The following is a 55,216-nucleotide window of genomic DNA, read 5'->3' as shown; positions in this document are numbered from 1 at the left end:
GGGTCACGCCGAGGGCGCGCAGTGCGTCGTGGTGGCGGGTGGAGGCGGTGCCGATCACGTGGGCGCCCGCGGCCAGCGCCAGCTGGACCAGGACCGAGCCGACCCCGCCGTTGGCCCCGTGGACCAGTACGGTCTGGCCGGCGCGCACCCGGGCCTTGCGGTGGAGCATCTGCCAGGCGGTGATGCCGTTGACGACCGCGGTCTCCGCGTCCACCGCGCTGACACCTTCGGGCACCTCGACCACGTCGGCGGCGGCGAGGGCGATGTGGCTCGCCCAGCCGCCGGTCTTCGTCAGAGCGGCCACGCGCTTGCCCAGCAGGGCCGGGCTCACCCCCGCGCCCACCGACAGCACCGTGCCGACCAGGTCGTATCCGGGGACGAAGGGGAACGGCGGCTGGTCGTAGTACCGGCCGCGCCGCATCTGCTGCTCGGCGAAGGACACGCCCGTCGCCTCCATGGCGACGACCACCTGGCCGGCCGTCGGGGCCGGGACGGGGCCGCGGTGGAGCTGGAGGCCTTCCGGCTCCACCTTGCCCGGCAGAACGATCTCGACCCGCTCGACGGTGTTCGTCATCATGACCTCCAGGAGGATGGCTTGCGCCTCTTGTGTTTGTTAGAGGCTATAACCAGAGTGAATGGCTCTCTCGAAGATGTCAAGGGAATGGTTTGTGCGATCGCGAGCGGTATTGCCGATGGTGATAGGTTCTAACTGGCGATGTTGGGCGGCGAGAGGCGGCGGGCATGACCGGAACGACCAGGACTCCCCGGGAGCGGTACCGGCAGCAGGTGCGCGAGGAGGTGAAGGAGAAGGCCTGGCAGCAGATCGCCGGCTCCGGCGCCTCCGCGCTGTCCCTCAACGCGATCGCCAAACAGATGGGTATGAGCGGACCGGCGCTGTACCGGTACTTCGCCAATCGCGACGAGCTGATCACCGAGCTCATCCGCGATGCCTACCGCAGCCTCGCCGACGCCTTCATCGCCGCCGACAGCGGGGGAGCGGGCCGGCCCGGCCTCGCCGGGCTGGCGCGGGTGCTGCGGGGCTGGGCTCTGGAAGACCCGCACCGCTACTTCCTCATCTACGGCACCCCGGTCCCCGGCTACCACGCCCCGCAGGACATCACCGCGATCTCCACGGAGCTGATGGCGGTCCTGCTGGAGACCTGCACCGCCGCCGCCGGACCGGCCGCGGAGCCGGACCCCTTCGACCGCCACCTGGCGGACCACCGCGAGTGGGCCGCGAGCCACCCGGACGCCCCGCCGTCGGCGCTGCACCTGGCCCTGACCTTCTGGAGCCGCCTGCACGGCGTGCTGTCCCTGGAGCTGGCGGGCCACTTCACCGGCATGGGCCTGGACCCGGCCCTGTTCTACGAGGCCGAGGTCGACCGCATCATGACGCCCGACCCGCTCACAGCCCGGTGACCTTGGCGCTCGCCGACAGCTCGTAGACCAGGGTGACCGTCCGGTGGCCGCCCGGCGCGAGCGCGACGTCCCAGCGGACGATGCCTTCGGCATCGACCCCGTCCGGCGCCGGCGAGCAGGCCTCCTTGCGCAGGCGCACCTCCACCGCCGAGACCTCCGAGACGGGGATCCGCTCCCGGAGGACGACCACGCGTTCGCCCTCGTCCCCGGGGGCGGAGAAACGCGACAGGTGCAGCCGCACCGTGCGGGTGACCACGGTCCGCTGGGTGAATCCGGCCGACTCCCGGGTCTCCTCCGCTTGCCGGACCACCCGGTGGTCGTCGCAGCTGCCGAAGGCGAGCTCGACCGGAGCGCCGGGAGCAGCGAACTCCAGCGTGCCGCGGCCACTGAATCCGCTGCCGCGGACCAGGTCGACCGGCCCGGCGAGCAGCGCGTGGCCGGACCGGTTCTCGAAGGACACCACCCGGGTGACCAACGGCGACAGCTCGGGCGAGCAGGCGTACTCGCCGGCCGCGGCCGTGGTGAACGCGGACAGCGGCACCCGGTGGGCGCGGCCGTCCCCGCGCACGGACACCGGCACGGGGGAGTGCAGCACACGTGCCTCCCCGCCGTCGTCCACCCCGGGCAGGCCCAGTACGGGAGCGGCCGGACCGAGGTCCCCGATCTCCTCCTCGCGCAGCTCGACATCGACCGCGCGGCGCTCCGCCGCCGTGCGATCGGCCAGCGTGAGGCGGTCCTCGCCCAGCCGAGGCGGCTCGGTGGCCAGCGCGGACCGGGCCGTCGACAGGGTCAGCCGTACGTCGGACCAGTCCTCGCCCGTGCGCTGCCAGACCATCGCGTCGGTCTCCAGCGTCAGCGAGTCCCCGTCCAGCACGGCCCGGTAGGCGGGTCGCCACAGCGCGCACGGGCTGAGGTGGCTCAGGCGCAGCTGCGCCGGCCCGGCGGCCGCCGCTTCGACGGTCAGTTCGACATGGCCGACCAGCTCGGCGGGCTCCGTCTCGGCCAGGGCCATGGCCTGCCGGGTCTCCCCGAGCTCGACCGCGAGGGCGGCCAGCCGGGTGTCCACGGTGCGCAGTTGATCACCGTACGTGTCGCGCTCGCCGTCCACCCGGTCCATCTCGCGGGCCCAGCGCGCAGGGTCGCTCTCCCCGCGGCCGGATCCCTCGCCGATCTCCCGCAGCAGATCGGCCGCCAGCCGGCCGAGCACGTCGAGGCGGGCGTGCAGCCGCTCGCGCTGCCGCCCCAGCGCGAGCTGTTCCTCTTCGAGGTCGTGCACGCGCAGGCGCAGGACGGAGTCGTCCTCGGCGGACGGCAGCGGCCCGCGCGGCTGCCAGGTGCGCACGATGCGCACGTCGAGCACGGTGGCGGGCCGGTCGGCGGTCAGCTCGGCGTGCAGGGTGCGGTCGACGGCCAGCGCGCTGACCGGACCGAGCCGCAGCCGCTGGACCCCCGCCGTCAGGTCCAGTACGACGCTGCGCTCGATGTGGGCGCGGTCCTCCAGGCAGGTGACGGCGGTGACGGGAAGGGCGATCGGCTTCGGGGCCGTGGTCATGATGGGTGTCAGCTCCTGCGGTTGCCGCCGACCAGGGCCTTGCCGGCCGGGATGCGGATCTCGTAGCCGCCGTCGAGGGCGATCTGCCCGCCCGTGGGCAGGTCCACCCGCCAGACGCGGGTGCCCGGCGCGTGGTGTTCCGGTCCGGCGCCGGCCTCGGGGGTGCTCCAGGTGGCGCGTTCCTCGACGCGGACATCCGGGTCGGAGGAGACCGGCACCCGCTCGTGGACCTCGACCGTGACGGGACCGGCGAGCCGGTTGGCCAGTTCCACGTGGACCTGGTGGTCGAGCACGGTGGTGTTGTTGCGCAGTCCCGCGGTGGACTCGCGCAGGTTCGTACGACGGGTGACCCGGATGCCCTCGGCGGGCCCCAGGCCCACCCGGCGGACCCCGCCGGGGGCGAGCGTCGGCAGGGCTGCGGTCAGCAGGAACTCGTCGTCGACGGTGACCTCCACCGGGCCGGCCAGCAGCGCCTGGCCGGTGGCGTTGGAGAGCACCAGTGTCGCGTACACGGTCTGCTCCACGGACGGCACGCAGACGTACTCGGTGCGCAGGCCGACCGGGATCTCGCCGACGGTGACGGTGTGCCAGGTGCCGTCCGAGGGAATGTCGGCGCGGGCGGCGGCGTCGAAGCGGTGGTCGAAGGAACCGGCCGACTCGCGGGGCCGCACGGCGTGCCCGGGCAGCGGCAGCCTGCCCACCGCCTCGGCGCGGCGGCGGTGTTCGGCCGCCACCGGGTCGAGGGGGGAGTCGGGGAACAGCCGGCCGCGGCGACGGCCCGGCTCGTCGGGGCCGCACAGGATCAGGGCGGCGTAGTCGAGTTCGGCGCCGCTGGGTTGCGGCGGCCCGGGCGCCGGTGCCGGTGCGGCGGGCGCCGGGGGTGCGGCCCGGCCGGGGGCGGCCGGTGCCTGGGGGGCCGCGGCCGGGGCTCCGGCGAAGCCCATGCCGCCGGCGCGCGACCGGGGGGCGGCCGGGCGTGCGCCGGCCGGCTGTGCCGGGGCCGGCTGGGCGAAGTCGGGCAGGGCGCCCCCGAAGGTCTCCGGGGAGGCGCCGTACGCGCCGCCGGGCGCCGGGGGAGCGGCGTGGCTCTGCGGTACCGGCGCGGCTGCCGGTGCGGGCGGTGGGGGTGGCGGCGGCGGTACGGGACCGGACGCGGAGCCGACCCTGGGGGCGACGGGTACGGCGGTCGCGGCGGGGCGGCGGGAGCCGGCCGCCTCATAACCGGCGAACAGGTCGGCCAGGCCCGCCGGCGGCTCGCGCCAGCCGGACGGCGCGGGGGCGGGCTGACGGCGCCCGATCCGTACCGACCGGAGCCTCGGCAGGTCGGTACGGCGCCGGAGGTCGGCGGTGGCCAGCGCGACGCGCACCCCGGTCCAGTCCTCCCCGGTGCGCTGGGCGACCGAGGCCCGCAGCACCAGGCGGCCGTCGCCGTCCCCCTGACGGTGCGTGAGCCGGTAGGCCGGTACCCAGACGGCGCCCGGAACTCCGTACTCCAGCTCCAGCTCGACCTCCCCGGCACCGTCCCCCTCGCCCTCCGCGCCATCGGTGATGTCGAGGGTCAGGAGGGCGGAGACCGTGGTCTCCACGTGCGCTGACGGTGTGTCGGTGGAGGCCCGGGCGAGCCGGTCCGTGGCGACGCCGAGCTCGTGCTCGACGAGGCGCAGTTCCTCCTCCGACTCGGCGAGGCGGGCGTGCAGTCCCGTCAGCCGCCCGTCGACGAAGTCGGCCAGCTCCAACCACGCGTCGACGGCGGTGCGGCGGTGCGGGTCCTCGGGGTTGGGGACCGGCGGCACCGGGTGCAGGGCCCGGATCTCCTCGATCAGGCCCAACTGCCGGTTCCGGCGGCTCTGCGCCGCCGCGTGGGCGTCCCGCAGCCGCTCGACCTTCCGCCGCAGTGTGTCCGGCGCGCCGGCGCCGAGCGGCTCGGCCTCGACCTCCACCCGCGCTTCGGTGACGCGCACTCCGGAGGTGCCGAGGACTCCGGCCCGCAACGAGGCCGGATCCAGTGACCGGGGCAGTCCCGTCACCCGCACCCGCCCGTCCGGCGGCACGGTGCCCCGGACCAGCCGACGGCAGAGCGCGCCCTGCGCGTACACCACTACCGAATCGAGGGTCGAGTCCCACCTCGGTGCCGTCTTCGCCGTCATGTACTGCGCCCCCTGCTGTGTGCGTGCCGATCGAAGCCTACGCCCGAGCGGCCCCTGCGTCCGCGTCCGGGCCGTCTCTTGTGGATCAGGTCGGTTGTCAGTGGCCTGTCGTACGGTCAGAGGGTGTGCACGTCCGAAGAAGCCCGTGAAATAGCCCTCGCCCTCCCGGAGACGACCGAGAAGGAAGCCTGGGCCATGCCCACCTTCCGGGTCGCCGGGAAGATGTTCCTGACCCTGCCCGACGACGAGACCTCGTTGGCCGTTCGCTGTCCCAAGGAGGAGCGCGACGAACTGGTCCGCGCCGAACCGGGGAAGTTCTGGGTGGCGGACCACGAGGCCTCCTTCGCCTGGGTACGGGCGCGCCTCGCCGCCCTCGACGACGTCGATGAGCTCCGCGCCATCGTCGTCGACTCCTGGCAGCAGGCAGCCCCGCCCCGGCTGCTCCAGGCCCACCCCGAGCTCGGGCCCCCGGCCCGGCCCTGAGGCCCGCCGCGACGTCGCCGTCGGCCCAGGGCGGCCCCACCCGGCCCGCAGCGCGCACGCGCGGGCTCGCGGGGACGGGCTGGTGCGGACGGGACGGGGGATATGGGGGGAACATGGTCATGTGCGAAACGTTCCGGGGCGCGATGAGAGAGCCGACCGGCGTGCGCTGAGCGAGGCACTGGTCGGGGCCTGCGCCGACGCGGGAGCGTCCATCGGCATGTTCTACCTGCCCGACCCCGACCCCGCCCGGCGCGTTCTGCACCTGGCCCTGGCCTCCGGGCTGTCCCGCGAGTTCGCGGCGCCCTGGTCCAGGGTCGGCCTGGACGATCCGATCCCGGTGGCCGACGCGGTCCGCGAGGGCCGCCTCGTGTGGCTCAGTGGCCAGGAGGACACGGCCCGCCGCTATCCGCGCCTCGGCCTCGTCCTCCCGTACGACTTCGCCCTCGCGGCAGCCCCGCTGGCGCCGACCGGGGCAGGCCTGATCCTGCTGTGGCCGGGCGCGCACGGGCCCGATCTCGACGAGCGGGAGCGCAAGGCCCTGGAATCGGCCCGCAGCCACCTGACGCACGCCCTGCTGCGCGCCGCCGACGCGGGCCGGCCGCCGCGCCCGGCACCGCGTCCGGTCATCCTGCGCCCGCTCCCGCCCCCCACGCCGGGCCCGGCCGAGGCGGCGGCGGCCATGGCCTTCGTCCGGCGGCTGCCCGGAGGCAACTGCGCACTCGACCTGAACGGCACCATCACCTTCATCACCCAGGAGGCGGCCGACCTGCTCGGCGCCCCCGTCTCCAGCCTGCGCGGAGCCCTGCCCTGGGAGGCCCTCCCCTGGATGGACACGCCCGCCGTCGAGAACCACTACCGGGCCGCCGCGATGAGCCGACTGCCCCGGAGCTTCACCACGCCGCGCCCCACCGGACAGCAGGTGCGTTTCGACCTCTACCCGGACAACACCGGAATCAGTGTCCGCATCACCACGGGGAGTGACCAGCCAGACCCGCCGACGCATGCCCCGCCCAGGTATCCCGACCAATCCGCACCCAGCCGGGCCACCGCGCTCTACCCGCTCATGCTGCTGGCCGCCACCCTCACCGAGGCCGCCCACGCCCAGGACGTCGTGGAGAAGGCCGCCGACCAGATCGTCCCCTCGCTCGGAGCCCACGCCATGGCCCTCCTGGCCGAGCAGGACGGCCGGGTACGGGTCGTCGGCCACCGCGGATACTCCGTGGCACACATGGCGGACCTCGACGGCACACCCGTCTCGGCCGACACCGCCGCCTCCCACATCCTGCGCACCGCCACCCCGCTGTTCTTCGGCGAAGTGGGCGAGCTGCTGGCCGCCCACCCGGACGCGTCCATCGAGGACGGCATGGCCGCCTGGGCGTTCCTCCCCCTGATCGCTTCCAACCGTCCGGTCGGCTGCCTCGTCCTCGCCTACACGCATCCCCGCACCTTCGCGCCCGGCGAGCGCGCCGTCCTGACCTCGATCGCCGGACTGATCGCGCAGGCCCTGGACCGCGCCCGCCTCTACGACGCCACCCACCAGCTCGCCCGCAGCCTGCAGACCGGCCTCCTGCCCCACAACCTGCCCGGCGTTCCCGGCCTGGAGGTGGCCGCCCGCTACCTTCCCGCCGCCCACGGCCTCGACGTCGGAGGCGACTTCTACGACCTCATCCGCATCGACGACACCACCGTCGCCGCCGCCATCGGAGACGTCCAGGGCCACAACGTGAACGCCGCCGCCCTCATGGGCCAGGTCCGCACCGCCGTCCACGCGGTTGCCGGCGCACCCCCGGAAGAGGTCCTCGCCCGCACCAACCGGCTCCTGACCGACTTGGAACCGGGGCTGTTCACCAGCTGCCTGTACGTCCACATCGACCTGGCCGGGCACACCGCCCGCCTGGCCTCCGCGGGCCACCCGCCACCCCTGCTGCGCCACCCCGGCGGCAGGACCGAGATGCTGCCCCTGCCGGCCGGCCTCCTGCTGGGCATCGACCCCAAGGCCTCGTACGCGGCCGTCGAGATCCCCTTCAGCCCCGGCGCCCTCCTCGCGTTCTACACCGACGGGCTCGTCGAGGCCCCCGGCCGGGACATCGAGGACGCCATCGGCGCGGTCGCGGCTTGTATCGCAGACGCTCCCGAGCACCATCCCCTCGGCGACCTGGCGGACGAACTCATCGAGCACGCCCACCGCGACGCGCCCCGTACCGACGACATCGCCCTCCTGCTGCTCCGTACCGAGGTCCCGGTTCCGTCGGCGGGCCCCACCGCCCCTGAACCCTGACCGCCGCCCCGCCCACGCGGGGCGGCGGTGCTCATCGCTGCGCGCCCGGCCGGACCAGCATCTCGCCGGTGTCGGCGCCGCTCAGCACCCCCAGGAAGGCGTCGGGCGCGCGCTCGATCCCGTCCCACGACGGTCATCCCCGTACGCAGCGTCCCGTCGGCCCCCGGCGCCGGGGCCGGTATTTCCGGCCATTCTCGGTACGGCACTGACATGCTCCTGACACTTCAAGCTCGCTGTGGGACTCTCCCGGCACGCACTCCGCACACTCTGTGAGGCCCAGCGCCTCGCCCACCCCCACCAGTACGTGGCATGGAGGAGCGAACCATGAGGCACATCGCCCAGAGCACCCGCACCACCCGCATCGCACGTCTCGCCGGGATGGCGACGCTGGTCGTCGCCGCGGCCTTCGCCGGCACCGGCGCGGCCCTCGCGCAGGGATCCGGCGCCTCGGCAGTCGACCAGAAGGTCGACGGCGTGATGGTGGTCGCAGGCAACAGCTGCAGCTGGACCAACGCGAGCACCAGCGCCGTTCCCCCGACCGCCCTCACGGTCGACCGCACCACCATCAACACGCCGGGCGGCAATCTGGCCTGCGGAGGCGGCATCGTCGCCTCGCTGAACAACAACCCCGCCTTCACCTTCGACGACGCCGCGGGCACGGCCCGGACCGACCTGATCGACATCACCGGCAGGCAGAGCTTCATCTCCTGCCGCTACAAGGCGACGGGCATCGTGTGGGACCGCGACGCCACGAGCCGCAAGTACATCAACCGGGCGTTCACGGCGGCCAAGGCCTCGGGCAGCTTCCTGTGTCCGGGATCGGTCGCCACTCCGGCCGGCGACGCGTCGATGCTGTTCCACTGAGCCGCCGGCGGCCGGCCGGGCGGGTGGGGCCACCGTCCTCACCCGCCCGGCCGGTTGTCCGGGCTCAGGGCCGCTCGGTGTGCGTGCCGGCCAGGGAGTTCAGCAGGGCGGCGGCCCGTTCCGCGTCGTCCACGCTGACGGCGAAGTCCTTGCCCTTGGCCCGGATCACCAGGCATTCGCCGCTCCGCAGCATCACCGTGGTGCCCAGGCCGCTGAGCCGGTAGCCCCAGCCTCCGACCTGCGTCGGCGTCCGGTGCTCGGCCCGCGCCCACTCGATGTCCGCCGCGTCCCAGTGCCGCACCGGCCACCCGAGGGGCCCGAACGCCACGTCCATACCGCGCTCGGCGACCCGTACGTGGACCGAGGAGCACGCCAGCACGGCCATCGAGACGCACATGAACGGCACGATCAGCAGCCACATCGGCTCCGCCGGATCGCCGAGCCCGACGAGCAGCGCGGCCAGCGCGACGACCCCGGCGACGGCGGCGAGCACGTACAGCCACGGGTTCTCGGTGTAGGCGAGCCACACGCGGCGCTCACCCGCGGGAATGTCCATCCGCGGGCGCTGCCCCGGTGCGGCGGGGGAGGCGGGCCGGCCGCTCGCCAACATGCCCACCGACCCGGCCGCGGCCGCCGCCACGACCGCCGCCACCGCCCCCACGGTGACCGAGTCCGCGTCGCGCCAGTCCGCGTGGTGGAGGTTCGCCCGCACGATCGAGGCCTGCTCCCCGGCGAGCAGCACCCCGCACGAGACCAGCACGGCCCCCCGCCATCGACGCGCCGCGCGCCAGAGCACGGCGGCGGCGGCGAGTACGATCCAGATCGCGGTCGGCACCAGTACGACCGCCCAGAGCGGAAGCGAACCGTCGGGGTCCCCGAAGGCGTTCCAGTGCGTCGCCAGCCGGTCCCCGAACCCCCTGCGCGCCGCCAGCGGCAGCACCACGAGCAGCGCGAGGATCCCGGCTCCCCAAGCCGCCGTCCCCCACGCGGCCCCACGACTCAACCCCGTTAAGCCCCCACGGTCCTTCACTGCGCCTCCTTGATCATCTCTATGAGGTCGGCCTTGCCGTAACCCAGGCGGGCTCCGTCGGCCACCAGTTCCCGCACCCGTTCCAGCAACGCCGACCGGCCGCCCGCTCCACCGGCCACGGTGACCCCGCGGCCGCGCCGGAACTCCAGCAGGCCTTCGTCGCGCAGCGCCCGCAGCCCCCGTAGCACGGTGTTGGCGTTGACACCCAGCGCCTGGGACAACTCCCGCGCCGGCGGCAGCCGGTCACCGGGCCCGCACTCCCCTTCGGCGATGGCACGCCGAATGGCCCCGGCCACCTGCTCGTGCAGGGGGCGGTTGTCCGCGATGTTCAGACTGAGCAACATGATGCCATTGACGCTAGCACCATCTACTTCATATGGCGCTCGCCGCTGCAAAAAAGCCGGCTCCGAACGTCGAACCGGATCGCGGGGCCCCTCGTGTGATGGGCATGAACACGCCTTCCGCCGGCCTCCGCGCGAGAGCCTCCGAGCACGCACTGCTGCCGCTGCGCCTCTTTCTGGGCGTCACGTTCGTCTACGCCGGTCTGGACAAGCTGACCGATCCGGCGTTCCTGTCCGCCACCGGAGACGGCTCGATCGGGCAGCAGATGGAGGCGGTGCGGGACGCCGCAGGGGTGCCGGGGCTGATCGATCTCTCGATGACCAGTCCGGTCGGCATCGGCCTCGCGATAGCCGTCGGGGAACTGGCCGTCGGACTGGGCGCCCTGGCCGGCCTGCTGACCCGGATCGCCGCACTCGGCGGCGCACTGATCTCACTCAGCCTGTGGTTGACCATGAGCTGGTCGACCACCCCGTACTACTTCGGCGCGGACCTGATCTACCTGCTGGCCTGGACCCCGCTGATCCTCGCCGGCGCGCCGACCCTGTCCCTCGATGCGCTGCTCCACCGACGACGCGGCGCGACCGGGCGGGGGCGCGCCGCTTCGGGCCCCGCCTCGGGTCGCGCTGCGGGCCCGGCCTCGACCCCCGGCACGAGTCCGGGCGGAAGCGGCCGACGGGCTCGGGGAAGGGCCCGGGCCCGGGTCGGTCCCTGATCCGCTCCGCGGGCGGCGAACGGCGAAGCCCCCTCACCCGCCCGGCGGGTGAGGGGGCTTCGCGGGATCGGGAACCGATCAGAGGGCGCTCTTCGTCGCGCTGGCGACGACGCACTCCTTGTACTCGCTGCCGTTGCCCTTGCCGGTGTACGGCGTGGTGGCCTCGGCCTGCTGGGACGCACCCGCCTTGACGGTCAGAGCGGTGACCTTGGCCTGGGCGGAGGCCGCGGCCGAGGTGGCGTCCCCGCGGAACTTCATGGTGATGTTGTAGGTCTGGTCCAGCGAACCGCTGTTGGTGACCGTGATTTTGGCGACGAGGTTCTTGCCCGCGTCGTCCAGCTTGCAGGCGTCGATCTTGATGTCGCGCTCGGTCTTGTTGCTGCTGGATCCGCCGGTGACGGACGTGCCACCCGAGCTGCTGGTGCTGCCACTCGTGCTGTCGCTGTCGTGGCTGCCGCCGGTGCTGCCGCCGCCGGAGCTGCTGGAGCCCGAGCCGGAACTGTGGCTGCTGCCACCGCAGCTGGCGCCGTGGGAGCCGCGGGCTCCGGTGAGTGCGAAGATTGCGATACCGAAGACGGCAACCGCGCGGACGTGGCGAAGCTTCACGTGAACCCCGTTGGAATGTCAGTGTACGAGAGGCCCGACTTGATGGGCGCATGTCACTTTAACAGGGGCTGGGCGCCCTTGATCCATCGCCATGGGCGCACCCCGGTCGCTGTCCCGGAAACCGTCCCCGTGGCGTGGGCAGCCATTGCGGAGTAGGGGACATCGGGCGCGGCTGCGTGCGCGTGACGCGGGCGGCCGCTGTTCGCGCCCCCTAATAGGGGGCTGTTCGGCTTGCCGTTGGCTGCTGTGCTGCAGGTGGAGTCGAGGGCCCTGCCCGAAGTCGTATGGGTGATCCGCCCCTTGGCGCCTACCGGCGAACGTCATGCTCCGCGGTGGTTGCAGTCGTACAGACCGGTCTCGTTGTCGGTGCGGCAGTTCGTCGTGGAGCAGCCGGCCGGCGAGCGCACCGCCGAAGACGACGACGCCGACACCGACCAGCCAGGTCTGGATGACGAGCACGGTTCCGAAGGGGCCGTACGTGACGGCGCTGGAGGCGATCAGCGGGGAGAAGACGAGCCGGGAGAAGACCCGCAGTCCGAGCAGGGCGATCGTGGTGGCGACCGCGCCGGGAAGGAGGGCGGTCCAGCCGATCCGGCCGCCGAGCAGGAGCCATTGGGGGACCACCAGAAGAACACCGTGCCGATGGCCACCGCGACGAACCCGCGGGCCGGGGAGTCACGCCACAGCGGTGCGATGGCCGACAGGTACAGGGCGCCGACCAGGGCGCCGAGCCACAGTACGTGTCGCCACCGGGCCCACCAGCGGGCCGGTGGCAGGTCCCAGATCCCCGGTCATCCCGCTGCGGCCGGGGGAGAGGTGACGAGCATGGCCGCTCCAGACGCCGCTCCCACGATAGGACTCCGGTGCCCTCGGAATCCATCTTCGGGAACCCCTGGCCGGCTCGACGCACCCCGTGACCTTCCGTGACCACCCGGTTCGGACCGGGTCAGGCCGAGCCGTCCTGAGGCGCCACCACGGTGAACAGCGCCCCGTCGGGATCGGCGAGCACGACCCACCGGCTCACGGTGGACGTCTGGACGGGCGAGGCGGTCCTGCCGCCCAGCCGGACCGCGGCCTCGACCACCGCCTCCAGGTCGGGCACCCGGAAGTGGACGTGCCACCGCGGACGCACCTCCGGGTCCGGCGCCGCTTCGAGCGCGCCGCCGCTGATGCGCGCCACCGTGTCGCGGCCGTGGCGCAGGACGACGTGGGCGTGCTCGTACGAGACCGCGCAGCAGCCGGGCCGCCCGCCGGCCCAGTCGAGGACCTCCCCGTAGAAGATGGCGGCCGCGAAGGCGTCCCGGGTCCGCAGCTCCAGCCACGCCGGCGCGCTGCCGCGGCCGACCGACCAGTCGGGGACGACCTCTCCCTGCCAGAACCCGAAGACGGCTCCGGCGGGGTCCGCCGCCAGGGCGATGCGGCCGGTGCCGAACGCCACGGGGCCGACCGCCATGGTGGCGCCCCGTTCGTGGATCCGGGCGGCGGTGACGTCGGCGTCCTCGACGGCGAAGTACGGGGTCCACACCGCCGGCGCGCCGCCCGTCCCGCCGAGAGAGCCGATGCCGGCGACGGGGGCACCGTCGCGGAAGGCGACCACGATTCCGCCCCCGAGGTGGGTGGGGCGGAAGTCCCAGCCGAGTGCACCGGCGTAGAACCGCTGGGCGGATACGAGATCCCGGGCCATGAGGCTGACCCAGCACGGGGCACCGAAGATCTCGTGGCTCGATGTCGACACAGCTGTCAGCCTCATCTGCCGTTCACGGGGGACGGGACCCTTCCACCGTAGACCGGGCGGCGGCGCCGAGCTGCGAGGCCGTGCCCGGCGAGTGGCTGGATTCCGGGGGGCCCGGGCGCGGTGTTTGGCCCGTGACAGGGCGGGCACCCGCGTCAACACATACGGAAGGGCCCCACGGGTTCACCCTGCCGGAGGAGGTGTTTCGCGTGAGTGAGCATGTGTGGAGCTACCGGCCGGCATCGGGCCACCTGGCCTGGGCCGACCTCACCGGGTACCGCGTAGAGGCGAGCGACGGCCACATCGGGAAGGTCGACAAGCACTCCTACGAGGCCGGTGACGCCTACCTGGTCGTCGACATCGGTGTGTGGATCTTCGGCAAGGAGGTCCTCCTGCCGGCGAGCGCCGTGGCCCGCATCGACCTGGAGGAAAAGAAGGTCTACGTGAACGCCACGAAGGACCGGATCAAGGACGCCCCGGAGTTCCACCGGGACAAGCACCTGCAGGACCCCGGCTACCGGGACGAACTCGGGACGCACTACGGCCTCGGTGGGCTGCCCTGGGAAGGTCCCTCCGGAAGCCACCGCGCGTGAGACGGTTCCGGCGGGCTTTCTCGCCGCTGAAAAACAAGAGGCGTGGGGCTGATAAAGCTGAATTTCGAGGGTAGACGCCACTCGAAACGCCACGGCGGATCCAACTGTTCCGCCGCATTCCGAAGTGGGAACGAGGGCATCATGATTGTTGTCGGTCTTATTCTCCTGCTCGTCGGATTCTTGACCGGAATCTCCATCCTGTGGACCATCGGGATCATCCTGCTCGTGGTGGGCGCGGTGCTGTGGATCCTGGGCTCGGTCGGACATGCGGTCGGCGGCCGACGCCACTACTGGTAGCCGCTGCGCCTTGCGCCGTGAGAGGCGCATCCAGTTCCCATTTGCATTGACATGCTCCAGGGAGTGATCGGCAGTGTCGAACAAGGAAAAGGGCCGGGCCAAGGCCGAGCAGGCCAAGGGAAAGGCCAAGGAGACCGTCGGTCGCGCGCGGTGGGCAACGAAAGCATGACCGCCGAGGGGCGCGCCGAAAAGGCCAAGGGCGATGCCCGGCAGGCCGAGGAAAAGGTCAAGGACGTCTTCAAGGGCTGACGCGCTCCAGGGTTTGTGCCGAGGTCCCGTGCCCGTGTGGGTGCGGGACCTCGGCATTTGAACGGCGTATCTTCCGTGACGACGGGTGCGGTGTGGCATCGGGGCGCAATGGGCGGCGGCGGAATGCGAAGTGTGGGCGTGGAAGAAGAGCTGCTGCTGGTGGACGCCTCCACGGGTGAGCCGCTGGCCGTGTCGGGTGCGGTCCTGGCCGCGGCCGACCGCTGCGCAGGGGAGTGCTCCAAAGGCCGTCAGGAGCAGGAGCACGTTTTCGAGAAGGAGCTCCAGCGGGAGCAGGTGGAGTTCAATACCAAGCCGGTGACGGAGATGGGGGAGCTCCGGGACGAGATCGTCCGGTGGCGGGCGGAAGCGTCCCGGCACGCCGCGTCCGCCGGCGCACTCGTCGCCGCCCTCGGTACCTCACCCCTGCCCGTACGGCCCTCGCTGAGTGCGGGGAAGCGGTACCGGTGGATCGCCGAGCAGTTCTGCCTGACCGCGCAGGAACAGCTGACGTGCGGCTGCCACGTCCACGTCGCGGTCGAGTCGGACGCGGAGGGTGTGGCCGTCCTGGACCGGATCCGCCCCTGGCTCCCCGTGCTGACCGCGATGAGCGCGAACTCCCCCTTCTGGCAGGGCGCGGACAGCGGGTACGCGAGCTACCGGAGCCGGGTGTGGGACCGGTTGCCCTCGGCCGGGCCCGAGGGCGTCTTCGGCTCCGCCGACCGCTATCACGAGCATGTCCGCGCGATGGTGGACTCCGGCGTGCTGCACGACGAAGGGATGATCTACTTCGACGCCCGCCTGTCGGCCACGTACCCCACGGTGGAGGTCCGGGTCGCGGACGTGTGCCTGGAAGCGGGTACCACAGTGCTGCTGGCCGCAGTCGTGCGCGCCCTGGTCGAAACGGCCGCCAGGGCCTGGCGGGCCGGGGAACCGCCGGCCCGGATCGGCACGGGCCTGCTGCGACTCGCGGCCTGGCGGGCCGGTCGCTCGGGGCTGGACGGACCGCTGCTGCATCCGCGGACGATGCGGGAGACCGCTCCCGCCGACGCCGTACTGGCCCTCTACGAGTACGTCCGCGAGGCGCTCGTCGATCACGGCGACCGGGATCGGGTGAGCGCGGAGATCGCCGTACTCCTGGACCGCGGCAACGGCGCCCGCGCCCAACGCGCCCTGCTGAGCGAGCGCGGCGATCTCGCCGGCGTCGTCCTGGGCTGCGCGGAGCTGACCACGGCCGAGCCCGCCTCCTGAGGCCGCCGCGGCTCAGTCCTCCGCGGTGTAACGGACGCGCGCCCACAGGGGCAGGGCGAACCAGCACAGCAGGTACCAGGCCAGGACCGCAGCGACCAGCCACGGTACGACGGCGTTGTGCGTGGCCACCCGCAGCACGAGGAGGAGGGCGGATGTGCAGGTGGCCAGGAGCAGGAGCAGCCCGATGAAGGTCAGGCGCGACGCCCAGGCGACCGCCTCGGGCTTGAGCCGCCGGCCGGAGACGATGCGGTGGAAGGAGACGGGCCCGATCAGCGCCCCGGTCGCCAGAGCGCCCAGGACCACGGTGACGATGTAGATCACCTTGTCGACCTGGGGCAGCCCCTGGAAGTGCGAGGTGAAGGCGACGGTCAGCAGGAAGCCGAAGAGGATCTGCACGCCCGTCTGCGCGACCCGGATCTCCTGGATGAGCTCCTGCCACTGCCGGTCGGCGCGCTCCTCGACGCTCTCGCTCCGCCCGTCCCGAGCACCCTGGCTCTGGTCCATGAGGCCTCCCTCTGTCCGCTGTGGGGGTTGCGCGTGAGCCCGACCCGGAGATCACCGCCAGGGGTACCCGGTCGGGGGCCTGCGTGAAACGTCCACTCCGCCGACCTCACCGGGCGTCGGCTTCCCGCTCCCGGGCCCGCTCGGCGTTGAACTGCGCCCCGGTGAGCAGGGCCAGATTGGCCAGCCAGAGCCACACCAGGAAGACAACGATGCTGGCCAGCGAGCCGTAGAGCCGGCCGTAGGTGTCCAGCTCCGTGTACAGGGTGAAGAGGCCCGTCGCGGTCAGCCAGAGCAGGGCCGCGAGGACGCCGCCGGGCAGCCCGCGCCGCGTGCCCCGGCTCCGTGCCGGGCCGGTACGGAAGACGATCAGCACCAGCAGGGTCACGACCGCCACCTGCACGGGCCAGCGCAGCAGCGCGACGACGTCCGGGCCGGGCCCGCCGGTGGCGTGCGCGACCCATCGGGCCAGCGGCCCGGACACGACCAGTCCCACGGCGCCGACGAAGAGCAGGACCAGCAGCAGGGCGTTGATCACCAGTGTGTGGGCCGCACGCAGCGGAGGCCGTGTATCGGGCACCCGGTGCATCGTGTGCAGGGCCCGCCGGAACACCGCCAGGTAGCTGCACGCCGACCACAGTGCGCTCAGCACCCCGCTGATCAGCAGGGCCCAGATCGAGGACCGCTCCGCCGAGAGGCTGCCGAGCGCGTCGCTGAGCACCTGCGCCGACTGGGGCGGCGCGTACGAGGTGATCGCGGCGATCAGCCGGTCCCGCGTCGCCTCGCCCAGCAGCCCCACGAGGGAGACCGCGATGACGAGCGCGGGCAGGAGGGCCAGTACGGCGTAGTAGGTGAGGGCGGCCGCGTGGTCGGCGACGTTCTCGGTCCAGACGTGGACGGCCGTACGCCGCAGCTGGGCGCGGGTGCCCGCCGCCGGGGCCGTCGCGGCGGTCGGACCGCCGGTGCGCGGTGCGGTGCGGGGGATGTCGGTCACGCTGAGCGGGTGCCCGAAAGGGCCCGTGAACATGCGCAATTGGAGTCCGGCGTACCGGGCCGTCGGCGGGGTACACGCGCCCGCATGACATGGAGCTACGCGCGGTGGCGCGGTGCGGGGCCGGCAGAACCCAAGGAAGCGCCCGTGGAGGCCGTCCGGCGGCAACGCCGGCCGGCCCACCCGGCCGTCCGGGCGCTGGGCATGCTCGCGGCCTTCGCCGGGACCGTCCTGTTCAGTGTGGTGCTGGCGCGGCTGACGCTGGAGCCGTCCGCCGCCTCGGCGGACCTCGTCCACGCCAATGTCCGGCCCGGCCATTCGATCAGGGCCTACCTGGACGGGACCTCGACGATCGAGGCGGTGCGCCAGCTCGGTGGGAACCTGCTGCTGGGGGTGCCGTTCGGGGTGCTCCTGCCGGTCCTGCTGCCGCCGGCCCGGGGGCTGTTGCGGGTCGCCGTGGTGACGGTCGTCCTGATGACGCTGGTGGAGCTCACCCAGGGCGCGCTCGTCACGGGACGCGTCTTCGACATCGACGACGTCATCCTCAACACGGTCGGAGCGCTCATCGGCTACCTGCTGATCGGCCTCCGCCTGGGGCGGGCCGTACACCCGCGCCGCAGGCACTGGTGGCAGCGCTGAACCCGCGGGCCGGGATCCCGCGGGCCCGCCGGCCGCGGGTCTCAGACCTCGTGCCATCGAGCCATCGCCCAGGAGAACGCCCCGAAGAGCACCAGCCCGACGGCGACCGCGACCAGCAGCCACGGCCCCGCCGGGGTAGCGGTGAACGACCTCAGGGTGTCGTCCATGCCCTTCGCCTGTGCCGGGTCGAAGTGCATGGCGGCGTACACGACGAAGCCACCGGCCGCCGCGAACAGAGCGCCCCGGGCCAGACCGCCGGTCACCCCGAGGAAACCGACGGCCTTGCGCACGGACTCCGAGACCCCGCCCATGGCGAGATGCTTGCGGAAAGTGCGCCGGGCGGCCTGCACCCCGATGACCACGCCCGCGATCGCGATCCCGAGCCCGGCCGCGCCCACCAGCCACTGGCCGGCCGGCAGCTCCAGGGCTCGCGCCGTCGCATCGCGCGACTGCTGGTCCCCGGAGTGCCCGCCGCCGTCCGCCGCGAACGCCAGGACGGAGAAGGCGACGACCGCGTAGAAGACGGTCCGGCCGGCCGCGGCCAGCCGCTTCAGCGGCTTGTCGCCGTCCGGTCCGGCCGCACCGAACACCGCCTCCGACAGGTGCCACAGCATCATCCCCACGAGACCGATGCCCACGGCCCACACGAGGCCGCTGCCGAAGGGCTTGCCCGCGAGCTCCTGGAGGGCGCCCTGACGGTCGGCCTCCTTGCCTCCGGAGTCACCGAAGGCAAGGCGCAGGGCCAGCACCCCGACCAGGACGTACAGCACCCCGCGGGCCAGCAGCCCGCAGCGCGCCGTGACCTCCCGCGCCCGGCCACCGCGGGACGCGGTCCGGACGCCCTTGCGCGCGTGCTCGCCACCGATCACCGGGCTCAGACCTCGCCGCGCCAGGCACCGGTCGCGACGCCGCGCGACTCGATGTACATCTTGAACCGCTTCAGGTCGCCCGCGACCTGGCGCTTGACGAAGCCGAGCTTGTCGGCGGCGCTCTCGGCCAGCCCCTCGGGCACCCAGTTCATGTGCAGCACGACCTTGGTGGTGGTCGCGTCGATCGGTTGAAAGACGACCAGTCCGGCCTGACGCGTCTCCCCGTCGACCGTCATCCACGCGACGCGCCGGTCCGGGAGCTGCTCGGTGATCTGCGCATCGAACTCGCGCTGCACACCGTTCACGTTGGTCACCCAGTGGGTGAGCGTGTCGGTGCGCTGATCGATGCGTTCGACCCCCTCCATGAAGGCGGGGAACTCCTCGAACTGCGTCCACTGGTTGTAGGCCGTGCGTACCGGAACGTTGACCTCGACGTACTCCTCGACGTGCGACATGCGCATCCTTTCGGTACCGTTCGCGGCCCCCGTCCTGCGAGGACCCTTCAGGGCCCGGCTACCCGGCCCCGGGCGCCCCATGCGCCGCGGTTGGGCGCCGGCTGCGGGGGCAGGTGCCCGGCAGGGGCGAAGAGAGCGGCAGGCGGGAGCGGTCATGACACCGACGGACCTCGACCTCGGCGCATTCGCCGAGGTCCTGAACGGCCCCGTGTACGTGGTGACGGTGGAGGCCGGGTGCGAGCGGTCGGGGTGTCTCGTGGGCTTCGCCTCGCAGTGCTCGATCCGGCCGCCGCGCTTCGTGGTGTGGTTGTCCAGGGAGAACCACACGTACCGGGTGGCTCGCGGAGCCACACACCTGGCGGTGCACGTCCTCGATCGCGGCCGGCAGCCGCTGGCCGAGCTGTTCGGCGGCGAGACGGGCGACGAGGTGGACAAGTTCGCCCGGGTGGACTGGCGGCCCGGCGCCGACGGCAGCCCCGTGCTGACCGGGGCCCGCGCATGGTTCGTCGGCCGGATCGAGACGCGCCTCGACGGCGGCGACCACGAGGGCTTCCTCCTGGCGCCGACCGAGGTCTGCGCACCGGCCCGCGGCGAGCCGGCCTCGATGAGGTACACGGACGTCCAGGAGATCGACCCCGGACACCCTGCCTGACCAGCTGTTTTCCTTAGAAACGTGGGGACGCGGGAAACCGCACAGGACCGCGGCCGCACGCGGTGTCCGGGGGGACGGAACACCGGCGTGCGGCCACGGATCTCGGCGAGTCGCCGCCCCGCTCGAAACGGCGACTCGCCGACACCACGCGTATGACCCCCAATCGAGGGCTCAAACAGAAGCGATGAAATTTTTCGGTCGCTCCCTGCCGGGCCCGGCGGCCGGCGGCTTCCGGGCCGTCCCGGACCGCGGCCCTCACCCGTAGCTGACGTTCACCGTGCGGAAGCCGAGGGAGTGCAGCAGCCCCTCCAGCATCGCCGTCGTGTTCTTCTCGGCGCGCTCCGCGAGGCCGCTGTCGCGGGCCGCCTCGTCGATGTGCTGCGCGGCGAGCTTCTGGACGGCCTGCTCACCGGCCGGGTTGTCGGAGAAGAGATCACCGAGCCGGTCCAGCAGGCCGCGCTGCTTCGACACCGCGTACGAACGGTTCGGGTCCAGCGCGGCTGCTCCCAGCACCGGGCGCGGCAGCCGGATCGTGGCCTGTGTGCGGTCCCCGTTCACCATGACGCTCCGCTCGCCCAGCCCGCCCAGGTCCACGTAGCCGCTGACCGAGCCGGCACCCACGTACAACGTGCGGGTTCCGCGGATCGCGTCCGGCAGGAACGCCGCATCCTTCTCCAGGTCCACGACGACCTGGAAGTTGCCGACGGCGGCTTCGTAACGGTGCATGTCCTGCAACGACTTGAGCAGCGCCGGACCCGAGCGGTCATGCGTCTTCCCGCCGAACAGTGCGCCGAGTCCCGGAATCGGGCTGAAGCGCCCGACGAGCACGATGAGCACCACGACCACCACCACGCCCACGGCGATCCTCGCCCACCACGGGCGCCGTGCGGCGCCCGGCCGATCCGAAGAGGTTTCCATGCTCCGCGGATACCCCGTGGACGCCGCTCCAGCACCCGGTTCCTAGGTGAGGCCCGTGCGCAGCGGGGCCGTGTGCGCCCGGACCTGTTCGGGCGTCAGGTACGCGTCCGTGTGCTCGAACTCCCGCAGCGTCGGCGGTCGCCACGCCTGGAAGCCCGTCCGCACGAAGTCGTCGCCCGCGACCGCGTTGAGCAGCCAGTTCGTCGCCACCCTCGTCCTCGCCACATTGGTGCGCAGCGCCGCCCAGTGGTATCCCCGGGCCACCGCCTGCGCGGGCAGGCCGCGCAGCTCGATGCCGAGCGGCCTGGAGACGCCGTCGCGTCCGCCCAGGTCCACCACGAGCCCGAGATCCTTGTGTCGATAGGGCCGAAGCGCCTGGTGCCGCAGGGTCGCGATGAGGTTGTCGGCGGCCGTGCGCCCCTGCCGCTGCGCATGCTGGGCGGTGGGCGGGCAGACCGCCCCGTCCGCACCCGCGGCGAGGTCGGGCACCGCGGCCGCGTCGCCGAGCGCGAGGACTCCCGGGAGGCCCGGCACCGTCAGGTCGGGGGCGACCACGAGCCGCCCGCGATCGGTGTCGGCCTCCAGCGTGGCGATGAGCGGACTGGCGGCCACTCCGGCGGTCCAGATCAGGGTGCGGCTGCGCAGGACGCGGCCGTCGGTGAGGGTGACCTCGTCCGGCCCGGCCTTCGCGACGGACACGCCGAGCGAGACCTCGATGCCCCGCCGCCCCAGCACCTCCAGGGCGGACCTGCCCAGCGCCTCGCCGAGTTCGGGCATCAAGGTGGGGGCGATGTCCACGAGGTGCCAGCGGATCTGCCGCGGGTCCAGCCGCGGGTAGCGCCGCACCGCGTGGTGGGTGAGCCGTTGAAGGCAGGCCGCCGTCTCGGTGCCGGCGTAGCCGCCGCCCACGACGACGAAGCAGAGCCGCGCCGCCCGCTCCGCCTCGTCCTCGCAGGCGTCCGCGAGATCGAGCTGCGCGATGACGTGATCGCGCAGGTGCGCGGCCTCGGCGAGGGTCTTCATGCCGCGGGCGTGCTCGGCAAGACCCGGGATGTCGAAGGAACGGGTGACGCTGCCCGGGGCCAGCACCAGATGGTCGTAGGCCCGGGGGGTCAGCTCGCCCGAGATCTTCCGTACGACGCACACCTTCGCCCGGGTGTCCACGCCGACGACGCCGCCGGGCACGATGTGGGTCCGGTGCCGGCGGCTGCGGCGCAGTGACACGGCGATGGACTGCGGAGTCAGCACCCCTGCGGCCACCTGCGGAAGCAGCGGCAGGTAGAGCTGGAAGGAGGACGGGGTGACGAGGGTGATCTCCGCCTCGGTGGGGGAGAGCCGCCGCTCCAGGCGGCGTACGCACTCCACACCGGCGAATCCCGCACCCACCACGAGAATCCTCGGACGTGCCACAGCTGTCATGGTGTTGCTCCCTTCCCGGGCCTGCCGAGTCCACGGACTCCTGCGCTTGTGCCCCGGTGTGCGGATGCCTACCGGTGCCGGGCCAGGCTGCTGACGAGGACGAGCAGGGCGAACGCGATCACGATCAGGTGGAGCCAGGCGGGGCCGGGGGCCGGGGTCAGGGCCAGGGAGGTGAGCGCATGAGATGTCATACCGCGCGCCTGCCCCCGTACCGCGGGATGAAGCTCCCGTACGCGGCCACGGGCGCGTACGGGGGACGGAGCGGCCGGGTCACCGGCTCGTGGGCCTGCCCGAGGTCAGCCGGGACGCGTCGATCTCGGCCCAGACGGCCTTGCCGTTCTCGTGGGTGCGGGTGCCCCAGCGATCGGAGAGACGCTCCACGATGTAGAGGCCGTGGCCGCCGGGGAGGCCCCGCTGCGGCGACGGGTGGCGGCGCGGCAGGGTCGTCGTGCCGTCGAAGACCTCGATCCGCAGGTCCTCGCCGGCCGAGACCACGAGCTCGACGCAACCACCCGCGTGCAGTGCCGCGTTGGTGAGCAGCTCGGACACGAGGAGCAGGACGTCCTCGGACGTCTCGGTCCCGTCCCAGCCCCAGTCCACCAGTGCCTGGCGCGTGAAGTCACGGCCCTTGGCCACGTGGCCGCGTACGCCCGAAAGGGCCAGGCGGCGGCGCTGCCGTGCTATGGAAGGCCCTGCAGGCCGCCGATCGCCGGTTTCCGGCCCGATCGTTTCCACTGTGGTCTCTCACCCCCACCGTTGACGCCGGCCGCGTTCGCGGGACCGGTCCGGGCCCCGTGGGGCCGAGGACACCGAGCGTGTCCGTGACAGTCTAGGGGACCGCCGGTCCCTCAGGACGTGGCCATGTGCAGTCTCAGGGTGAGGCCGCTGTCCGAGGCGCGGATCTCGACCAGGTCGCACAGCTGGTGGATCATCCACAGGCCGCGGCCGCCGTTGACGGAGGCCAGGGCGGGACGGCGGCGTCCCGCCAGCGGGTCCGTCAGCCGGCCCGCGTCGCGGATCTCCGCCACGACCCCTGCACCCCTGCCCGGGCCCGAGTCGACCGTGCTCCACAGCCGCAGTGAGCCGCGCCCGCCCCCGTGGGCGAGGGAGTTGGCGGCGGCCTCGCTGACCGCGAGGACGAGGTCGCCGCGCCGCGCCGCGCTCAGGGCGGTGCCGCGGGCCCAGGCCTCGGCGTACGCGCGCACCTCACCCAGCTCCCCGTGGGCGTACGCGAACGAGGGCGCACCGCCGTGGGGCTCGGGCAGGGGACGGTCGCAGTCGGCGCCGACCACGGCCGCGTCGACGTGGTCCGGGCTGACCCGGACCCTGCCCTCCTCCATCACCACCGGATGGGTGCGCCGGGCGTCGTTCACCACCGCGGCGGGCACGCCGAGGACGTCGTACGGGCACAGGACGCTCGCCGGCCGCCCCGCGAAGGCGGTGTTGATGAGGGCCTCGTGCCGCGTGGCCTCCAGGACCTCGGCCTGCGACCGGCCGGGCCAGATCGGCTCGCCGACGATCCGGGCGGGCCGGTCCTCGTGCCGGTCGGCGAACTCCTGCAGGGTCGCCAGGATGCGGCCCGGATTGCGGCCCGACTGCGTCATGTCCGTCCAGGTGACCTTGGCCGCGTCGCCGCCGAGGCTCTCGCGCAGCGCCTCCAGTCGCGGACCGGGCACGGCCACGAGTACCGGCTCGTCGGCCGTCAGGGCGGCCCGTACGAACCCTCCGACGCCCGCCAGGTAATCGGCCGGGCCCCGGTAGAAGAGGGCAGGGTGGACGAAGGCCCCGGGGGCGTCGGCCGCAGGATGGTTGATCATGCTGCGACCTCCAGCGCGGCACATTCGTCCGGGAACATCTCCACTACCTTGCGGAGCGAGTATGGCGGGTGGTGGAGCAGCAGGCGACGCCCCTGACCGGCAACCGTGGCGTTCGCCTGCACCAGCGCCGCGACGGCGGCCGCGTCGAGGAAGCCCACGGCGGAGAGGTCGAGGTGGACGACCGGGCCGGGGATCCGGGTGACGACGCCGAGCGCCGCGCTCAGGATCGGCCGGGTGTCGAGGTCGCAACTGCCGCTGAGCCGGGCACCGGGACGGTCGCGCAGCGGCCGGGCGGTCAGCGACGGCGCCGTGCCCGTACGCCCGCCCGTGCCGTCGGCCGTGCACCGTACGACGGCGTCCGCCCACGCCGCATCGGCGTCGTAGGGCTGCTGCACGCCGGCGGGCGGGACGGATCCGTCGTCCCGGTGCGGTGAGGGCGGTGAGGGCATGGCGCTGCCTACACCGTGAGCATTCCGGCGCGCAGCCGGGCCAGGGTCCGCGACAGCAGACGCGAGACCTGCATCTGCGAGATGCCCAGCTCGGTACCGATCTCCGCCTGGGTCTTCTCATCGCCGAAGCGCATCCGCAGGATCAGCCGGTCGCGTTCGTCCAGCTGCTCCAGCAGGGGGGCGAGGGTGTGGAAATCCTCGAAGAGTTCCATGGCGGGGTCGACGTCGCCGAGCCGGTCCGCCAGCGGGCGCATCGTCCGGTTCGTCGTCGACGGCTCGTCGCTGTCGGCGCCGGTGTCCAAGGAGCCGCTCGTGTACCCGTTGGCGGCGACGAGCCCGTCGATGACCTGCTCCTCGGTCAGCTCGAGGTGCTCGGCGACCTCCTTGACCGTCGGGGCCCGGCCCAGGACGTCGGTCAGCGACTCCTGGGCCTTGGCCAGCTCCGTACGCAGCTCCTGGAGCCGGCGCGGCACGTGCACGGCCCAGGTCGTGTCACGGAAATAGCGCTTTATCTCACCGATGATGTAAGGGAGGGCGAGGGTGGAGAACTCGACCCCGCGCTCGGTGTCGTAGCGGTCGATGGCCTTGATGAGACCGATGGTCCCCACCTGGATCACGTCGTCCATGTCCAGGCCCCCGCCGAGCACGCGGGCGCGGAAGCGCCGCGCGGCGAACTGCACGAGGGAGAGGTTCATTTCGATCAGGGTGTTGCGGGCGTACTGGTACTCGCGCGTGCCCTCTTCCAGGACGCGGAGCCGCTCGAAGAAGTGCTTCGAGAGCTCACGCGCGTCGGCGGGTGCCATCTCCCGCGCGTTCTGCACCTCGGGCAGTGGCCCGTCCAGCGGCAGTGCTCCCACGGCGGCGGGCGCAGTGGGTGTGACCTGCGCGTCGGTTGCACGAATGAGGCTGACGGCGGTGGCCGAACGAGACATGTGGCCGTTCCCTCCCGATTGACTGACGGCTGCTCGGACGCTTGTGCCCCGACTTCGCGTTCCTACTCGCCCTGCGTGGGAACTTTCTTGTCCGGGCCCTCCGGGAGGCGGTGCCGGGCTCCCGGAGTGCATGCCAAGGCCGCGGCGTCCGCGCCCGGCTGACGAACAGGCATACTCCCTTCCGGAGGCCGTACAGGTGACGATCCGGGGAGGCGGACATGACGACCGGAGCAGGGGACGCGTACCACCACGAAGGCGTCGTCGGGGACGGCTACCCCGCGGGGGCCGGGTGGGTGGTGACCGCGCACGGGGAGCTGGACCAGGACACGCTGGAGCCGTTGGAGACGGCGCTGACCTCCGCCGCGGACCGGCACCGGCTGGTCGTGCTGGACGCCGGCCCCATCACCTTCGGCGACTCGTCGTTCCTGAACCTGCTGCTGCGGCTGCACCACCTCACCACCCTGAGGATCGCGGCCCCCGGCGAGCAACTCCGCCGGCTCTTCGCCCTGACGGGCGCCGATACGGTCCTCTCCCTGCACCCGAGCGTCGAGGACGCCGTCGGCGGCTCATGACCGCCGGGCACCACCCGGACCGGTCGTCGGCGGGCCCCGCCGAGGGCCGGTGTGGGGGTCGGACGCCCCCGGTGGCCGGAAGCAGGCCGTGATCGCCTTGCCGCCGTGGCACGCGTGGACGTCCCACGAGTCGGCGAGGACGCTGACGATGCCCAGCCCCCGGCCGGAGGTGGCGCCCGTGTCGCCATCGGCATCTGCCGTGCGCGGACTGGGCAGATGCGGGTCGGAGTCGGCGACGCTCACGTGGAGGCAACTGCCGTCCCACGTCAGCACGAGGTGGGCGGGGCCGACCGCGTGCAGATGGGCATTCGTGACGAGTTCGGAGACGCTGAGGAGTACGGAATGCACCGTGTCCGGGGCCGCGCCGCCCCAAGGCAGCGAGGCGAGGTGCCCGGCGGTCCACTGCCGCGCCGCCCGGACCCCTCTCGATATCGGAAACGTGCGGGCCCAGCCCACGGCCTTGACCGCCAATGTCCTCACCCCACTTCGGCTCTGCCGTCCGTGTCGTTCGTGGTGTTCGTGGTGTTCGTCACGGTTCGCCTACCCGCTGCCCGCCCGTGCATCCGCCGGTTCCGCGACGGTGTGCGTACGCACGGCTTCCGATTGACCGGGGATCAGGTGATCGGACCTGCCCGGGTCGGCGATAGCCTTCTCCACTGGTTGTACGGCGAAAGACGGATCCCCCGGCCGGTCCGGGGGATCCGGTGCGTCCCCCTGCCGTGTCCTGTCCCGTGCGCCGGCACGGTCGTTGTCTAGAGTGAGGTTGGCAGATGGCTGAGCGGTCGGGTTCCGAGGCACTGGGCAGCACACCCGCGCTTCCCGGCGAGGACAGGATCGGCGAATCGGAACTGCGCCAGCTCCTGGCCGGCCTGACGGCCGTGCGGGACGGGGACTTCCGCACCCGGCTGCCCGACACGGCGGACGGCCTGCTCGGCGAGATCGCCACGGTCTTCAACGGGATGGCCGACCAGCTGTCGCTGTTCACGTCCGAGGTGACGCGGGTGGCCCGCGAGGTGGGCACCGAGGGAACGCTCGGCGGGCAGGCGGACGTACCGGGAGTCGGCGGCGCCTGGCTGGACCTCACGGATTCGGTCAATTTCATGGCCGGAAACCTCACGGCCCAGGTGCGTTCCATCGCCCAGGTCGCGACGGCCGTGGCCAAGGGCGATCTCTCGCAGAAGATCAACGTGACCGCGCGCGGAGAGATCCTGGAGCTGAAGGAGACCATCAACACGATGGTCGACCAGCTCTCCGCCTTCGCCGGGGAGGTGACGCGGGTGGCCCGGGAGGTCGGCACCGAGGGCCGGCTCGGCGGCCAGGCGGACGTCAAGGGCGTCTCCGGCACCTGGAAGGACCTGACGGAGTCGGTCAACGTCATGGCCGACAACCTGACCGCCCAGGTGCGGTCGATCGCGGAGGTCACCACCGCGGTGGCCCAGGGCGATCTGACGCAGAAGATCCGGGTGGACGCCCGCGGGGAGATCCTGGAGCTGAAGGAGACCATCAACACGATGGTCGACCAGCTCTCCGCCTTCGCCGACGAGGTGACGCGGGTGGCCCGCGAGGTCGGCACCGAGGGCAACCTGGGCGGCCAGGCCACCGTCCGAGGGGTCTCCGGCACCTGGAAGGACCTCACCGACAACGTCAACGTCATGGCCTCCAACCTGACCGGCCAGGTGCGCTCCATCGCCCAGGTCGCCACCGCCGTCGCCCGGGGCGACCTCTCGCAGAAGATCATGGTGGAGGCGAAGGGCGAGGTCGCCGCGCTGGCCGGCGTGATCAACACGATGGTCGACACGCTGTCCGCGTTCGCCGACGAGGTGACGCGGGTGGCCCGGGAGGTCGGCACCGAGGGCCGGCTCGGCGGCCAGGCCCAGGTACCCAACGTCGCGGGAACCTGGAAGGACCTCACCGACAACGTCAACTCCATGGCGAACAATCTCACCGGCCAGGTCCGCAACATCGCCCTCGTCACGACGGCCGTCGCCAACGGCGACCTGTCCAAGAAGATCGACGTGGACGCCCGCGGGGAGATCCTGGAACTCAAGACCACCATCAACACGATGGTCGACCAGCTCTCCGCCTTCGCCGCCGAAGTCACCCGGGTCGCCCGCGAGGTCGGCAGCGAGGGCCGGCTCGGCGGCCAGGCCGAGGTCGAGGGCGTCTCCGGCACGTGGAAGCGCCTGACCGAGAACGTCAACGAGCTGGCCGGCAACCTGACCCGTCAGGTACGGGCCATCGCCGAGGTCGCCAGCGCGGTCGCCGAGGGCGACCTGACCCGTTCGATCACCGTCGACGCCTCGGGCGAGGTCGCCGAACTCAAGGACAACATCAACTCCATGGTCGGCTCGCTGCGCGAGAGCACCCGGGCCAACCAGGAGCAGGACTGGCTCAAGTCAAACCTGGCGCGCATCTCGGGCCTGATGCAGGGCCACCGGGATCTCGCGGTCGTCGCCGAGCTCGTCATGGACGAACTGACCCCGCTGGTCGCGGCCCAGTACGGCGCCTTCTACCTCGCCGAGGACGGCCCCCAGGGCACCGTCCTCACCCTGGTCGGCTCCTACGGCCGCCCCGCGGGCACCGCCCTGGGCGTCGGCTTCGCCCTCGGCGAGTCCCTGGTCGGGCAGGCCGCGCGCAGCCACCGGATCATCGCCACCGACCGGGTCCCCGGCGACTACGTGATCTCCTCGGGCCTGGGCCACACCACCCCGGGCAGCCTGATCATCCTGCCGATCGTGGTGGAGGACCAGGTCCTCGGCGTGATCGAGCTCGCCTCCTTCTCCGCCTTCACCCCCGTGCACCGGGACTTCCTCGGCCAGTTGATGGAGACCATCGGCGTCAACGTCAACACCATCGTCGCCAACGCCCGCACCGACGAACTCCTGGAGGAGTCCCAGAGGCTGACCGGGGAACTCCAGGCCCGCTCGGAGGAACTCCAGGTCCAGCAGGTGGAACTGCAGCGCTCCAATGCTGAACTGGAGGAGAAGGCGGCCCTCCTCGCCAGCCAGAACAGCGACATCGAGGCCAAGAACCTGGAGATCGAACAGGCCCGGCAGGAACTGGAGGACCGCGCCCAGCAGTTGTCGCGGGCCTCCACCTACAAGTCCGAGTTCCTGGCCAACATGAGCCACGAGCTGCGGACCCCGCTCAACAGCCTGCTCATCCTCGCCCAGCTGCTGGCCCAGAACCCGACCCGCAACCTCTCCCCGAAGCAGGTCGAGTACGCGGGCATCATCCACTCGGCGGGCTCGGACCTGCTGCAGCTGATCAACGACATCCTCGACCTCTCGAAGGTCGAGGCGGGCAAGATGGACGTCAACCCCGAGCGGGTGCACCTGCCGCAGCTCCTGGAGTACGTCGACGCCACCTTCCGCCCGCTGACCACCCAGAAGAGCCTCGACTTCACCGTCACCACCGCCCCGGACGCCCCGGCCGACCTGCTCACCGACGACGCGCGGCTGCGCCAGATCCTGCGCAACCTGCTGTCCAACGCGGTCAAGTTCACCGAGCGCGGCGGCGTGGAGCTGCGGGTCGAACCCGCCACGGCCCCCGAGGTGCCCGCCGGACTCCCCGGCCGCGCGCCCATGCTGGCCTTCCGGGTACGGGACACCGGCATCGGCATCCCCGAGCAGCAGCTGGAGTCCGTCTTCGGCGCCTTCCAGCAGGCCGACGGGACCACCAGCCGCAAGTACGGCGGCACCGGGCTCGGACTCTCCATCAGCCGGGAGATCGCCCAGCTCCTCGGCGGCGCCGTCACCGCGGAGAGCACTCCGGGCCAGGGCAGCACCTTCACCCTCTACCTGCCGGTCAGCCGGGCGGACTACGAGGAGGAACCCCTCGCCGACGCCCCCGCGGCGACCCGGCACGCCGCCGCGGGCCGCGCTCCCGCACCGGCGGGCGGCCAGGGCCCGGCCGTCCTCGTTCCGCCGCAGCGGCAGGCCCGCCGCCTCCTGGTGATCGAGGAACGCCCCAACGGGCTGCTCTCCCTCGTCGCCGAGAGCGCCGACCGGGACTTCGCCCCCGGCCACCAGCCGCCCGGGGACCACCGCGAGGGCATCCAGGTGGTCAACGCCACGAGCTCGCGGGAAGCCGCCGCCGCCCTGGCGTCGGACTCCTTCCACTGCGTCGTCCTCGAACTCGACATGCCCGACGGCGAGGCCCTGCGCTTCCTCGACGCGCTCGACGGGGATCCGGCGCTCGCCTCCCTCCCGGTCCTCGCGCACAACAACCCCCGCCTGAAGAACGGGCAGGAGCGGGCGCTGCGGGAACGGGCCGCGTCGCGCCGGCTGGAACTGCTGTCGAGCCTGGACGAGCTCCGCGAACGCATCGTGCTGCACCTGTCCGCCGACCGGCCGGGGGACGTACTGCCCCTCGTCCACGAGGAGAGTGAGCGCCGGCAGACCGCCCCGGTGCTCGACGACGACCTGGCCGGACGCACCGTGCTGGTCGTCGACGACGACGCGCGCAACCTGTACGCCCTCAGCGGCGTGCTGGAACTGCACGGGGTCCGTGTCCTGCACGCCGAGGACGGCCGCAAGGGCATCGAGACCCTCACCCGCAACGACGGCGTCGACCTGATCCTGATGGACGTGATGATGCCGGAACTGGACGGCTATGCGGCGACCGCCGAGATCCGGCGGATGCCGGCCTACTCGGGGCTGCCCATCATCGCGGTCACCGCGAAGGCCATGCCGGGGGACCGGGAGAAGAGCCTCGCCGCAGGAGCCAGCGACTACGTCACCAAGCCCGTCGACGCCGACGACCTCATCGCCCGCGTCCGGCACTGGCTCACCGGATGACCGCCGCCCCGTATCCGCCGTCCGTACCGTCCGTCCCATCCGTTCCGTCCGACCAGGGCGTGCCCCCGACGGCCCGTCCCGCAGGGCCGAGACCGCCCCGACAAGGAGCCGGCAGCACGGTGAGTACCCCCGACGCACAGCAGCACGACGATGCGCGGCTGCCGGGAGCGGTGGCCGCGGAGCCCCGCAACGCCATCCCGAACCAGGCCCCCACACCCCTGGGGCGCCTGGTCGCCACTGTCGAACGCCTGCGCCGCGAGGTGCGGGAGGCACACGCCGCCGCGGACGGCAGGGCCCTGGTCGAACTGGCCAAGGGCATCCTGATCGGACAGCTGAACTGCACCCCCGCGGCGGCGGCCCGCCAGCTCGACGAGTTGTCGCGCGAAACCGGGCTCGCCCCGCTCGAACTTGCCGCCGACATCGTCAACCAGGCCTCGCGCGACCACGTCAGCGAGGTCGCCGCAGAGTTCGTCGAGCGCACCGCCGCACCGGCACCGGCCGAACCCGCCGAACCGGCCGAGCGGTCCACCACACTCGCGGTACGACTGCGCACCGCCGAGAGCGGGGTGCTGGCCGCCGCCGACGACACCCAGGCGGTGGCCGAGTCCCTCCTGACGAACGCCCTGGGCCCCCTGGGGGCGGTCGCCGTTGCCGTGTGGAGCGCGTCCCCCGACGGCTCGCTGGCCCTGGCCGGACACGCCGGGTTCGGGCCCGGCGAAGCCGCGCGCTGGCGGCACGTACCCCCCGGCGTCTCCACCGTCGCCCGCCGCGCCCTGCGGGAGCGCCGCCTGGTCGCGCTCGCCCGGCTGAACCGCGTCGGGCTTCCCTCGATCGGCCACCTCCAGTGGCCCGACGGCGGACGGATGGCCGTACCCGCCGGGACCGGCGGACGCATCCACGGAGTCCTGGAGATCTGCTGGCCCCAGCCCCTTGCCCCGCAACCCCCGCAGATCGAGCGCCAGGTGGAGGCCCTCGCCGAACTGTGCGCCCGCACCATGGACGCCGCAGCCCCGGGCGACCCCGGCTCCCTCGAAGCCGTGCTCCCGGACGTCGCGGAGCTCGTCGACCTCGCCGAGGGCCTGCACGACCCCGCCGTGGTCCTCACCCCGGTCCTCGATCCCGAGGGCCGGCTGACCGACTTCCGCATCCGCCACGCCAGCAGCAGGTTCGTCGATCCCGCCGGGCGCCAGCGCAGCGACGTCAACGGCGCGCTGCTGCTGGAGGCCTACCCGATGGCCGCCGGCGAGCGAGGACTGTTCGACATCGTCGAGCGGGTCCACGCGACGGGCGAGCCCTTCCGCGCCCGCCGCATGAGCCTGACCGCGCTCGTCGACCAGATCCCCCTCACCTCGGTCGCGGACATCAGCGTCAGCCGGCACGGCGCGGCCGTCCTGCTGATCTGGCGCGTCGAGGACGAGACGGCGCGCCTCGCCGATCTCCTCCAGCACGCCCAGCGCCTGGGCCGGATCGGCGGCTTCGAGGAGAACCTCGTCACCGGGGAGACCACCTGGAACGCGCAGCTGTACGCGCTCCACGGCCTGCCGACCACGGCTCAGCCCGTACGGCTGCGGGAACTCCCCGGCTACGCCCACCCCGACGACTCCGCCGCCCTCGGCCGCTTCCTGCGCGCCGTGCTGCGCTACCGCCGTCCGGCCTCCGTCAACCTGCGCCTGCGCAGGTCCGACGGGATCACCCGGCACATCCGCGTCGTCGCCGAGCCCGTCCTCGACGCCGACCAGCGACTGCACGCCGTCCGCGGCGCCTACCAGGACATCTCCGCGCAGCACTGGACCGAGGTCGCCCTGGCCGCGACCCGCGACCAACTGGCCCACAGCGAGGCCGAGTCCGCCGAACGCAACCGCCTCGCCCTGCAACTCCAGCACGCCATCATGCCCCCGACCCCGCCGGCCATCACGGCCCCCGGCCTGCGCGTCGCCGTCCGCTACCGGCCCGCGGAGACCGAGTCGCTCGTCGGCGGCGACTGGTACGACACCGTGGTCCTGCCCTCCGGTCTGATCATGCTGTCCGTGGGCGATGTCGCCGGCCACGGCATCGAGGCCGCCACCGGCATGGTCGTCCTCCGCAACGCCCTGCGCGGCCTCGCCGTGACCGGAGCGGGCCCCGCCCAACTGCTGTCCTGGCTCAACACGGTCACCCACCACCTCGCCAAGCACGTGACGGCCACCGCGGTCTGCGGGATCTTCGACCCCAGCACCCGGGTGATGCGATGGGCGCGCGCCGGGCACCTGCCGCCCGTACTCGTCCGCGGCGGCGAGGCCGAGGCCTTCCCACTGATCGAGGGCCTGCTGCTCGGCGCGCTGCCCGAGGTGACGTACGCCGAACGGGAGGTGCACCTCGAGCCGGAGGACACCGTACTGATGTTCACGGACGGGCTGGTGGAGCGGCGGGACTCCTCGGTGCAGGACTCCCTCGGCCACCTCGTGCACACGGCGGCCGCATGCGCGGGGGACCTGGACCGGCAGCTGGACCGGCTCCTCGCCGAGAGCCGCTCCGACACGGACGACGACACCTGCGTCATCGGAATCCAGGTGGGCTGACCAGGCGGAGCGACCGCCCTAGGCTGTCTCCATGATCACCCACAGCCTCGTCCGGACCTGGGAAGTCCTCCCCGGCAGGGGGTACTCGACCCGCGCAACGACGGGGGCCGCTGGACCCTCGACGGTGCGCACCGCCCCGACCTCGACGGCGCTCTCGACTGCGACCTCGGGCTGTGCCCGCTCACGAACACCATGCCGGTGCTGCGCCGCGACCTGCACCGAACGCCCGGCGGAGGTCCGCACGAGTTCCTCATGGCCTGGGTCTCGGTACCCGACCTGGGGGTCAGCGCGAACCGGCAGACGTACACCCCGCTGGCGCACGACGGACCCGGCGCGCGCATCAGGTGCCGGCTCCCGACTGTCTCGCGGAACTCACCCCGCCCGTGGCCGAAGCGGTCCGCGGCTGGACGGGTGACGTGCCCGCCGAGCAGATCCTCCACGTGGACACCGACCCGGCGATCGCCGACACCGGTGCCTTCGTCGCGCACTACGGGCAGGAACTGCTCGGGCAGTCGGCGAACTGCGTGGTGGTGGCCGCCAAACGCGGCGGCGAGGTCACCCTCGCGGCCTGCCTCGTGCCCTCCGCCGGCCGGATCGACGTCAACGGCGCCGTTCGGCGCCACCTGGGCGCGCGCAAGGTGTCCTTCGCGCCGATGGAGACGGCCGTGGAGCTGACGGGCATGGAGTACGGGGGCATCACGCCGATCGGCCTGCCGGCCGATTGGCCGCTCCTGGTGGACGCGGCGGTCGCCGACATGCCGTACGTACTCGTCGGCAGCGGACGCCGCCGCGGCAAGTTCATTGCTCCCGGCAAGCTGTTCGCGGAGCTCCCGGGCGCCGAACTCATCGAGGGCCTCGCACTCTGACGTTCGAGCGACCCGCCGTTCAGGCGATCCCCACGGTGTACGCGGCGCGGTAGCCGTCGCCGTCGGGGACGGGCGCCAGCGTCATCGCGGCCCCGGAGGCGCGGTACCGGTCGTCACGGGCGTTGGGGTGCTTCGGCGCGCGGCGCTCGGCGTACGGAGGGCGCGCGTACACCTGCAGCAGGAGGGGCTCGGGGAAGAAGAACTGCGAGGTCGTCCCGGTCCGGCGGTCGGGACGCACCTTGAAGTGGATGTGCGGTGCGAGCCCGGCGTACCAGCCGGGCACGATCGTGCGGAAGGTACTGCGGCCGGAGCCGTCCGTGACCTGCGTGCCGCGCAGGAACGAGGCCCCGCCGGTCGAGTAGGCGCCCGAGGGGTCGGCGTGCCAGACGTCGACGGCGGCGTCCGCGACCGGCCGGCAGCCCGCCGACACCCGCACCACGGTCAGGTCCAGACGGAACGGCACGCCTTCGCGGCCTCCGTGATGTCCGACCGGACCCGGTCCAGGTCGAGGTAGTACGGGCCGGCGCCCGCCTTCACGGCGAGCACGCAGGCGGGGGTGCTGCCGCCGGGCGAGGGCGAGAGGGACGATGAGGACGCGGACGGCTGCCCCGCCGCCCCGAGGGTCCCGGCCGGGCCGGAGCAGGCCGCCGTCAGCGCCGCGACCCCGACCGACCCGGCGGCCAGCAGGAGCGCGCGGCGGCTGGTCGGGGAACTGCCGTTCTCGGTCATACGAATCTCTCCCGCGCGCTGAACGACCGCCGCACGGGACGCGACGGCCACCGACCGCGCCCACCGTGCCGGACGCGAGGCGTCCGGGCCATCACCGACACGTCACGGATCCGCGCCCCAAGTAGGACGGATGCTGACCTCATTGATGCCTACGGTGGTGATGTCACGCGAAGCGACAGGACAGAAGAGATGGGACGAGGCCGATGGACCACTTTGCCCCCGAGGGCTACACGAGCGTCGCGCCGTGGGTCGTCACCGACGACACGGGCGCGCTGCTCGACTTCATCACCGCGGCGTTCGACGGCGAGGAGATCGCACGGGTGTCGGTCGAGGACGGCAGCATCGGCCACGGCGAGATCCGGGTCGGCGACACGGTCGTGCTGGCCTTCGACCGGCGGCTCGACTGGCCGGCCACGCCGTCCATGCTGCGGGTCTACGTACCCGACGCGGACGCGGCGATGGCCGCCGCCGTCGCCCACGGAGCAAGGGTGGTCACCGAGGCGGACGACAGTGCGTGGGGCGACCGCGGGGGCCGGGTGAGGGACCCGTTCGGCAACATCTGGTGGGTGGTGAGCCGGGTCGAGGAGGTCGCGCCGGACGAGGCCTGGCGGCGCATGGCCGAGCCGAAGTACGCCGAGTCGATGCGGACGGCCCAGCGGACCCTCGACGCCGAACTCAGCGGCCGCGCCTCGGGCACGGCCAGCACTCCGCAGCGACCGACGCACTGAGGAGCGGCCGGGCCCGGCCCGTCCGGGGCTGTCGCAGCCGCGGCGGGCGGGGCTACCGTTGAGGCCGTGCCCGGAGGCGGCGAAGGGGGAGCAGCATGCTGGACGAGGCGATGGTCGCACTGGCGGCCTCGGTGGGATCGGGCGTCGTACAGGCCGCCGGGACGGACGCCTGGCAGGCGGTGCGGCACCGGCTGGCCCGGCTGCTCGGCCGCGGGGACCGGCAGCAGGAGAGCGCACAGCTGGAACGCCTGGACCGGACCGCGGCCGAACTGACGGCCGCCGGGCAGGAGGGCGACGCTCCGGAAGGCGGCGGGGACGAGGAGCGGACCCGGCACGGCGCGGCCTGGCGGACCCGTACCGAGGACCTGCTGGAGCAGTTGGACCCGGGCGAACGGGCCGCGGCCGCGGCGGAACTGCGGGCGCTGCTCGCCGAGGTCGCGCGGGCGACGGGCCCGGGCGCCGGGACGTCCGCGCAGAACGTGTTCCTCGGCCCGGCGGCGGTCCAGTCCGGGGACGGCAACGTCCAAGTGAACCGGTTCGACTCCCGCCGGTGACCGGGTCGGAGCGCGAGCCTGGGCCCGCCCCGGCCGACGGCCGCCGCGGGGACGCGTTCCACGGCCCGGCCGGGGTGCAGCGCGGCAGCGGGAACCTCCAGGTCAACATCCACGAGCACCGCGTCGGCATCCTGTCGGCCTGCGCGGTCGCCCTGGTGTGCGTGGCCACGGTGATCGCGGTCCGGGTGGGCGGCGACCAGGGAACCGGGGCCGCCGCCCCGCCCGCCGGGAGGACGGCCACGACCCCGGGCGCGGCCCGGGAGGATCCGTCGGCGCTCACGGGACACCTGGTCAACGACGGCAGCGGACTGTGCCTGCGGGCACCCGGCGCAGGCGAGGGCCTCGTACCGGTGCAGGACAACTGCACCGCCGATACCGACCGCACCTGGACGCTGGCCCCGCAGGACGGCGGCTCCACCCGCACGCTGCGCAATGCGCACAGCGGCATGTGCGTGGCCGTTGCGGGCGAGGAGAACCTCGCCCCCGTCCGCCAGTTCGCCTGCATCGCCGGGCAGCGCGGGCAGCGTTGGGAACTGCTGTGGGGGAAGGACACCCGGGCCGGACACTTCGTCCTGCGCAACGCCGGCAACGCCAAGTGCCTGCTGGTCCAGGGCCGTGAACAGGCCCTTCCGGCGGCGCAGAACTCATGCGGTGAGGAGTACGACGACCAGTGGTGGCACCTCGTGCCCCGGCAGGAGGGCTCGTCGTGACGCCCGCCGGATGTGCTGCCCGAGATGCCAAGCTCCGGATAGGGGACTAGCGTCTCTACATGAGAACCGCAACTGTGGGGAACGCACTCAGCCCGCAGTAGTGCGCCCGAGCACCACGCTTGAGGGATCGCGTGTCGGCCCGGAAGTCCGCAGCCCCACGGAGGCTGTGTTGACGGGGGATACGCGCACACGCATGCATGCGGTCGGCCACGCACCCGCGCTCGAAACCATTGCGCGAGAGGGCGCCCCCGAGCACGTCCCGAATGCGTGGCACGAGAACGGAAAAGAAGGGTTCGAACCATGCAAGCACTGAGAGTGAAGCGACTCTTCGCGGTGTCCGCCATCGGTGTTCTGATGGCAGGTGGCGCCGCTCTCGGAGCCGCAGGTACGGCTTCGGCAGCAGCCCCGACGCACGCGCCCACGTATGTCACCGGCGGCGGCTGGGACGATGACGACCACGGTTACGGCGGTCACGGCCACGGCTGGTACGACGACGATGACGACTGGGGCGGAGGCTACGGCCACGGCGACTGCTGATCGAAGCAGCTTCCGGCACGGACGAGTCGGCGCGCGGCATACGTGCGCCGGCCCTTCCGCGCTCTCCTGTGGCGGACCGGTCACGGTCCGCCACAGCTGTTCCCCGGCCGCCTGACGGAGGTCCGGGCACAAAAATTTCACAACTCGGCCCGTTCGGAGCCCCGTACGCCGACGGCACCCTTCCCGGGCCGCCGGGGCCGCCCGTCAGGGCCTGCTGCGGAACCGTCCGCCCGGTGGTTCCGTGGGTGGCACCGAGCCGGCGGCCCCGAAGGACAGGGTCGAAACCGGGAAGTCCGGTTTGGCGTGAACCCGTTCGGTCGGGGAGCGTGGTGGGGGTGTCCCCGCTACCGGGCCGATCGAGAACCTCCCAGGCGGCGGCAGTCCGCATCCGTGCCCCGCGAGGGTGAGCCGGTGCGGCCGCCGGTCGGCGCACCGCCGTCGGGTCCGGCGCGAAATCGAGGTCCCGGGTCCGTCGCTGTTCGGGCCATGCCCGCCGGGCGTCCGGGTGTCGGTGCGTCTGCCGTCCTCGGGGCCGGCCCGACCGGTCCGTGCCCGCGTCATGTGCGGTGCACCTTTGCGTAATCATGACTTGGGCATGGCAAGAATGTTACGCGCCCGTTGACCTCTTGTGGGTGAGCGGGGGGTGGGTCAACCTTTCGGGGGCGGCAGTCCGTCGGTCATCGCATTGTCAGGTGCATGACTACCGACCCGCCTCGTCCCCGCAGTGCAGCCCTATGAGGAGGACCCCCCACATGTCCGTGATGCGTCACACCCGCCGGAAGATCGCCGGCATCAGCGCGACCGCCGTCGTCGCGCTCGCGCTCGGCGCGGCCGCCGCCTTACCCGCCTCGGCCGCCGCCTTACCCGCCTCGGCTGCCGACACCGGCGCGCAGGGCGTCATCGAGAACGCCGGCGCCGCCGGGACCATCTCCGGCAGCTACATCGTGACCCTGAACGACACCGCGGCCCGCTCCACCGCCGACAGCGGCAAGGCCGTGGCGAAGCGCTACGGCGCGAAGATAGACAAGACCTACAGCGCCGCGCTCAACGGCTACTCCGTCGAGGTCTCCGAGGCGCAGGCCAAGAAGCTCGCCGCCGACCCGGCCGTCAAGTCCGTTGTGCAGAACCGTGTTTTCACCGTCGACGCGACCCAGCCCAACCCGCCGTCCTGGGGCCTGGACCGCATCGACCAGCGGGCGCTGCCGCTGAACCAGAGCTACACCTACCCGGACAAGGCCGGTGAGGGCGTCACCGCCTACATCATCGACACCGGTGTCCGCATCACCCACCAGGACTTCGGCGGTCGCGCCTCCTACGGCTACGACGCCATCGACAACGACAACACCGCGCAGGACGGCCACGGCCATGGCACGCACGTGGCCGGTACGGTCGGGGGCGGCGCGTACGGCGTGGCCAAGAAGGCGAAGATCGTCGGCGTCCGCGTCCTCGACAACAACGGCTCCGGTACGACGGCCCAGGTCGTCGCGGGCATCGACTGGGTGACGCGCAACGCCGTCAAGCCGGCCGTGGCCAACATGTCGCTCGGCGGCGGCGCGGACTCCGCGCTCGACGCGGCGGTGCGCAACTCCATCGCCTCCGGCATCACCTACGGCGTCGCCGCGGGCAACGAGTCGACCAACGCCTCGACCAAGTCCCCGGCCCGCGTGGCCGAGGCCATCACGGTCGGGGCCACCACGAACACGGACGCCAAGGCCAGCTACTCCAACTTCGGCACCGTCCTGGACATCTTCGCGCCGGGCTCCTCCATCACCTCCTCGTGGGGTACCGGCGACACCGCCACCAACACCATCTCCGGCACCTCCATGGCCACCCCGCACGTGGTCGGCGCGGCGGCCCTGTACCTGGCGCAGAACGCCTCCAGCACCCCGGCGCAGGTCCGTGACGCACTGGTGGCCGCCGCGACCCCGAACGTGGTGACCAGCCCCGGCACGGGCTCCCCGAACCTGCTGCTGTACGTCGGTGACGGCGGCACCGTCCCGCCCGGCAAGCGGTTCGAGAACGCGGCCGACTACGCGATCAACGACAACGCCACCGTCGAATCGCCCGTCACCGTCAGCGGTGTCGCCGGCAACGCCCCGGCGGCGCTGACCGTCGCGGTCGACATCAAGCACACGTACATCGGTGACCTCAAGGTGGACCTGGTCGCGCCCGACGGCACCGTCTACACCCTGCACAACCGCACCGGCGGCAGCGCGGACAACATCATCAAGACCTTCACCGTCAACGCCTCCGCGGAGGTGGCGAACGGCGTCTGGAAGCTCCGGGTGAACGACAACGCGAACGTCGACACCGGCAAGATCGACTCCTGGGCGCTGCAGTTCTGAGCGCAGGAACCGCGCATGACCTCTGAGCCGCGATGAACAGGCGGGGGCGACCACAGGGCGGTCGCCCCCGCTGCGTTGTCCGCGCACCGCGCAGGGTTCGTCGATGGCGGTGCTGCAATACATCCATGTACCTCGAAGAGCTCCGCACCCTGCTGGCGCGGCACGCCCGCTCCGACTGGAGCACCGCGATCGACGGAGTCCTGATCTCCAGGGTCGACCGGCCGGATCCACCGGCGCCCTCGATGTCCGGCACGGTCCTGGCGGTCATCGCCCAGGGAGCCAAACGGCTCGCTCTGGGCGACCGGGTCTACGAGTACGGCGCCGGGCAGTACCTGGTCGCATCCGTCGACCTGCCGGTCACCGCACAGTTCACGCGGGCCGACCCCGAACGACCGGCCCTCGGTTTCGGCCTCACGCTGGAACCGGGCGCCGTCGCAGGACCTGTACACCACGGAGCGCGACGTGGCCGAGACGGTGTGGCGCGCCGCTCACGACACGACCGGCCGGCTGCGGTTCCCGGCCGGCGCCGACGCGGTCCGGCTCGACCAGGCGAAGTGATCGAGCGATCAGGAAGCCGGCGCGGGCGGGCTCCAGCGGGCGTCCGCGGGCAGATTGCGGGGGACCGAGGCCGCCCCGCCCGCCCGTACGGCGTCCACCACGGCCTGGTGCAGGAGGCGGCTGAGCTCCTCGGAGTCGCAGGGCACCGGACTGCCGGTCACGGTGAACCAATCGGAGCCGCCGCTGTACTGCACGGCCACATGGGCCTCCGGGGCCGACCAGGTGGTGTGCACGGTCAGGTCCCCGCTGAGGATCCCCGCCTCGTCGGTGCTCACTCCGCCGCGTCCGGCGTATACCCCTGTCGTCGTCCACGAAGCCCAGGTCATGGCGCATCGCCCCTCACCGCGGAGTGCCTCTGATGCTTCCACGCTACGGCGCGACCGGGGTTCGCGCGCCCGCACGACCGGATCAGTGCCCCGCGGCCGCCTTCACCAGGGCGACCGCGGTCCCGATGGCCGCGTCCAGGGTCCCGGCCAGCAGGGCCAGGCCCGTACCGCCACCCATGCGGATACCGCCGTACCAGCCCCAGGAGAACAGCCCGGCGATGCTCACGCCGGCCGAGACCAGCAGGGCGGTGTCCACCGCCATCAGCCCGAGCGCCGCCGCGGCGATCAGGACCAGGGGCCCCACGGCGGACAGCAGCAGCGGGCTGCTGACCGACAGCATGCGGCGCAGCTCGTGGCCGGTGGCCAGGCGGCCGTGGACGACCCGGTGGGCCTGCTGGTCCGCGACCAGCGCGGCCAGCCACAGGCCCACCGCGGCGGTCAGTACGGTGGCGGCGGCGCCGGCGGCGCCGATGTGCTCGGAGCCCGCCAGCCCGATCACCACCGCGACCATGGTGATGGTCGCGTACAGGCGCTCCTTCAGCCGCGCGGTGGCGAACCGCGGATCGCGATCGAAGGCCTGCTCGTGGTCCGGTCCGGGGGCGGTGCCGCCGGGGGACCCGGCAGGGTGCGTCTCGTCGGGGGCCATGCGGTCCACCGTAGGGCCGACCGGTTGCTGTGCTCCGCAGGTGTGCGGGCAGCGCGCCGCCCGCTCTGCGCCGGGTGAGGAAACGGCTGCCGCGGGGAACCGGTGACCAGGACGGCAACGACCCGGCAGCCGCTCGGCGGCAGACGAGGCAGGTATCGGCGTGCTCATCGACCTCTCCGGCAGGACGGCCCTGGTCACCGGATCGGATCGGCACCGGCGCTGGAGATCGAGGACGACGAATGGCGGCGGTACTTCGAGACGAACGTGCTCACCGCGGTCCGGATGACACGGCACTACCTGCCCGGCATGGTGGAGCGCTCCTGGGGCCGCGTCCAGAACATCGCCAGCGATTCGGCAGTGGTCATCCCCGCCGAGATGATCCACTACGGGATGTCCAAGACCGCACTGCCGGCGGTGTCCCGGGGCTTCGCCAAGGAAGCGGCCGGCACGGGTGTGACCGTCAACTCCGTCATCGCGGGCCCCACGCACACCGGCGGCGTCGAGGACTTCGTCTACGAGCTGGTCGCCCCGGGCCTGCCCTGGGAGGAGGCACAGCGGGCGTTCATGCGCGAGCACCGGCCCCAGTCGCTGATCCAACGGCTGATCGAGCCGGAAGAGATCGCCCACATGGTGGTCTACCTGGCCTCGCCGTACGCCTCGGCGACCACGGGCGGAGCGCTGCGGGTCGACGGGGGGTACGTGGACTCCATCCTTCCCTAGGGAGTCGGGCCGCCCCGACTTCGCCGCGCACTGGGCCCGCAACCTGGAGGCCGAGTACGGCCCCCTCGGCGATCCGCTCTGAGCTGCCCGTACCGGTGACCTCGCGGGCGCGTCCGGTGTTGGTACGGGCATGGACGACGTACTGGACGTACTGGACGTGCTGCTCGACGGCGTGACGGAACAGCGGTGGAAGCTGATCAGCGGTGACGAGGCGCGGGCCCTGATGGTGCTCCTCGGGTTGCTCGAAAGCGACGAGCAGCCCGAGGAGGTCCGCAGGGCCGCGGGGGAGATGCGGTTCCGCATCGCGTCCCGCCTCGGCAGACCGGCCGACACCGGCGCCCGGCCCGCACCGTGGTAGCGCGCACCGGGGTCAGTCGGCAGGCCGGCCGGCGCGGCGCAGGGCGGCGGGCGTGGTCCCGTACCAGCGCTGCACCGCCCGGCGCAGGGCGCGCGCGTCGGCGTAGCCGCTCCGGGCGGCGACCGCCTCGATGCTGAGGTCGGTGCTGTGGAGCAGCCGTGTGATGTGATCCCGGCGCGCGGTTTCGACCTCGTTGCTCCACGTGGTGTCGTGTTCGTCGAGGCGGCGCTGGAGGGTTCGCGTACTGACGGCCATCCGGCGAGCCACCGCGGGCAGCGTCGGAACGGTCTCGTCGTGGACGGAGGCCAGAGCGGTCCGGAAGAGGTCCAGCCAGTTGTGCAGCGGGATCGCGGTGGCGAGGGTCTGTTCGGCGTGCCTGCGCAGCACCGTCGACAGGCCGGGCTGCGCGTGGGGTGTCGGCGCCGTCAGGTCGGCGGCGAGGAAGGTGATGGAGCTGCTCGGGGCCTCGAAGTCGATGGCGCGGGTGCCGTACAGCTCGATCAGGGCCTCGTGCCGCGGGGGCGCCTTCGCCGCGAGGGTGACGCGCAGCGGAACGAGCCGGCGCCGTGCGGCATCGCTGAGCCGCCGCTGGTACAGCCCGAGCGCGTAGGCGCGGATGGCGCAGGCCGCCTCGTAGGCCAGATCGGCCTCGTTGACATGGCTGATGACGACCTGTTCGCCGTCCTCGGCGATCCGCATGGTGTCCGTGCTGCTGTCGGCGACGATGGCGATGTAGGCGGCGGCGTCCCGGATTCCCTCGAGCGGAGTGGGCGCGGAGGTGATCAGGTAGTCCCAGACCCCGAGGGCGCCGATCGTGGACTGCTCCGTCAACTGCCGGGCCAGCTCCGTCCAGGGAGCGTGAACGGTCGTCAGTTCCGCGATGCGGATGCCCGTGGCGGCGGGGGTTCGGCACAGGTCGTCGTTGAGGTGCTCGGGCGCCAGACCCAGCAGGTGCGCGTAACCGTGCGCGGGTATGCCGAACCGGCGCGCCGCGTCGACGCTCAGTCGGGTGAGGGCGGAGGACGTAGTCCCCTGGTGTGCGTGCGAGATCACAGGGGCTGAGCATAGACCAGCGTGAATGACCAGCTCAGCCGCGCGCCTTGGCGCCGGATGTCCCCAACTCGGCGTGCGGAGTCCCCCGGTGGCGCGCACGGTCCCCTGGCTGGCGCGAGCTGCCCCGGGCCGGGCGGTTTGCGTGGCCCTAGCGTGGTGATCGTTCTCGCCGGGCGCGTCGCACCGCCGCACGGCTCCGCACCGCGCCCACCGAGGAGTTCCCATGGAGCTGACCCGACACGATTTCGCTCTGGCCGCTCTGGCCGCTCTGGTCCGCGCGGCCGGGTAGCGAGGGCCTCGCCGAACGCACTGCCCTGGACGGGGGTCCGGGCAGTGCGGGGGGTCGAGGCACCGGGTCGGCCGGGACGCACTGACCCGCACGGGGGTGGGGTCAGTGCGGAATGCTGTCGATCAGCTCTCGGGCACCCTGCCGGAGGAGGGCGACGGCAACGGAGGTACCGAGGGTGGCCGGGTCGAGGCGGCCCGCCCACTCGTGGGCGTTCAGGACGTCCTTGCCGTCCGGTGAGAACACGCAGGCGCGCAGGGACAGATCCCCTCCGCGTTCCGCCCGTGCGTACCCCGCGATCGGGCTGTTGCAGTGTCCCTGGAGGACGTGGAGGAGCATGCGCTCGGCGATCGTCTCCCGGTGCGTGTCGGGGTGACCGAGGGCGCTGACGGTTTCGATGAGCGCGGCGTCGTCCTCGCGGCACTGGAGCGCGAGGACCCCGGCGCCGATGGGCGGCATCAGGGTGTCCACCGGGATGATCTCCGTGATGACGTCCGCGCGGTCGATGCGGTGGAGACCGGCGACGGCCAGCAGGAGGGCGTCCGCCTCACCGGCGGCGAGCTTCTCCAGCCGCCTGTTGGCGTTGCCGCGCATCGGTACGCACTCCAGGTGCGGGTGGGCGGCGGCGAGCTGGGCGACCCGGCGCACGGAAGAGGTCCCGATCCTGGTGCCGGGCGGGAGCCGGTCGAGCGTGAGCCCCTCCGGGTGGATCAGGGCGTCGCGGATGTCGTCGCGTTCCAGGAACGCGGCGAAGACGGTCCCGGCGGGCAGCGGGCGGTCGGCCGGGACGTCCTTGACGCAGTGCACGGCGAGGTCGGCCTCCCCGGCGAGGATCGCTGCGTCGACCTCCTTGGTGAACGCGCCCTTGCCCTCCACCTGGGAGAGGTCTCCCATCCACATGTCTCCGGTGGTCTTGACCGGTAGGACGGTGGTCTCGATCCCGGGGCGGAGCGCGGCGAGTTCGGCGCGGACGCGCTCCACCTGGGCGAGGGCCATCGGCGAGTCGCGGGAGACGATGCGGATCAGATCAGCGGGCATGCGGGCACGATACGCCCTCGCGGCTCGGCGGCGGGCATCCGCACCGCTCGTCCATCACCCGCGCGAACCAAGGGAGTTGGGGACTCGCGAGGTTGTTCGAAGGGGCCGTCGCGCGCAGCCCCCTCGGCCCGTGGCAGGAACCGCCGCCTATTCGCCGGCGAGTTGGTGGTCGGCCCAGACGTAACTCTCGGGAAGCAGGTCGGCGACCGGGACGCTGCGGACGCGATCGCCCGCACCGACGATGACCCTGAGGGCGGGGAAATAGTCCAGAAGGACCTGACGGCACCGCCCGCACGGGGGCACGACCCCCCGGTCGCGGTCGCCCACGGCGACGATCGTGTCCAGTGCGTGGACGCCCTGGGCGGCTGCCGCGCCGATGAGGACGAGCTCGGCGCAGGGGCCTCCCGTGAAGTGGTAGGCGTTCACCGCGGTGACGATCCGGCCGTCGTGGGCGCGGGCGGCCGCCGCCATGGTGTGGTTCTCGCTCCGGCCGAGCGTGCGGGCGACGCGCGCCGCGGCTTCGACGAGCTCGTGGTCGACCGGATGGGGATGTGTGGTCATCTTCTCTGCTTCCGTGCGGTGTCGGTCGACGGTGGCCCGAGCGACGATGGGGGTGCAAGCGAATATCGGCCGCGGGCCGCCCCTCGACGACGGCCCGCGCCCCGGGCACGGTGGCGCGCCGGGTGCGTGCCTGTGACCGGTGGTCCCACTGGAACGGCTGCTTCGGAGGTCCGGGGCGAGGAGGTCTGTTGCCGCAGCGTGACGGGAGGTCCACCGGGCCTGCCGGTGGGGATGAGGGGCTGACGGCGCGTGTCCGGGCGACCGAGGCCGCCGTCGAGCAGATCGGCACGACCCTCGACGCGGTGACCACCTGCGAGGAGCTGGCCGGTTTCCTGTTCCGGAACGTGTGCGACGCGGTCGCCGTGGACCTCCTGGACGAGGACGGCGGATCGCTCCGCGTGGCGACGGCCGGAGCCGTGGGACTCCTGGCGGCGGGGAGCGACGCGGCGACCTCCGTACGGGCGGACGACGGCGGGCACCCGCCGTCCGAGTGGGTGACGGTCGCCGGCGGCGTCCCGGTCCACGTCCTGTCCGTTCCGCTGCCGGACCGGCACCGGGCCCGCGGCCTGCTGACCGCCGTACGGGCCCGGACCGCGTTCGGTGACCACGAGGCTGCCACCGTGCACTTCGCGGCCCGGCTGGCGGCGGTGCACCTCGGGCACGCGCGGCAGCTGGCCGCCACCGAGGACACCGTGTCGCACCTGCAGCGGGCGCTCGTGGCGGAACCGGGCCGGCCGCACCCCAACCTGGAGATGGCCAGCCGCTACCTGCCGGCCGGCCCCCGGGCCCTGGTGGGCGGCGACTGGTTCGAGACGGTCCGCCTCCACTACGGCCGTACCCTCCTCGTGGTCGGCGACGTGATGGGCCACGGGCTCGACGCGGCGGTGGACATGAACGCCTACCGCTCCACCCTGCGGGACGTGGCGTCCACGCACCTCGCCCCGCACCGCGTACTGCGCCAGCTCGACGCCCTGGCCGCCGGCGACGCGGGCCGCCGGCCCGCGACCTGCCTGCTCGTACGGGTCGATCCGGCACGCGGCGTGGCGATGTTCGCCAGCGCCGGCCATCTGCCTCCGGCGGTCTTCGGGGCCGACGGCTCGGCCACCCTGGTCGACGTTCCGGTCGGCCCGCCGCTGGGCACCGGGGTCGGTGGCTACGAGGCCGTCACGCGCGCCGTCACCCCGCAGGAGACCCTGCTGATGTTCACCGACGGGCTCGTGGAACGCCGGGGCGAGGACATCGACGTCTCGCTGGCCAGGCTGGCGGGAGTGCGCCTGCCGCCGGGGGCCGGCGTGAACGCGGTGGTGGACGCCGTGGTGGCGGGCCTCGACGCCGACCACGCGGAGGACGACGTCGCCGTACTCGCCGCCCGGGCCCGTCCCCGTCCGCCCACGGACCCTGCGGGCCCCGCGGCCGTCGTCGGGCCCGCCTGAAGCCGGTCCCGCCCCAGGTCAGGCCGTCCCGGAGGGCATCCGGCATGCCCGGAGGGCGCGGCGTGCCTACGGTGGAACGGTGAGCCATCGCCTCGCCTGCGCAGCCCTGGCAGCCACCCTGTGCGCGACCGCGCTGTCATGTACAGCGGCGAGGTCCGAATCCCGCTTCCAGGTGGTGCCCGAGCCCGCGGTGAAGACGCTCGCCGCGCACGTCACGGCCGTTCCCCCGGAGAAGCTGGGCGCCACCTACCAACGGGGCTGCCCGGTGCCACCGGAGCGGCTCAGGCTCGTGTCGATGAACCACTGGGGTTTCGACGGCACGGTGCACCGGGGCGAGCTGGTCGTCCACGAGGAGGTCGTGGACCCCGTGCTGCGGGTCTTCGGCACGGCCTTCGCCGCCCGCTTCCCGATCCGCCGCATGCAGGTGGCCGCCGAGTACGGCGGCAGCGACACCGCGGCGATGGCCGACGACAACACCTCCGCCTTCAACTGCCGACCGGTCACCGGCGACCCGGGCCGGCTGTCCCGGCACGCGTGGGGCGACGCCATCGACATCAACCCGGTCGAGAACCCGTACGTCGACGTCCGGGGCACCAGCCATCCCCCGAACGGCCGCTCCTACCTCGACCGCGGACGCGCCCGCCCCGGGATGATCATCTCGGAAGGCGCGGTGACCAGGGCCTTCCGGGAGGCCGGCTGGTACTGGGGCGGCCGCTGGAGCCCACCCGATTACCAGCACTTCTCCGCGGAGGGCGGCTGACGCGGGCCCGGACGGACGGGGCCGCGCCGTGCGGCGCTCAGCCGCCCGGGGTGAAGGTCACCGGCAGGCTCTCCGGACCGCGCAGCCCGCCGGGGCGCCAGCGGATCCCGTCCGGCGGTGCTGCGAGGGCGAGCCCGGGGAGCCGGCGCAGGGCCGTACCGATGGCGATCTGGCCCTCCAGCCGGGCCAGCGGAGCTCCCAGGCAGTAGTGGATGCCGTGCCCGAACGCGAGGTGTGCATTGTCCTGCCGGGTGATGTCCAGGCGGTCCGGGTCGGGGAACCGGGCGGGATCGCGGTCGGCGACGGCCGAACCGATCAGCACGGTCGCGCCGCGCGGTACGGTCACGCCGGCGATCTCGACGTCCTCGCGCGCGAACCGTGCGATACCCGGGCTGACCGGGCCGTCGTAGCGCAGGAACTCCTCGATCGCGCCCGGCAGCAGGCCGGGATCGGAACGCAGCAGGTCCAGCTGGCCGGGCTCGGCGAGCAGCATGGCGATGCCCCCGCCGATCAGGTTGACCGTGGTGATGTAGCCCGCCGCCAGCAGCAGGAACACCATGGCGACCAGCTCGTCCTCGCTCAGCCGCTGCTCCTGGTCCCGGGCCGTGACGAGGCCGCTGAGGAGGTCGTCACCGGGGCGCGCCCGTTTGGCGTGGATCAGCCCGGTCACATAGGCGCGCATGTGCTGCCACGCCTCGTTGACCACGGCGGGATCCGGCGGCTCCGCACCCCGCCTGATCATGCGGTCTGTCCAGTCCTGGAACTCGTGACGGTCGTCCACCGGCACCCCGAGGAGTTCGCTGATCACCGTGACCGGCAGCGGTAGCGCGAAGTCCGCCACGAGGTCGGCGCGGCCGGCCGGGGCGATGCCGTCCAGCAGCCGGTCGGTGATGCTCTGGATCCGCGGCCGCATCCCGGCCACGCGGCGGGCGGTGAACGCCTTGGAGACCAGGCGGCGCAGCCGGGTGTGGTCGGGCGGATCGCTGCGGAGCATGTTGCTCAGCATCGACTCGCGTTCCGTTTCGGGCAGTTGCCGCAGGAGCCGGGCGTCCGAGGCATCGCGTACGTCGCTGCTCAGGCGGGTGTCGGACAGGGCCGCCAGTCCGTCCTCGTAGCGGGTGACGAGCCAGGCGTCCAGGTCGCCCGCGATGACGACGCGGCGCACGGGGCCGTCCTCGCGCAGTTGCCGGTACAGGGGGAACGGGTCCGCGACGAAGGCCGGGTCGGCGTAGGGAAGAAGGGCCGGCGGCTGCTCGCTCATGGTGCCTCCCGAAGCACGTCGTCCTCGCTCTGCAGAGTGAGGTTATATGCCCAACCCTCCCGATACGTCGCTTTCAGGCCATGCCTGTCGCTGCGGCGAGGTCAGCGGAGCGATTCCTTCGGGGGCCGCTCACGCAGGGCCCCGTAGGCGAGGAAGTAGGCGGGCAGCCGGTTCAGCCAACGCGACTCGGTGATCAGCTCGGTCAGCCGCTTGGCCCGCCGGGGGGCGCCGAACGCGACGCGACCGGCCAGCAGCGGCTCGATGACCTGGGTGTGGGCGACACGCTGGAGAGCCTGGGTCGCCACCGTCGTGGGCATGCGACGCTGCTGCACCCGGCGTACGTCATGCAGGCCCACGGTGCCCTCGCGCAACGGACCCACGAGGTGGCGGGCCGCGGCCACCGCGTCCTGCACGGCGAGGTTGATGCCGATACCGAAGACGGGCGACATCGCATGGGCCGCGTCGCCGATGCACAGCAGCCCCGGACGGTGCCAGCGGCGCAGCCGGTCGAGCCGTACGTCGAGCAGCTTGACCTCGTCCCAGGAGGTGACGGCGTCGGCCCGGTCGGCGAGCCACGGGACGGCTTCCGTGAACCGGTCCATGAACGGCTCCAGGCCCTCGGCGCGGCGCTGCGCATCGGAACCCTTGGGAATGAGCGCCGCGCACTGCCAGTAGTCGCCGCGGTCGATGAGCGCGAGGAACAACCGGTCCCCGATGCCCCCGACGAGCCCGCTGGGATCCTCCTCCCGGCGCGGTACCCGGAACCACCAGGCGTCCATGGGACACGGGAATTCCTCCAGCCCGAGCTCGGGAAGGGCCCGGGCCAGCGAGCCGCGTCCGTCGCAGGCCACGGTCAGCGAGGCCCTGAGCTCGCCGGTGTCACCGTCGGCCGTGCGGTAGCGCACGCCCGTGACCCTGCCGTTCTCGACGAGGAAGGACGTGGCCCCGGTGTTCATCCGCAGCCGGAAGGAGGGCTCCCGGCGTGCTTCGTCGGCGAGCAGGTCGAGCAGGTCCCACTGCGGCACCATCGCGATGTAGTTGTACTTCCCGTGCAGCGCCCCGATGTTCCCGACGGTGACGAGGGACCGGTCGGGCCCGATGGGCAGCTGTACCGAGGTGACCCGTCGCTGCGGCAGCCGGGCGAACCGGTCGGCCAGGCCGATCGAGTCCAGCAGCGACAGGGTGGACGGGTGCACGGTGTCGCCGCGGAAGTCGCGCAGGAAGTCGCCGTGCTTCTCCAGCACGGTCACCTCGACCCCGGCCCGGGCCAGCAACAGGGCCAGCACCATCCCCGCGGGCCCTCCTCCCACCACACAACAGGTGGTTCGTTCCACGGCAACCGCTCCCTTCGCAGGCATCGGGCAAGCCCCGCAGGACGTATACCCCACCTACACCGCCGACGCGCGTGACGGTGCCCGCGGCCGGGCCGGCGCGGAGAGGATTCAGTAGCGCAGGGCGGTGCCGGTCCCGGCCGTCACCGTGCCGGAGAGCTTGTGCGTGCTGCGGGCCGTGCCCTGGCCGGTGCCCTTTCCGGCGACGTCCGTGATCGTGACCACCGCCGTGTCGATGAGATGGCCCGACTCGTCCTTGAACTCGACCTGCACTGCGAAGGACTTCGTCGCGTCGTCGGTGTTCTGTACGGTCACGGGCACCGTCGTGTACCCGTCCGCGCCGGTAGCCACCGGGCCCAGGGTCACCTGGCCCTTGGCGTCGACCCCGTCCTTCACCTCGGCGAGCTTGCCCTGCGCGACCGCAGCCGCCGACTCGGCGGCCCGCTTGGCCTCGGCCGCGGCCGAGGAGACCGCCTCGCCCGCCGACTTCACCGCCGACGCGGCGCTCGACACGGCCTCTGACGGGGTGCCTTCGCCGTCCGAGCAGCCCGCGGCGCCGAGCGCCACCAGCGAGAGCGCCACCGCACCTGCCGCACCACGCATCCACGCGAGCGCCGTCACCATGCCTCCACGGGTGTTCGGAACCTCCGGACTCCCAGTCAAGAGGCGCCCCGGCCCGGATGCCCGGTGGACCGGGCATCCGGGTGAGGCGTACGGCGCCTCCGCGCGGCCACGGCCTCAGGCGCCTGCCGCGGCGAGCCGGTGCTCGTGCACACGCAGCTGCAGGGCGGCGAGGTCCAGCAGGGGAGTGGCCACGCCCAGCGCGCGGGCGCGGACCGTGAGGTCGGTCAGGACGTGGTCGGCCTCCGTCGGCGCTCCCGCGACGAGGTCGCGGTACAGGGATGGAGTGAGCTGTGAGCCGGGGGCGATGACGGTCGAGGTGGTGAAGTCGAGCTCGGCGGCGGTCAACGGATGTCCCGCGGCCTCCGCCACCGCGGTCGTCTCGGCGATCAGGGCCGCCGCCAGATCGGGCCCGCCGGCAACGGCGTTCACCTCTCCGACCGTGCCGCGCATCAGGCAGGTCAGGGCGACGAGGGTGGAGATGAAGGCCCACTTGTGCCACATGGCGGCGACGATGTCCTCGGTCGCCGGCGAGTCGATGCCCGCCTCGGCCAGGACGGTACGGATCGAGTCCACGCGGGCCGACGGACGGGCGTCGAGCTCACCGGTCAGGATCACCGCGGGCGGCGCCATGCGGAGGATGTCGCCGTCCGCGTCGAGGGTGGTGACCACCTTCGCGACACCACCGAGGACCGCGTCGGCCCCGAGGCGCGCGACGAGCGCGTCGAGGTGGGCCACGCCATTGAGCAGCGGCACGACGGCGGTGTCCGGGCCGACGGCGGGTTCGATGTCCGCCAGGGCCGTGTGCAGGGCGGTCGACTTCACGGAGAGCAGGACCAGGTCGTACGGTCCGTCCACCGCGCCTGCCGTCACCAGGCGCGGTGTGAGGTGGAGCTGCTCTCCCTGCCCCGCCACGCGCAGGCCGCGCGCTTCGAGGGCCTTCGCGCGGGTCGGCCGGACCAAAAAGGAGACGTCCTGGCCCGCGTTCGCGAGCCGGGCGCCGAAGAAGCCGCCGACGGCGCCGGCGCCGACCGTGAGGATCCTCATGGGTTGCTTGCCTTTCGGGGGAGTGGCGGGAGGGGAGCGATCAGGTACGGCCCGCGCCGAGGGGGCTGTCCTCGGCGGGAGTGCGCGGGGAGCGCGGCGCGTACCGGGAGACCGCCACCCCGGCCAGGCAGAGCACCCCGCCGAGGAGGGTCAGCCAGGCGGGTACCTCGCCGAGGAGGGCCCAGCTGAGCAGCACGACGATGGCGGGGACGGCGTACGTGGTCGCGCCGAGCTTGCCGGCGGGCATGCGCGCCAGGGCGTAGGTCCACGTGGTGAAGGCGAGGGCGGTCGGCACCACGCCCAGGTAGATCATGTTCAGCGTCGCGGACACCGGTGCGTCGGGCAGTTCCGCGAGCAGCTGACCCGTGAAGGGCAGGCAGGCCACGGTTCCCGTGAGGCAGGCGTAGGCGGTGACCTGCAGGGGCGTGCCGTAGGAGAGCGCCGGCTTCTGGGCGATGACACCCGTCGCGTAGGCCACCGCCGCGAGCAGGCAGAGCACGACCCCGAGCAGAGAGGTGGAGCCGCCGTCCCCGGACGACATGGACAGGCCCACGACCACCGCTCCGGCGAAGGAGACGGCCATGCCCACGAGAAGCCGTGGGGGCAGCGCCTCGCCGAGGAGACGGGCCGCGAGGAGCGCCATCAGGATGGGCCCGGTGTTCACGAGCAGCGACGCCGTGCCCGCGTCCACCAGCCGTTCACCCCAGTTCAGCGCGATCGTGTAGCCGCAGAACCACACCACGCCGGACACCAGGATCCCTCGCCGGGCCTCGCGGGGCGGCAGCCCCTGGCGGCGGACCAGCACCAGGACGACGAGGACCAGCGAGGCGGCCAGCAACCGGCCGAGGGCCAGGGCGCCGGGGGAGTACGCGGCTCCCGCACTGCGGATGGAGACGAAGGCGGAGGCCCAGGCGAACACCGTGAAGGTGACGGCGCCGACCGTGAGGACGCCGGGCGGGATCGGACTCGAGCGGAACGTCATGCCACCCACCCTAAGGCCGCAACATTTCGGTGTCGACCGAATTATCAGCCGGATGGCAGCCGGGCCGCTCCCTCAGGGCTCGACGGCCGGGCTCCACGGCCCGGCTCCACGGCTGCGCTGCGCGTCTCGGCGCCGCGGCTCAGCTCCACGCGTCCGCAGTGAGTCCCAGCAGCTCGCCGAAGGCCCGCTCCCCGGCATCGGTCACCTCCAGCGCCCGGCCGCCGCCCGTCGGGCGCACGACCCACTGCTCCTCCAACGCCCGGGCGCACAGGCGCGCCCCGGCGAGCCCGCCCAGGTGGCGGCGCCGCTCGGTCCAGTCCAGGCAGGAACTGGCCAGCCGCCTGCGCCCCTCGCCGCCGAGGCCGATGCCGGCCTCGGCGCACCAGTCCCGGCCGGCCTCCGTCAGTTCGAACACGTCCTCCGTGCGCAGCAGTCCGCGGCGCTCCATCGCGTCGGTCACCGCCATGCCCAGCCGCCCGGCGAAGTGGTCGTAGCAGGTACGGGCGCGGGCCAGCGGATCCGGTGCGGCGACCACGGGGACGGCGTGTGCGGCGTCCCGGTCCGGAATCGCGTGCGAGGCAAGATCATCGAGCAGCCGCGCGGTCGCGCCGTCGGCGATGCGCACGTAACTGTGGCGGCCCTGCCGCTCGGTCACGCAGATGCCCGCGTCGAGCAGTCGGGTCAGATGGCCGCTGATGGTGGAGGGTGCCACCGAGGTGATCCGGGCCAGTTCGCCCGCGGTCCAGGCGCGCCCCTCCAGCAGCGTCATGCAGATCGCAGCCCGCGTCTCGTCGGCCAGGGCGGCGGCGAAGGCGGCTAGGAGGGCTGCGGGGGCCGGTCCGCACGAGGGTGACTCGGGCCCGGGACGCATCTCGTTCATAGATCCAGGATGCCCCATGATTTCGGCAAACAGCGAATAGTCCCTCAGGGGGATGGCTCGTATCCATGTTCGCGACCGGGTGGAGGCGGGCCCTCTGTCGCGACCGGGGGTCCACCGGCCACACTGGGTGCTTCGGGGCAGAACGCCCCCGTCACGGGGAGGCGGTGGGGTGGTGTCGTCGGGTGACCCTGCGGAGCGGCCGTCGCGGCCGTCGCGGCCGGCTCCGGTCGTACGGCCCGAGGTGTGGGAGACGTACGGGCCGGCCGATCTCAGCGCCGTTCCGGTGTTCGCCGGAGGGTTCATCAACTTCGGCTACTGGAAGGCGGTCGATCTCGAAGGGCCCCTGTCGCAGGGCGACCGGATCCGTAGCGAACAGGACCTCTACCGGCACGTCCTCGATGCGGCGGCCCCCGGGGGCGGCCGGGCCGTCGAGGTCGGGTGCGGTCTCGGCCTCGGGTGCGCCCTCGCGCTGGAGGAGTACGGTCCCGCGGCCGTCACCGGCGTCGACATCCACCCCCAGCAGCTCCAGCGGGCCCGCGAGGCGAACTCACCGCTCCTCGCGGCGGAGCCGCACCGGCTGCGCTTCGTGCTCGGAGCAGCGGAGGATCTGCCTCTCGGCGACGCGGAGTTCGACTGCCTCTACAGCGTCGAGGCGGCCCAGCACTTCCCTGACCTGTCCGCCTTCGCCCGGGAGGCGGCGCGGGTCCTGCGACCCGGCGGCCGGGTCGCGGTCACCAGCTTCTTCAGCGTCGGCGGTGTACCGGAGCCCGGGCAGCGGCTCGCCGGGCTGCTCGACTCGTTCGCGAGCGGCCTGGACATCGCCCGGCCGGTGTCCAGGCTCGCCGACGCCCTGGCCGAAGCCGGTTTCGCCGACGTCCGGGTCGCCTCGATCGGCCCGCAGGTGTGGCCCGGCTGGGACCGCTGGCTCGCCCGCCTGTGGGAGCCGGGCACCTGGCCCCGGAACTTCCTGGCCGCGTGGGAGCAGCGGATCCTGGACTACTACCTCGTGACCGCCACCCGGCCGTAGCCCGGCCGCCGAAGCCGAAGCCGAAGCCGAAGCCGCAGCCGCAGCCGAAGCCCGGCCCGGCAGTCCACCCCGCGATAGGTGGGGAACAACTCTGAGGAGTTCGGCGGAGGTCCCCGGGCCTCCGGTGCTGTCGGTGGCCCCGTTTATCCTTCCGGCATGTCAGTGAACATCGATCTTGCATTCACCGTCACCGGGGTCACCGGAGAATCGCAGGCCTGGGAAATCGTGCGCGCCCTGCAGCAGTTGATGGACGAGGAGGACATAGCCAACCAGGTCACCATCGGGGTGGCCGTGGACGACGACGGAGCCTACTTCGTCTCCGGGGACTCCGACTTCCCGCTCGGCATCTCCCGCTTCTACCTGTGGCAACCGCACTTCGAGGGGGTCTTCGCGGCGACGGTCGCCGAAGTGGCGGAGGGCGCCCGGCCGGAGATCCGCTGGGGATACCCCGACGAGGAGTACTGACCGGCTGAGGCCGGCACCGGCCTCAGCCCGACGGAGGCGGAAGCGGGGGAGACGGCGGCAGTGCCCAGCGGATCGCCCGCGTCACGGCGTGGCCACCGGCGCGCGCGGCAACAGGAGGAATCCGGGCGGCGACCGAGGCGTCGGCGGCCACGGCCGCCCTCGCCCAGGGCGGCAGCAGATCCACCGCTGCCGCCGCGAGCAGTGCGTACGGCCACCGGGCGGCCCCCGGCAGCGGGGGATCGGTCAGCAGGAACCGGGCGGTGTCACGGGA

The 55,216-nt window shown here is 72.8% G+C and carries 56 protein-coding genes and 6 pseudogenes (2 of these 62 only partly in view); 28 read left to right on the top strand and 34 right to left on the bottom strand.

The features are described from left to right. Window positions 1-577, bottom strand: the 5' portion of a protein-coding gene (locus IE257_RS17710) for a medium chain dehydrogenase/reductase family protein (RefSeq protein ID WP_189969686.1). It extends 461 nt beyond the left edge of the window; the window shows 577 of its 1,038 coding nt (coding positions 1-577); the start codon lies at window positions 575-577; its stop codon lies beyond the left edge, outside the window. Between the two features lie 164 nt (window positions 578-741). Between IE257_RS17710 and IE257_RS17705 the strand changes: the two genes are divergently transcribed. Further along, entirely contained in the window at window positions 742-1,419 is a 678-nt protein-coding gene (locus IE257_RS17705) for a TetR/AcrR family transcriptional regulator (RefSeq protein ID WP_189969685.1), read from the top strand. Here IE257_RS17705 and IE257_RS17700 read toward each other — a convergent pair. Then, window positions 1,406-2,971, bottom strand: coding sequence for a mucoidy inhibitor MuiA family protein (locus IE257_RS17700; protein WP_189969683.1), 1,566 nt, complete (start codon window positions 2,969-2,971; stop codon window positions 1,406-1,408). The two genes, IE257_RS17705 and IE257_RS17700, sit on opposite strands and share 14 nt — an antisense overlap. A gap of 8 nt (window positions 2,972-2,979) precedes the next feature. Then, a complete protein-coding gene (locus IE257_RS17695) occupies window positions 2,980-5,118 on the bottom strand; it encodes a DUF4139 domain-containing protein (protein WP_189969681.1) in 2,139 nt (712 codons plus the stop codon). Between the two features lie 123 nt (window positions 5,119-5,241). Here IE257_RS17695 and IE257_RS17690 point away from each other — a divergent pair, with 123 nt between their 5' ends. The 3 genes from IE257_RS17690 (at window position 5,242) to IE257_RS17680 (ending at window position 8,743) form a co-directional block, all read left to right on the top strand. After that, on the top strand, window positions 5,242-5,601 hold the full coding sequence (locus IE257_RS17690; RefSeq protein ID WP_189969679.1) for an MmcQ/YjbR family DNA-binding protein: 360 nt from the start codon (window positions 5,242-5,244) through the stop codon (window positions 5,599-5,601). A gap of 121 nt (window positions 5,602-5,722) precedes the next feature. Next, entirely contained in the window at window positions 5,723-7,879 is a 2,157-nt protein-coding gene (locus IE257_RS17685; protein WP_229920455.1) for a SpoIIE family protein phosphatase, read from the top strand. Window positions 7,880-8,203: 324 nt separating this feature from the next. Beyond that, complete coding sequence (locus tag IE257_RS17680) at window positions 8,204-8,743, top strand: hypothetical protein (RefSeq protein ID WP_209468394.1); 540 nt, start codon at window positions 8,204-8,206, stop codon at window positions 8,741-8,743. A gap of 64 nt (window positions 8,744-8,807) precedes the next feature. Here the strand turns inward: IE257_RS17680 and IE257_RS17675 are convergent, their stop codons facing one another. Both IE257_RS17675 and IE257_RS17670 read right to left on the bottom strand, forming a co-directional pair. Beyond that, window positions 8,808-9,746: a DUF1648 domain-containing protein gene (locus IE257_RS17675; RefSeq protein ID WP_229920454.1), complete on the bottom strand. Its 939-nt coding sequence runs from the start codon at window positions 9,744-9,746 to the stop codon at window positions 8,808-8,810. Window positions 9,747-9,769: 23 nt separating this feature from the next. After that, window positions 9,770-10,117, bottom strand: coding sequence for a GntR family transcriptional regulator (locus IE257_RS17670; RefSeq protein ID WP_189969677.1), 348 nt, complete (start codon window positions 10,115-10,117; stop codon window positions 9,770-9,772). 98 nt (window positions 10,118-10,215) lie between these two features. Here IE257_RS17670 and IE257_RS17665 point away from each other — a divergent pair. Next, window positions 10,216-10,689: pseudogene (locus IE257_RS17665) on the top strand (DoxX family protein); the annotation flags it as partial. Between the two features lie 216 nt (window positions 10,690-10,905). On the opposite strand, the gene IE257_RS17660 reads toward IE257_RS17665, so the two are convergent. The 3 genes and pseudogenes from IE257_RS17660 to IE257_RS17655 all read right to left on the bottom strand — a co-directional run bounded on the left by IE257_RS17660 (window position 10,906) and on the right by IE257_RS17655 (window position 13,117). After that, window positions 10,906-11,433 (bottom strand): hypothetical protein, encoded by a 528-nt coding sequence (locus IE257_RS17660; protein WP_189969673.1) that lies wholly within the window; start codon window positions 11,431-11,433, stop codon window positions 10,906-10,908. Window positions 11,434-11,784: 351 nt separating this feature from the next. Then, window positions 11,785-12,218, bottom strand: a pseudogene (locus tag IE257_RS38390) (ribonuclease BN); the annotation flags it as partial. Between the two features lie 161 nt (window positions 12,219-12,379). Next, window positions 12,380-13,117 carry a VOC family protein gene (locus IE257_RS17655; RefSeq protein ID WP_189970156.1) on the bottom strand — a complete coding sequence of 246 codons (738 nt, stop codon included), beginning with the start codon at window positions 13,115-13,117 and terminating at the stop codon, window positions 12,380-12,382. A gap of 257 nt (window positions 13,118-13,374) precedes the next feature. Between IE257_RS17655 and IE257_RS17650 the strand changes: the two genes are divergently transcribed. From IE257_RS17650 to IE257_RS17640, 4 genes and pseudogenes are all read left to right on the top strand, one after another. Then, the gene (locus tag IE257_RS17650; protein WP_189969671.1) at window positions 13,375-13,758 is read left to right on the top strand and encodes a PRC-barrel domain-containing protein; all 384 of its coding nucleotides are present in this window, start codon (window positions 13,375-13,377) and stop codon (window positions 13,756-13,758) included. A 141-nt stretch (window positions 13,759-13,899) separates the two neighbouring features. Next, window positions 13,900-14,055 carry a DUF6131 family protein gene (locus IE257_RS38385; protein ID WP_229920453.1) on the top strand — a complete coding sequence of 52 codons (156 nt, stop codon included), beginning with the start codon at window positions 13,900-13,902 and terminating at the stop codon, window positions 14,053-14,055. 73 nt (window positions 14,056-14,128) lie between these two features. After that, window positions 14,129-14,304 (top strand): annotated as a pseudogene (locus IE257_RS17645) (CsbD family protein). Window positions 14,305-14,427: 123 nt separating this feature from the next. Continuing rightward, complete coding sequence (locus IE257_RS17640; protein ID WP_189969669.1) at window positions 14,428-15,552, top strand: glutamate--cysteine ligase; 1,125 nt, start codon at window positions 14,428-14,430, stop codon at window positions 15,550-15,552. Window positions 15,553-15,564: 12 nt separating this feature from the next. Here the strand turns inward: IE257_RS17640 and IE257_RS17635 are convergent, their stop codons facing one another. Both IE257_RS17635 and IE257_RS17630 read right to left on the bottom strand, forming a co-directional pair. Beyond that, the gene (locus IE257_RS17635) at window positions 15,565-16,056 is read right to left on the bottom strand and encodes a DUF6328 family protein (protein ID WP_189969667.1); all 492 of its coding nucleotides are present in this window, start codon (window positions 16,054-16,056) and stop codon (window positions 15,565-15,567) included. Between the two features lie 106 nt (window positions 16,057-16,162). After that, entirely contained in the window at window positions 16,163-17,047 is an 885-nt protein-coding gene (locus IE257_RS17630) for a YihY/virulence factor BrkB family protein (RefSeq protein ID WP_229920452.1), read from the bottom strand. An 84-nt stretch (window positions 17,048-17,131) separates the two neighbouring features. Here IE257_RS17630 and IE257_RS17625 point away from each other — a divergent pair, with 84 nt between their 5' ends. Beyond that, a complete protein-coding gene (locus IE257_RS17625) occupies window positions 17,132-17,683 on the top strand; it encodes a VanZ family protein (RefSeq protein WP_189969663.1) in 552 nt (183 codons plus the stop codon). A gap of 41 nt (window positions 17,684-17,724) precedes the next feature. Here the strand turns inward: IE257_RS17625 and IE257_RS17620 are convergent, their stop codons facing one another. Together IE257_RS17620 and IE257_RS17615 are read right to left on the bottom strand one after the other, a co-directional pair. Beyond that, window positions 17,725-18,549, bottom strand: coding sequence for a DUF1206 domain-containing protein (locus IE257_RS17620; protein ID WP_372453080.1), 825 nt, complete (start codon window positions 18,547-18,549; stop codon window positions 17,725-17,727). A gap of 8 nt (window positions 18,550-18,557) precedes the next feature. Then, the gene (locus tag IE257_RS17615; RefSeq protein ID WP_030386725.1) at window positions 18,558-19,007 is read right to left on the bottom strand and encodes an SRPBCC family protein; all 450 of its coding nucleotides are present in this window, start codon (window positions 19,005-19,007) and stop codon (window positions 18,558-18,560) included. Between the two features lie 154 nt (window positions 19,008-19,161). Here IE257_RS17615 and IE257_RS17610 point away from each other — a divergent pair, with 154 nt between their 5' ends. Continuing rightward, window positions 19,162-19,659: a flavin reductase family protein gene (locus tag IE257_RS17610; protein WP_189969659.1), complete on the top strand. Its 498-nt coding sequence runs from the start codon at window positions 19,162-19,164 to the stop codon at window positions 19,657-19,659. A 255-nt stretch (window positions 19,660-19,914) separates the two neighbouring features. On the opposite strand, the gene IE257_RS17605 is transcribed toward IE257_RS17610, so the two are convergent. From IE257_RS17605 to IE257_RS17580, 7 genes are all read right to left on the bottom strand, one after another. Continuing rightward, window positions 19,915-20,577, bottom strand: a complete 663-nt coding sequence (locus IE257_RS17605; RefSeq protein ID WP_189969657.1) for a DUF4230 domain-containing protein — start codon at window positions 20,575-20,577, stop codon at window positions 19,915-19,917. Between the two features lie 42 nt (window positions 20,578-20,619). Beyond that, a complete protein-coding gene (locus IE257_RS17600; protein WP_189970154.1) occupies window positions 20,620-21,987 on the bottom strand; it encodes an NAD(P)/FAD-dependent oxidoreductase in 1,368 nt (455 codons plus the stop codon). Window positions 21,988-22,064: 77 nt separating this feature from the next. Next, window positions 22,065-22,187, bottom strand: coding sequence for a hypothetical protein (locus IE257_RS38945; protein WP_257789512.1), 123 nt, complete (start codon window positions 22,185-22,187; stop codon window positions 22,065-22,067). Window positions 22,188-22,266: 79 nt separating this feature from the next. Then, window positions 22,267-22,632: an ATP-binding protein gene (locus tag IE257_RS17595; protein ID WP_229920451.1), complete on the bottom strand. Its 366-nt coding sequence runs from the start codon at window positions 22,630-22,632 to the stop codon at window positions 22,267-22,269. 212 nt (window positions 22,633-22,844) lie between these two features. Next, window positions 22,845-23,813, bottom strand: a complete 969-nt coding sequence (locus IE257_RS17590; protein ID WP_189969653.1) for an anti-sigma factor RsbA family regulatory protein — start codon at window positions 23,811-23,813, stop codon at window positions 22,845-22,847. After that, a complete protein-coding gene (locus IE257_RS17585) occupies window positions 23,810-24,262 on the bottom strand; it encodes an STAS domain-containing protein (protein ID WP_189969651.1) in 453 nt (150 codons plus the stop codon). The genes IE257_RS17590 and IE257_RS17585 overlap by 4 nt, the downstream gene beginning before the upstream one ends. Window positions 24,263-24,270: 8 nt before the next feature. Continuing rightward, on the bottom strand, window positions 24,271-25,194 hold the full coding sequence (locus IE257_RS17580; RefSeq protein ID WP_189969649.1) for a SigB/SigF/SigG family RNA polymerase sigma factor: 924 nt from the start codon (window positions 25,192-25,194) through the stop codon (window positions 24,271-24,273). A gap of 218 nt (window positions 25,195-25,412) precedes the next feature. Here IE257_RS17580 and IE257_RS17575 point away from each other — a divergent pair, with 218 nt between their 5' ends. Then, complete coding sequence (locus IE257_RS17575) at window positions 25,413-25,766, top strand: STAS domain-containing protein (protein ID WP_189969647.1); 354 nt, start codon at window positions 25,413-25,415, stop codon at window positions 25,764-25,766. Here the strand turns inward: IE257_RS17575 and IE257_RS17570 are convergent. Then, on the bottom strand, window positions 25,761-26,237 hold the full coding sequence (locus tag IE257_RS17570) for an ATP-binding protein (RefSeq protein WP_189970152.1): 477 nt from the start codon (window positions 26,235-26,237) through the stop codon (window positions 25,761-25,763). The two genes, IE257_RS17575 and IE257_RS17570, sit on opposite strands and share 6 nt — an antisense overlap. Window positions 26,238-26,536: 299 nt before the next feature. On the opposite strand from IE257_RS17570, the gene IE257_RS17565 reads away from it, so the two are divergent. From IE257_RS17565 to IE257_RS17550, 4 genes and pseudogenes are all read left to right on the top strand, one after another. Then, window positions 26,537-30,565 (top strand): HAMP domain-containing protein, encoded by a 4,029-nt coding sequence (locus IE257_RS17565; RefSeq protein ID WP_189969645.1) that lies wholly within the window; start codon window positions 26,537-26,539, stop codon window positions 30,563-30,565. Next, window positions 30,562-33,123: a SpoIIE family protein phosphatase gene (locus IE257_RS17560; RefSeq protein WP_189969643.1), complete on the top strand. Its 2,562-nt coding sequence runs from the start codon at window positions 30,562-30,564 to the stop codon at window positions 33,121-33,123. Before IE257_RS17565 ends, IE257_RS17560 begins: the two co-directional genes overlap by 4 nt. A 57-nt stretch (window positions 33,124-33,180) precedes the next feature. Continuing rightward, window positions 33,181-33,408, top strand: a pseudogene (locus tag IE257_RS17555) (putative glycolipid-binding domain-containing protein); the annotation flags it as partial. Window positions 33,409-33,506: 98 nt separating this feature from the next. After that, the gene (locus IE257_RS17550) at window positions 33,507-33,989 is read left to right on the top strand and encodes a YbaK/EbsC family protein (RefSeq protein ID WP_229920450.1); all 483 of its coding nucleotides are present in this window, start codon (window positions 33,507-33,509) and stop codon (window positions 33,987-33,989) included. 19 nt (window positions 33,990-34,008) lie between these two features. On the opposite strand, the gene IE257_RS38380 is transcribed toward IE257_RS17550, so the two are convergent. Together IE257_RS38380 and IE257_RS38375 are read right to left on the bottom strand one after the other, a co-directional pair. Beyond that, window positions 34,009-34,452: a dioxygenase family protein gene (locus tag IE257_RS38380; protein ID WP_229920449.1), complete on the bottom strand. Its 444-nt coding sequence runs from the start codon at window positions 34,450-34,452 to the stop codon at window positions 34,009-34,011. Next, a complete protein-coding gene (locus IE257_RS38375) occupies window positions 34,431-34,718 on the bottom strand; it encodes a hypothetical protein (RefSeq protein ID WP_229920448.1) in 288 nt (95 codons plus the stop codon). The genes IE257_RS38380 and IE257_RS38375 overlap by 22 nt, the downstream gene beginning before the upstream one ends. A gap of 203 nt (window positions 34,719-34,921) precedes the next feature. Here IE257_RS38375 and IE257_RS17540 point away from each other — a divergent pair, with 203 nt between their 5' ends. The 6 genes and pseudogenes from IE257_RS17540 to IE257_RS17515 all read left to right on the top strand — a co-directional run. Then, window positions 34,922-35,446, top strand: a complete 525-nt coding sequence (locus IE257_RS17540) for a VOC family protein (RefSeq protein ID WP_189969640.1) — start codon at window positions 34,922-34,924, stop codon at window positions 35,444-35,446. 95 nt (window positions 35,447-35,541) lie between these two features. Next, entirely contained in the window at window positions 35,542-36,000 is a 459-nt protein-coding gene (locus tag IE257_RS17535) for a hypothetical protein (protein ID WP_189969638.1), read from the top strand. Beyond that, window positions 35,997-36,710: an RICIN domain-containing protein gene (locus tag IE257_RS17530; RefSeq protein ID WP_189969636.1), complete on the top strand. Its 714-nt coding sequence runs from the start codon at window positions 35,997-35,999 to the stop codon at window positions 36,708-36,710. Before IE257_RS17535 ends, IE257_RS17530 begins: the two co-directional genes overlap by 4 nt. Window positions 36,711-37,010: 300 nt before the next feature. After that, the gene (locus IE257_RS17525) at window positions 37,011-37,247 is read left to right on the top strand and encodes a hypothetical protein (protein WP_189970229.1); all 237 of its coding nucleotides are present in this window, start codon (window positions 37,011-37,013) and stop codon (window positions 37,245-37,247) included. Window positions 37,248-37,999: 752 nt separating this feature from the next. After that, window positions 38,000-39,592 carry a S8 family peptidase gene (locus IE257_RS17520; RefSeq protein WP_189969634.1) on the top strand — a complete coding sequence of 531 codons (1,593 nt, stop codon included), beginning with the start codon at window positions 38,000-38,002 and terminating at the stop codon, window positions 39,590-39,592. Between the two features lie 125 nt (window positions 39,593-39,717). After that, a pseudogene (locus IE257_RS17515) lies at window positions 39,718-40,029 on the top strand (AraC family transcriptional regulator); the annotation flags it as partial. 129 nt (window positions 40,030-40,158) lie between these two features. On the opposite strand, the gene IE257_RS17505 reads toward IE257_RS17515, so the two are convergent. Together IE257_RS17505 and IE257_RS17500 are read right to left on the bottom strand one after the other, a co-directional pair. After that, complete coding sequence (locus IE257_RS17505; protein ID WP_189969632.1) at window positions 40,159-40,476, bottom strand: hypothetical protein; 318 nt, start codon at window positions 40,474-40,476, stop codon at window positions 40,159-40,161. A gap of 82 nt (window positions 40,477-40,558) precedes the next feature. Further along, a complete protein-coding gene (locus IE257_RS17500) occupies window positions 40,559-41,122 on the bottom strand; it encodes a hypothetical protein (protein ID WP_229920447.1) in 564 nt (187 codons plus the stop codon). A 204-nt stretch (window positions 41,123-41,326) separates the two neighbouring features. On the opposite strand from IE257_RS17500, the pseudogene IE257_RS17495 reads away from it, so the two are divergent. Next, a pseudogene (locus tag IE257_RS17495) lies at window positions 41,327-41,842 on the top strand (SDR family NAD(P)-dependent oxidoreductase); the annotation flags it as partial. 130 nt (window positions 41,843-41,972) lie between these two features. Then, window positions 41,973-42,200, top strand: coding sequence for a hypothetical protein (locus IE257_RS17490; protein ID WP_189969630.1), 228 nt, complete (start codon window positions 41,973-41,975; stop codon window positions 42,198-42,200). Between the two features lie 12 nt (window positions 42,201-42,212). Here IE257_RS17490 and IE257_RS17485 read toward each other — a convergent pair whose 3' ends face one another. From IE257_RS17485 to IE257_RS17475, 3 genes are all read right to left on the bottom strand, one after another. Further along, window positions 42,213-43,253 (bottom strand): AraC family transcriptional regulator, encoded by a 1,041-nt coding sequence (locus IE257_RS17485; RefSeq protein WP_189969628.1) that lies wholly within the window; start codon window positions 43,251-43,253, stop codon window positions 42,213-42,215. Window positions 43,254-43,644: 391 nt separating this feature from the next. Further along, window positions 43,645-44,577, bottom strand: a complete 933-nt coding sequence (gene hemC, locus IE257_RS17480; RefSeq protein WP_189969626.1) for a hydroxymethylbilane synthase — start codon at window positions 44,575-44,577, stop codon at window positions 43,645-43,647. A gap of 147 nt (window positions 44,578-44,724) precedes the next feature. Then, window positions 44,725-45,138: a cytidine/deoxycytidylate deaminase family protein gene (locus tag IE257_RS17475; protein ID WP_189969624.1), complete on the bottom strand. Its 414-nt coding sequence runs from the start codon at window positions 45,136-45,138 to the stop codon at window positions 44,725-44,727. Between the two features lie 188 nt (window positions 45,139-45,326). Between IE257_RS17475 and IE257_RS17470 the strand changes: the two genes are divergently transcribed. Together IE257_RS17470 and IE257_RS17465 are read left to right on the top strand one after the other, a co-directional pair. Further along, a complete protein-coding gene (locus tag IE257_RS17470) occupies window positions 45,327-46,571 on the top strand; it encodes a PP2C family protein-serine/threonine phosphatase (protein WP_189969622.1) in 1,245 nt (414 codons plus the stop codon). A 79-nt stretch (window positions 46,572-46,650) separates the two neighbouring features. Beyond that, window positions 46,651-47,331, top strand: a complete 681-nt coding sequence (locus IE257_RS17465) for a M15 family metallopeptidase (RefSeq protein WP_189969620.1) — start codon at window positions 46,651-46,653, stop codon at window positions 47,329-47,331. A gap of 37 nt (window positions 47,332-47,368) precedes the next feature. Here IE257_RS17465 and IE257_RS17460 read toward each other — a convergent pair whose 3' ends face one another. From IE257_RS17460 to IE257_RS17435, 6 genes are all read right to left on the bottom strand, one after another. Then, a complete protein-coding gene (locus IE257_RS17460) occupies window positions 47,369-48,592 on the bottom strand; it encodes a cytochrome P450 family protein (protein ID WP_189969618.1) in 1,224 nt (407 codons plus the stop codon). 101 nt (window positions 48,593-48,693) lie between these two features. Then, the gene (locus IE257_RS17455; protein ID WP_189969617.1) at window positions 48,694-49,926 is read right to left on the bottom strand and encodes an FAD-dependent oxidoreductase; all 1,233 of its coding nucleotides are present in this window, start codon (window positions 49,924-49,926) and stop codon (window positions 48,694-48,696) included. A 108-nt stretch (window positions 49,927-50,034) separates the two neighbouring features. Further along, window positions 50,035-50,547, bottom strand: coding sequence for a hypothetical protein (locus tag IE257_RS17450; RefSeq protein WP_229920446.1), 513 nt, complete (start codon window positions 50,545-50,547; stop codon window positions 50,035-50,037). 114 nt (window positions 50,548-50,661) lie between these two features. Beyond that, window positions 50,662-51,591 (bottom strand): ketopantoate reductase family protein, encoded by a 930-nt coding sequence (locus IE257_RS17445; RefSeq protein ID WP_189969615.1) that lies wholly within the window; start codon window positions 51,589-51,591, stop codon window positions 50,662-50,664. Between the two features lie 40 nt (window positions 51,592-51,631). After that, entirely contained in the window at window positions 51,632-52,573 is a 942-nt protein-coding gene (locus IE257_RS17440; protein WP_189969613.1) for a DMT family transporter, read from the bottom strand. 139 nt (window positions 52,574-52,712) lie between these two features. Next, complete coding sequence (locus tag IE257_RS17435; protein WP_229920445.1) at window positions 52,713-53,453, bottom strand: ArsR/SmtB family transcription factor; 741 nt, start codon at window positions 53,451-53,453, stop codon at window positions 52,713-52,715. Window positions 53,454-53,622: 169 nt separating this feature from the next. Between IE257_RS17435 and IE257_RS17430 the strand changes: the two genes are divergently transcribed. Both IE257_RS17430 and IE257_RS17425 read left to right on the top strand, forming a co-directional pair. Then, window positions 53,623-54,480 carry a class I SAM-dependent methyltransferase gene (locus IE257_RS17430; RefSeq protein WP_229920444.1) on the top strand — a complete coding sequence of 286 codons (858 nt, stop codon included), beginning with the start codon at window positions 53,623-53,625 and terminating at the stop codon, window positions 54,478-54,480. 156 nt (window positions 54,481-54,636) lie between these two features. Further along, window positions 54,637-54,945 carry a hypothetical protein gene (locus IE257_RS17425; RefSeq protein ID WP_189969609.1) on the top strand — a complete coding sequence of 103 codons (309 nt, stop codon included), beginning with the start codon at window positions 54,637-54,639 and terminating at the stop codon, window positions 54,943-54,945. 22 nt (window positions 54,946-54,967) lie between these two features. Here IE257_RS17425 and IE257_RS17420 read toward each other — a convergent pair whose 3' ends face one another. Beyond that, a protein-coding gene (locus IE257_RS17420) for an oxygenase MpaB family protein (protein WP_189969607.1) crosses the window boundary here: on the bottom strand, window positions 54,968-55,216 show its 3' end. Its footprint extends 642 nt past the window's final position; only the last 249 of its 891 coding nucleotides appear in the window; the start codon falls outside the window, past its right edge; its stop codon occupies window positions 54,968-54,970.

It is taken from the genome of Streptomyces avidinii (genome assembly GCF_014650695.1).
In the GTDB taxonomy this organism is placed as follows: Bacteria; Actinomycetota; Actinomycetes; order Streptomycetales; family Streptomycetaceae; genus Streptomyces; species Streptomyces avidinii.
This window is presented reverse-complemented; position numbering and strand designations above follow the sequence as displayed.

Coding starts and splice junctions, on each gene's coding strand:
- IE257_RS17475 (WP_189969624.1), bottom strand. CDS start 45,138: ATGACCACACATCCCCATCCGGTCGACCACGAGCTCGTCGAAGCCGCG.
- IE257_RS17425 (WP_189969609.1), top strand. CDS start 54,637: ATGTCAGTGAACATCGATCTTGCATTCACCGTCACCGGGGTCACCGGA.
- IE257_RS17615 (WP_030386725.1), bottom strand. CDS start 19,007: ATGTCGCACGTCGAGGAGTACGTCGAGGTCAACGTTCCGGTACGCACG.
- IE257_RS17440 (WP_189969613.1), bottom strand. CDS start 52,573: ATGACGTTCCGCTCGAGTCCGATCCCGCCCGGCGTCCTCACGGTCGGC.
- IE257_RS17540 (WP_189969640.1), top strand. CDS start 34,922: ATGGACCACTTTGCCCCCGAGGGCTACACGAGCGTCGCGCCGTGGGTC.
- IE257_RS17435 (WP_229920445.1), bottom strand. CDS start 53,453: ATGAACGAGATGCGTCCCGGGCCCGAGTCACCCTCGTGCGGACCGGCC.
- IE257_RS17695 (WP_189969681.1), bottom strand. CDS start 5,118: ATGACGGCGAAGACGGCACCGAGGTGGGACTCGACCCTCGATTCGGTA.
- IE257_RS17505 (WP_189969632.1), bottom strand. CDS start 40,476: ATGACCTGGGCTTCGTGGACGACGACAGGGGTATACGCCGGACGCGGC.
- IE257_RS17610 (WP_189969659.1), top strand. CDS start 19,162: ATGACACCGACGGACCTCGACCTCGGCGCATTCGCCGAGGTCCTGAAC.
- IE257_RS17705 (WP_189969685.1), top strand. CDS start 742: ATGACCGGAACGACCAGGACTCCCCGGGAGCGGTACCGGCAGCAGGTG.
- IE257_RS17655 (WP_189970156.1), bottom strand. CDS start 13,117: ATGGCCCGGGATCTCGTATCCGCCCAGCGGTTCTACGCCGGTGCACTC.
- IE257_RS17575 (WP_189969647.1), top strand. CDS start 25,413: ATGACGACCGGAGCAGGGGACGCGTACCACCACGAAGGCGTCGTCGGG.
- IE257_RS17580 (WP_189969649.1), bottom strand. CDS start 25,194: ATGTCTCGTTCGGCCACCGCCGTCAGCCTCATTCGTGCAACCGACGCG.
- IE257_RS17640 (WP_189969669.1), top strand. CDS start 14,428: ATGCGAAGTGTGGGCGTGGAAGAAGAGCTGCTGCTGGTGGACGCCTCC.
- IE257_RS17680 (WP_209468394.1), top strand. CDS start 8,204: ATGAGGCACATCGCCCAGAGCACCCGCACCACCCGCATCGCACGTCTC.
- IE257_RS17590 (WP_189969653.1), bottom strand. CDS start 23,813: ATGATCAACCATCCTGCGGCCGACGCCCCCGGGGCCTTCGTCCACCCT.
- IE257_RS17520 (WP_189969634.1), top strand. CDS start 38,000: ATGTCCGTGATGCGTCACACCCGCCGGAAGATCGCCGGCATCAGCGCG.
- IE257_RS17560 (WP_189969643.1), top strand. CDS start 30,562: ATGACCGCCGCCCCGTATCCGCCGTCCGTACCGTCCGTCCCATCCGTT.
- IE257_RS38375 (WP_229920448.1), bottom strand. CDS start 34,718: ATGACCGAGAACGGCAGTTCCCCGACCAGCCGCCGCGCGCTCCTGCTG.
- IE257_RS17445 (WP_189969615.1), bottom strand. CDS start 51,591: ATGAGGATCCTCACGGTCGGCGCCGGCGCCGTCGGCGGCTTCTTCGGC.
- IE257_RS17460 (WP_189969618.1), bottom strand. CDS start 48,592: ATGAGCGAGCAGCCGCCGGCCCTTCTTCCCTACGCCGACCCGGCCTTC.
- IE257_RS17625 (WP_189969663.1), top strand. CDS start 17,132: ATGACATGGAGCTACGCGCGGTGGCGCGGTGCGGGGCCGGCAGAACCC.
- IE257_RS17565 (WP_189969645.1), top strand. CDS start 26,537: ATGGCTGAGCGGTCGGGTTCCGAGGCACTGGGCAGCACACCCGCGCTT.
- IE257_RS17635 (WP_189969667.1), bottom strand. CDS start 16,056: ATGGACCAGAGCCAGGGTGCTCGGGACGGGCGGAGCGAGAGCGTCGAG.
- IE257_RS17450 (WP_229920446.1), bottom strand. CDS start 50,547: ATGGTGACGGCGCTCGCGTGGATGCGTGGTGCGGCAGGTGCGGTGGCG.
- IE257_RS17670 (WP_189969677.1), bottom strand. CDS start 10,117: ATGTTGCTCAGTCTGAACATCGCGGACAACCGCCCCCTGCACGAGCAG.
- IE257_RS17525 (WP_189970229.1), top strand. CDS start 37,011: ATGCAAGCACTGAGAGTGAAGCGACTCTTCGCGGTGTCCGCCATCGGT.
- IE257_RS17605 (WP_189969657.1), bottom strand. CDS start 20,577: ATGGAAACCTCTTCGGATCGGCCGGGCGCCGCACGGCGCCCGTGGTGG.
- IE257_RS38385 (WP_229920453.1), top strand. CDS start 13,900: ATGATTGTTGTCGGTCTTATTCTCCTGCTCGTCGGATTCTTGACCGGA.
- IE257_RS17535 (WP_189969638.1), top strand. CDS start 35,542: ATGCTGGACGAGGCGATGGTCGCACTGGCGGCCTCGGTGGGATCGGGC.
- IE257_RS17500 (WP_229920447.1), bottom strand. CDS start 41,122: ATGGCCCCCGACGAGACGCACCCTGCCGGGTCCCCCGGCGGCACCGCC.
- IE257_RS17700 (WP_189969683.1), bottom strand. CDS start 2,971: ATGACCACGGCCCCGAAGCCGATCGCCCTTCCCGTCACCGCCGTCACC.
- hemC (WP_189969626.1), bottom strand. CDS start 44,577: ATGCCCGCTGATCTGATCCGCATCGTCTCCCGCGACTCGCCGATGGCC.
- IE257_RS17585 (WP_189969651.1), bottom strand. CDS start 24,262: ATGCCCTCACCGCCCTCACCGCACCGGGACGACGGATCCGTCCCGCCC.
- IE257_RS38945 (WP_257789512.1), bottom strand. CDS start 22,187: ATGACATCTCATGCGCTCACCTCCCTGGCCCTGACCCCGGCCCCCGGC.
- IE257_RS17490 (WP_189969630.1), top strand. CDS start 41,973: ATGGACGACGTACTGGACGTACTGGACGTGCTGCTCGACGGCGTGACG.